The organism is Aldersonia sp. NBC_00410 (assembly GCF_026342035.1).
Taxonomy (GTDB): Bacteria; Actinomycetota; Actinomycetes; order Mycobacteriales; family Mycobacteriaceae; genus Aldersonia.
Genome location: NZ_JAPENM010000002.1, coordinates 288,358 through 344,658, shown reverse-complemented (window position 1 = coordinate 344,658; position 56,301 = coordinate 288,358). Strand labels below are relative to the sequence as shown.

General features: G+C 67.9%; 57 protein-coding genes and 1 pseudogene (2 of these 58 cut by a window edge). 26 read left to right on the top strand and 32 right to left on the bottom strand.

Annotated features, from left to right (window positions below; genetic code table 11):
* Positions 1-804, top strand: the final stretch of a protein-coding gene (locus tag OG921_RS05285) for a bifunctional GNAT family N-acetyltransferase/acetate--CoA ligase family protein (RefSeq protein WP_266111318.1). 1,884 nt of this gene lie to the left of the window's left edge; 804 of the gene's 2,688 nt are visible here — the last part of the coding sequence; its start codon lies beyond the left edge, outside the window; the stop codon is at positions 802-804.
* A 155-nt stretch (positions 805-959) separates the two neighbouring features.
* Here the strand turns inward: OG921_RS05285 and OG921_RS05280 are convergent, their stop codons facing one another.
* The 3 genes from OG921_RS05280 to OG921_RS05270 all read right to left on the bottom strand — a co-directional run bounded on the left by OG921_RS05280 (position 960) and on the right by OG921_RS05270 (position 4,611).
* A complete protein-coding gene (locus tag OG921_RS05280; protein WP_266111317.1) occupies positions 960-1,928 on the bottom strand; it encodes a sigma-70 family RNA polymerase sigma factor in 969 nt (322 codons plus the stop codon).
* Positions 1,929-2,117: 189 nt separating this feature from the next.
* A complete protein-coding gene (locus OG921_RS05275; RefSeq protein WP_266111316.1) occupies positions 2,118-3,608 on the bottom strand; it encodes a methyltransferase in 1,491 nt (496 codons plus the stop codon).
* Between the two features lie 28 nt (positions 3,609-3,636).
* Entirely contained in the window at positions 3,637-4,611 is a 975-nt protein-coding gene (locus OG921_RS05270; protein WP_266111315.1) for a GlxA family transcriptional regulator, read from the bottom strand.
* 70 nt (positions 4,612-4,681) lie between these two features.
* Here OG921_RS05270 and OG921_RS05265 point away from each other — a divergent pair, with 70 nt between their 5' ends.
* Complete coding sequence (locus OG921_RS05265; RefSeq protein ID WP_266111314.1) at positions 4,682-5,977, top strand: MFS transporter; 1,296 nt, start codon at positions 4,682-4,684, stop codon at positions 5,975-5,977.
* Here OG921_RS05265 and OG921_RS05260 read toward each other — a convergent pair.
* Positions 5,959-6,315 (bottom strand): DUF3099 domain-containing protein, encoded by a 357-nt coding sequence (locus OG921_RS05260; RefSeq protein ID WP_266111621.1) that lies wholly within the window; start codon positions 6,313-6,315, stop codon positions 5,959-5,961. The genes OG921_RS05265 and OG921_RS05260 overlap by 19 nt on opposite strands.
* 109 nt (positions 6,316-6,424) lie before the next feature.
* On the opposite strand from OG921_RS05260, the gene OG921_RS05255 reads away from it, so the two are divergent.
* Positions 6,425-6,658, top strand: a complete 234-nt coding sequence (locus OG921_RS05255) for a DUF3039 domain-containing protein (RefSeq protein ID WP_266111313.1) — start codon at positions 6,425-6,427, stop codon at positions 6,656-6,658.
* Here the strand turns inward: OG921_RS05255 and OG921_RS05250 are convergent.
* The gene (locus tag OG921_RS05250) at positions 6,634-7,776 is read right to left on the bottom strand and encodes a YihY/virulence factor BrkB family protein (protein ID WP_266111620.1); all 1,143 of its coding nucleotides are present in this window, start codon (positions 7,774-7,776) and stop codon (positions 6,634-6,636) included. The two genes, OG921_RS05255 and OG921_RS05250, sit on opposite strands and share 25 nt — an antisense overlap.
* Positions 7,777-8,102: 326 nt before the next feature.
* Between OG921_RS05250 and OG921_RS05245 the strand changes: the two genes are divergently transcribed.
* Positions 8,103-9,791 (top strand): DEAD/DEAH box helicase, encoded by a 1,689-nt coding sequence (locus OG921_RS05245; RefSeq protein ID WP_266111619.1) that lies wholly within the window; start codon positions 8,103-8,105, stop codon positions 9,789-9,791.
* A gap of 105 nt (positions 9,792-9,896) precedes the next feature.
* On the opposite strand, the gene OG921_RS05240 is transcribed toward OG921_RS05245, so the two are convergent.
* Positions 9,897-10,091, bottom strand: coding sequence for a hypothetical protein (locus tag OG921_RS05240; protein WP_266111312.1), 195 nt, complete (start codon positions 10,089-10,091; stop codon positions 9,897-9,899).
* A gap of 233 nt (positions 10,092-10,324) precedes the next feature.
* Here OG921_RS05240 and OG921_RS05235 point away from each other — a divergent pair, with 233 nt between their 5' ends.
* The 3 genes from OG921_RS05235 to OG921_RS05225 are packed head-to-tail and all read left to right on the top strand — an operon-like array spanning position 10,325 to position 12,460.
* On the top strand, positions 10,325-10,684 hold the full coding sequence (locus tag OG921_RS05235) for a DUF952 domain-containing protein (RefSeq protein ID WP_266111311.1): 360 nt from the start codon (positions 10,325-10,327) through the stop codon (positions 10,682-10,684).
* Between the two features lie 48 nt (positions 10,685-10,732).
* Positions 10,733-11,215, top strand: coding sequence for a cation:proton antiporter regulatory subunit (locus tag OG921_RS05230; RefSeq protein ID WP_266111310.1), 483 nt, complete (start codon positions 10,733-10,735; stop codon positions 11,213-11,215).
* Between the two features lie 45 nt (positions 11,216-11,260).
* A complete protein-coding gene (locus OG921_RS05225) occupies positions 11,261-12,460 on the top strand; it encodes a cation:proton antiporter (RefSeq protein WP_266111309.1) in 1,200 nt (399 codons plus the stop codon).
* Between the two features lie 64 nt (positions 12,461-12,524).
* On the opposite strand, the gene OG921_RS05220 is transcribed toward OG921_RS05225, so the two are convergent.
* Together OG921_RS05220 and ppgK are read right to left on the bottom strand one after the other, a co-directional pair.
* Positions 12,525-13,883, bottom strand: a complete 1,359-nt coding sequence (locus tag OG921_RS05220) for an RNA polymerase sigma factor (RefSeq protein ID WP_266111308.1) — start codon at positions 13,881-13,883, stop codon at positions 12,525-12,527.
* 121 nt (positions 13,884-14,004) lie between these two features.
* Positions 14,005-14,784: a polyphosphate--glucose phosphotransferase gene (gene ppgK, locus OG921_RS05215; protein ID WP_266111307.1), complete on the bottom strand. Its 780-nt coding sequence runs from the start codon at positions 14,782-14,784 to the stop codon at positions 14,005-14,007.
* Positions 14,785-14,884: 100 nt separating this feature from the next.
* Between ppgK and OG921_RS05210 the strand changes: the two genes are divergently transcribed.
* Positions 14,885-15,784 (top strand): inositol monophosphatase family protein, encoded by a 900-nt coding sequence (locus OG921_RS05210; RefSeq protein WP_266111306.1) that lies wholly within the window; start codon positions 14,885-14,887, stop codon positions 15,782-15,784.
* A gap of 11 nt (positions 15,785-15,795) precedes the next feature.
* On the opposite strand, the gene cei is transcribed toward OG921_RS05210, so the two are convergent.
* Positions 15,796-16,482 (bottom strand): envelope integrity protein Cei, encoded by a 687-nt coding sequence (gene cei / locus OG921_RS05205; RefSeq protein ID WP_266111305.1) that lies wholly within the window; start codon positions 16,480-16,482, stop codon positions 15,796-15,798.
* 410 nt (positions 16,483-16,892) lie between these two features.
* Here cei and OG921_RS05200 point away from each other — a divergent pair, with 410 nt between their 5' ends.
* Positions 16,893-17,195: a DUF4193 domain-containing protein gene (locus tag OG921_RS05200; protein ID WP_266111304.1), complete on the top strand. Its 303-nt coding sequence runs from the start codon at positions 16,893-16,895 to the stop codon at positions 17,193-17,195.
* A 55-nt stretch (positions 17,196-17,250) separates the two neighbouring features.
* Here OG921_RS05200 and OG921_RS05195 read toward each other — a convergent pair whose 3' ends face one another.
* The gene (locus tag OG921_RS05195; protein ID WP_266111303.1) at positions 17,251-17,766 is read right to left on the bottom strand and encodes a DUF3093 domain-containing protein; all 516 of its coding nucleotides are present in this window, start codon (positions 17,764-17,766) and stop codon (positions 17,251-17,253) included.
* Positions 17,767-17,799: 33 nt separating this feature from the next.
* On the opposite strand from OG921_RS05195, the gene dut reads away from it, so the two are divergent.
* Positions 17,800-18,315, top strand: a complete 516-nt coding sequence (gene dut, locus OG921_RS05190; protein WP_266111302.1) for a dUTP diphosphatase — start codon at positions 17,800-17,802, stop codon at positions 18,313-18,315.
* Between the two features lie 2 nt (positions 18,316-18,317).
* On the top strand, positions 18,318-19,259 hold the full coding sequence (locus tag OG921_RS05185) for a DUF3710 domain-containing protein (RefSeq protein WP_266111301.1): 942 nt from the start codon (positions 18,318-18,320) through the stop codon (positions 19,257-19,259).
* A gap of 11 nt (positions 19,260-19,270) precedes the next feature.
* On the opposite strand, the gene OG921_RS05180 is transcribed toward OG921_RS05185, so the two are convergent.
* Complete coding sequence (locus OG921_RS05180; protein ID WP_266111300.1) at positions 19,271-19,999, bottom strand: alpha/beta hydrolase; 729 nt, start codon at positions 19,997-19,999, stop codon at positions 19,271-19,273.
* Between the two features lie 133 nt (positions 20,000-20,132).
* On the opposite strand from OG921_RS05180, the gene OG921_RS05175 reads away from it, so the two are divergent.
* From OG921_RS05175 to shbA, 3 genes are all read left to right on the top strand, one after another.
* Positions 20,133-20,510 (top strand): OB-fold nucleic acid binding domain-containing protein, encoded by a 378-nt coding sequence (locus tag OG921_RS05175; protein WP_266111299.1) that lies wholly within the window; start codon positions 20,133-20,135, stop codon positions 20,508-20,510.
* A gap of 72 nt (positions 20,511-20,582) precedes the next feature.
* Positions 20,583-21,362, top strand: coding sequence for a DUF3159 domain-containing protein (locus tag OG921_RS05170; protein ID WP_266111298.1), 780 nt, complete (start codon positions 20,583-20,585; stop codon positions 21,360-21,362).
* A gap of 124 nt (positions 21,363-21,486) precedes the next feature.
* On the top strand, positions 21,487-22,083 hold the full coding sequence (shbA, locus tag OG921_RS05165; protein ID WP_266111297.1) for an RNA polymerase sigma factor ShbA: 597 nt from the start codon (positions 21,487-21,489) through the stop codon (positions 22,081-22,083).
* 7 nt (positions 22,084-22,090) lie between these two features.
* On the opposite strand, the gene OG921_RS05160 is transcribed toward shbA, so the two are convergent.
* Positions 22,091-22,756 (bottom strand): TrkA family potassium uptake protein, encoded by a 666-nt coding sequence (locus tag OG921_RS05160; RefSeq protein ID WP_266111296.1) that lies wholly within the window; start codon positions 22,754-22,756, stop codon positions 22,091-22,093.
* A gap of 8 nt (positions 22,757-22,764) precedes the next feature.
* On the bottom strand, positions 22,765-23,448 hold the full coding sequence (locus tag OG921_RS05155; protein WP_266111618.1) for a TrkA family potassium uptake protein: 684 nt from the start codon (positions 23,446-23,448) through the stop codon (positions 22,765-22,767).
* A gap of 135 nt (positions 23,449-23,583) precedes the next feature.
* Here OG921_RS05155 and OG921_RS05150 point away from each other — a divergent pair, with 135 nt between their 5' ends.
* Both OG921_RS05150 and OG921_RS05145 read left to right on the top strand, forming a co-directional pair.
* Complete coding sequence (locus OG921_RS05150; RefSeq protein ID WP_266111295.1) at positions 23,584-25,587, top strand: APC family permease; 2,004 nt, start codon at positions 23,584-23,586, stop codon at positions 25,585-25,587.
* Complete coding sequence (locus tag OG921_RS05145; protein ID WP_266111294.1) at positions 25,584-26,846, top strand: class I SAM-dependent RNA methyltransferase; 1,263 nt, start codon at positions 25,584-25,586, stop codon at positions 26,844-26,846. The genes OG921_RS05150 and OG921_RS05145 overlap by 4 nt, the downstream gene beginning before the upstream one ends.
* A 56-nt stretch (positions 26,847-26,902) precedes the next feature.
* On the opposite strand, the gene OG921_RS05140 is transcribed toward OG921_RS05145, so the two are convergent.
* The 3 genes from OG921_RS05140 to glsA all read right to left on the bottom strand — a co-directional run bounded on the left by OG921_RS05140 (position 26,903) and on the right by glsA (position 30,626).
* Positions 26,903-27,736 carry an ABC transporter permease gene (locus OG921_RS05140; protein WP_266111293.1) on the bottom strand — a complete coding sequence of 278 codons (834 nt, stop codon included), beginning with the start codon at positions 27,734-27,736 and terminating at the stop codon, positions 26,903-26,905.
* A complete protein-coding gene (locus OG921_RS05135) occupies positions 27,733-28,707 on the bottom strand; it encodes an ATP-binding cassette domain-containing protein (protein ID WP_266111292.1) in 975 nt (324 codons plus the stop codon). The genes OG921_RS05140 and OG921_RS05135 overlap by 4 nt, the downstream gene beginning before the upstream one ends.
* A 116-nt stretch (positions 28,708-28,823) precedes the next feature.
* Positions 28,824-30,626 (bottom strand): glutaminase A, encoded by a 1,803-nt coding sequence (gene glsA, locus OG921_RS05130; RefSeq protein ID WP_266111291.1) that lies wholly within the window; start codon positions 30,624-30,626, stop codon positions 28,824-28,826.
* A 216-nt stretch (positions 30,627-30,842) separates the two neighbouring features.
* Here glsA and dxs point away from each other — a divergent pair, with 216 nt between their 5' ends.
* A complete protein-coding gene (gene dxs / locus OG921_RS05125; protein ID WP_266111290.1) occupies positions 30,843-32,795 on the top strand; it encodes a 1-deoxy-D-xylulose-5-phosphate synthase in 1,953 nt (650 codons plus the stop codon).
* Positions 32,796-33,010: 215 nt separating this feature from the next.
* A pseudogene (locus OG921_RS05120) lies at positions 33,011-33,962 on the top strand (hypothetical protein).
* Positions 33,963-33,972: 10 nt separating this feature from the next.
* Here the strand turns inward: OG921_RS05120 and OG921_RS05115 are convergent.
* The 3 genes from OG921_RS05115 to OG921_RS05105 all read right to left on the bottom strand — a co-directional run bounded on the left by OG921_RS05115 (position 33,973) and on the right by OG921_RS05105 (position 37,400).
* Entirely contained in the window at positions 33,973-35,256 is a 1,284-nt protein-coding gene (locus OG921_RS05115) for a ribonuclease D (RefSeq protein WP_266111289.1), read from the bottom strand.
* A gap of 27 nt (positions 35,257-35,283) precedes the next feature.
* Positions 35,284-36,687, bottom strand: a complete 1,404-nt coding sequence (locus tag OG921_RS05110; RefSeq protein ID WP_266111288.1) for a wax ester/triacylglycerol synthase family O-acyltransferase — start codon at positions 36,685-36,687, stop codon at positions 35,284-35,286.
* Positions 36,688-36,806: 119 nt separating this feature from the next.
* Positions 36,807-37,400 carry a DUF3000 domain-containing protein gene (locus OG921_RS05105; protein ID WP_266111287.1) on the bottom strand — a complete coding sequence of 198 codons (594 nt, stop codon included), beginning with the start codon at positions 37,398-37,400 and terminating at the stop codon, positions 36,807-36,809.
* 157 nt (positions 37,401-37,557) lie between these two features.
* Between OG921_RS05105 and hemE the strand changes: the two genes are divergently transcribed.
* From hemE to hemQ, 3 genes are read left to right on the top strand one after another with little or no spacing between them, the layout of a single operon-like run.
* Complete coding sequence (gene hemE / locus OG921_RS05100) at positions 37,558-38,640, top strand: uroporphyrinogen decarboxylase (protein WP_266111286.1); 1,083 nt, start codon at positions 37,558-37,560, stop codon at positions 38,638-38,640.
* Between the two features lie 28 nt (positions 38,641-38,668).
* The gene (locus tag OG921_RS05095) at positions 38,669-40,072 is read left to right on the top strand and encodes a protoporphyrinogen oxidase (RefSeq protein ID WP_266111285.1); all 1,404 of its coding nucleotides are present in this window, start codon (positions 38,669-38,671) and stop codon (positions 40,070-40,072) included.
* A 4-nt stretch (positions 40,073-40,076) separates the two neighbouring features.
* Entirely contained in the window at positions 40,077-40,772 is a 696-nt protein-coding gene (hemQ, locus tag OG921_RS05090; RefSeq protein WP_266111284.1) for a hydrogen peroxide-dependent heme synthase, read from the top strand.
* 83 nt (positions 40,773-40,855) lie between these two features.
* Here the strand turns inward: hemQ and msrB are convergent, their stop codons facing one another.
* Genes msrB through OG921_RS05070 form a run of 4 tightly spaced genes read right to left on the bottom strand, consistent with a single transcriptional unit; the run spans position 40,856 to position 45,008 of the window.
* Positions 40,856-41,281: a peptide-methionine (R)-S-oxide reductase MsrB gene (msrB, locus tag OG921_RS05085; protein WP_266111283.1), complete on the bottom strand. Its 426-nt coding sequence runs from the start codon at positions 41,279-41,281 to the stop codon at positions 40,856-40,858.
* Positions 41,278-42,531 carry a glycosyltransferase family 87 protein gene (locus OG921_RS05080; RefSeq protein WP_266111282.1) on the bottom strand — a complete coding sequence of 418 codons (1,254 nt, stop codon included), beginning with the start codon at positions 42,529-42,531 and terminating at the stop codon, positions 41,278-41,280. Before OG921_RS05080 ends, msrB begins: the two co-directional genes overlap by 4 nt.
* Before the next feature lie 48 nt (positions 42,532-42,579).
* The gene (locus OG921_RS05075) at positions 42,580-44,217 is read right to left on the bottom strand and encodes an alpha/beta hydrolase (RefSeq protein WP_266111281.1); all 1,638 of its coding nucleotides are present in this window, start codon (positions 44,215-44,217) and stop codon (positions 42,580-42,582) included.
* Positions 44,218-44,237: 20 nt separating this feature from the next.
* Complete coding sequence (locus tag OG921_RS05070) at positions 44,238-45,008, bottom strand: pyrimidine reductase family protein (RefSeq protein WP_266111617.1); 771 nt, start codon at positions 45,006-45,008, stop codon at positions 44,238-44,240.
* A 44-nt stretch (positions 45,009-45,052) separates the two neighbouring features.
* Here OG921_RS05070 and zapE point away from each other — a divergent pair, with 44 nt between their 5' ends.
* The gene (gene zapE / locus OG921_RS05065; RefSeq protein ID WP_266111280.1) at positions 45,053-46,066 is read left to right on the top strand and encodes a cell division protein ZapE; all 1,014 of its coding nucleotides are present in this window, start codon (positions 45,053-45,055) and stop codon (positions 46,064-46,066) included.
* A 10-nt stretch (positions 46,067-46,076) separates the two neighbouring features.
* Here zapE and OG921_RS05060 read toward each other — a convergent pair whose 3' ends face one another.
* From OG921_RS05060 to OG921_RS05045, 4 genes are read right to left on the bottom strand one after another with little or no spacing between them, the layout of a single operon-like run.
* Complete coding sequence (locus OG921_RS05060) at positions 46,077-46,622, bottom strand: GNAT family N-acetyltransferase (protein ID WP_266111279.1); 546 nt, start codon at positions 46,620-46,622, stop codon at positions 46,077-46,079.
* Between the two features lie 37 nt (positions 46,623-46,659).
* Positions 46,660-48,012, bottom strand: a complete 1,353-nt coding sequence (locus OG921_RS05055) for an MFS transporter (RefSeq protein ID WP_266111278.1) — start codon at positions 48,010-48,012, stop codon at positions 46,660-46,662.
* Positions 47,913-48,350: a nitroreductase/quinone reductase family protein gene (locus OG921_RS05050; RefSeq protein WP_266111277.1), complete on the bottom strand. Its 438-nt coding sequence runs from the start codon at positions 48,348-48,350 to the stop codon at positions 47,913-47,915. The genes OG921_RS05055 and OG921_RS05050 overlap by 100 nt, the downstream gene beginning before the upstream one ends.
* A gap of 40 nt (positions 48,351-48,390) precedes the next feature.
* On the bottom strand, positions 48,391-48,891 hold the full coding sequence (locus OG921_RS05045) for a hypothetical protein (protein WP_266111276.1): 501 nt from the start codon (positions 48,889-48,891) through the stop codon (positions 48,391-48,393).
* A gap of 154 nt (positions 48,892-49,045) precedes the next feature.
* On the opposite strand from OG921_RS05045, the gene OG921_RS05040 reads away from it, so the two are divergent.
* From OG921_RS05040 to OG921_RS05030, 3 genes are read left to right on the top strand one after another with little or no spacing between them, the layout of a single operon-like run.
* Positions 49,046-49,231 carry a hypothetical protein gene (locus OG921_RS05040; protein WP_266111275.1) on the top strand — a complete coding sequence of 62 codons (186 nt, stop codon included), beginning with the start codon at positions 49,046-49,048 and terminating at the stop codon, positions 49,229-49,231.
* Positions 49,228-49,989, top strand: coding sequence for a hypothetical protein (locus OG921_RS05035; RefSeq protein WP_266111274.1), 762 nt, complete (start codon positions 49,228-49,230; stop codon positions 49,987-49,989). Before OG921_RS05040 ends, OG921_RS05035 begins: the two co-directional genes overlap by 4 nt.
* Entirely contained in the window at positions 49,986-50,477 is a 492-nt protein-coding gene (locus OG921_RS05030) for a hypothetical protein (protein ID WP_266111273.1), read from the top strand. The genes OG921_RS05035 and OG921_RS05030 overlap by 4 nt, the downstream gene beginning before the upstream one ends.
* Positions 50,478-50,606: 129 nt before the next feature.
* Here OG921_RS05030 and fusA read toward each other — a convergent pair whose 3' ends face one another.
* The 3 genes from fusA to OG921_RS05015 form a co-directional block, all read right to left on the bottom strand.
* On the bottom strand, positions 50,607-52,598 hold the full coding sequence (fusA, locus tag OG921_RS05025; RefSeq protein ID WP_266111616.1) for an elongation factor G: 1,992 nt from the start codon (positions 52,596-52,598) through the stop codon (positions 50,607-50,609).
* 191 nt (positions 52,599-52,789) lie between these two features.
* Positions 52,790-53,107: a hypothetical protein gene (locus OG921_RS05020; protein ID WP_266111272.1), complete on the bottom strand. Its 318-nt coding sequence runs from the start codon at positions 53,105-53,107 to the stop codon at positions 52,790-52,792.
* A 21-nt stretch (positions 53,108-53,128) separates the two neighbouring features.
* Positions 53,129-53,902, bottom strand: coding sequence for an META domain-containing protein (locus tag OG921_RS05015; protein WP_266111271.1), 774 nt, complete (start codon positions 53,900-53,902; stop codon positions 53,129-53,131).
* A gap of 343 nt (positions 53,903-54,245) precedes the next feature.
* Between OG921_RS05015 and OG921_RS05010 the strand changes: the two genes are divergently transcribed.
* On the top strand, positions 54,246-55,256 hold the full coding sequence (locus OG921_RS05010; protein WP_266111270.1) for an NAD(P)-dependent alcohol dehydrogenase: 1,011 nt from the start codon (positions 54,246-54,248) through the stop codon (positions 55,254-55,256).
* Positions 55,257-55,271: 15 nt separating this feature from the next.
* Here OG921_RS05010 and OG921_RS05005 read toward each other — a convergent pair whose 3' ends face one another.
* Together OG921_RS05005 and OG921_RS05000 are read right to left on the bottom strand one after the other, a co-directional pair.
* A complete protein-coding gene (locus OG921_RS05005) occupies positions 55,272-55,706 on the bottom strand; it encodes a nuclear transport factor 2 family protein (protein WP_266111269.1) in 435 nt (144 codons plus the stop codon).
* A protein-coding gene (locus OG921_RS05000) for a cation-translocating P-type ATPase (RefSeq protein WP_266111268.1) crosses the window boundary here: on the bottom strand, positions 55,703-56,301 show its final stretch. It continues 2,173 nt past the right edge of the window; only the last 599 of its 2,772 coding nucleotides appear in the window; its start codon lies beyond the right edge, outside the window; its stop codon occupies positions 55,703-55,705. Before OG921_RS05000 ends, OG921_RS05005 begins: the two co-directional genes overlap by 4 nt.

The window sequence follows — 56,301 nt, the reverse complement described above, 5'->3', positions numbered from 1 at the left end:
CACGCGCTGGCCCAGGTGCGCCGCTACGCGGCCTGGCGGACCAAGCCGGCCTCCGCCGTGGCGCGGCCGGACGGAATGAATACCGAGCGCGCGCGGGCACTCGTCGACGAGTGGCTCGCGCAGCGACCGGAGGGCCGCTGGCTCAACGACCTGGAAGCGGTGCAGCTGTTCGCGTGCTTCGGTATCGACGTGATCGATTTTCGCGAGGTCACCGGGTCCGACGAGGCGGCGGCCGCCGCGGACGAACTCGGCTATCCGGTCGCAGTGAAGGCGACGGGGGAGATGTGGCGCCAGCGTGCCGATCTCGACGGCGTCCGGCTCGATCTGGCCAACCCCGACTCGGTGCGGCTGGCCTATCACGACCTGTCCGCCATCTCCGGCCAGTCGCTGGTGCACGTCCAGCGGATGGCCAGGAAGGGTCTCGGCGTCGTGTTGCGCGTGCAGGACGATCCGTCGTTCGGTTCGGTCATCCAGTTCGGCCTCTCCGGCATGATCATGGACCTGATCGGTGACCGCGCCTACCGGGCGTTGCCGCTGACCGAGGACGGTGCGATGGAACTCGTCGATGCGCCGCGAGCGGCGCCGCTGCTCTCCGGTTACCGGACCGCGCTTCCCGTCGACAAGGCGGCCGTCGCCCAACTCGCGCAACGGGTTTCGGCGATATGTGACGACCTGCCGGCGATCCGCGAACTGACCCTCGAACCGGTGCTGGTATCGGCGGAATCTATCGAGGTGCTCTATGGCCGGCTTCGGATCGGGCCGGAGCCGAGCAATGTCGACGTCGGGCCACGCCGCCTGGGCTGATCGGCAATCGAGCCGGACCGCGCCGAGACGACGCCGTATACGGCGACGCACCGGCCGGGAACCGCGGCCCTGAGGGGGTGAGGGCGCGGTCGTCCGACCGGTGCGTGCGGTGACCGACCCGGCTGGAGCCGGTCACGGAACAAGCGTGTGTCGACTCAGCTCGCGTACGAGCGGAGACGCTCTGCGCGGTCTCCCTTGCGCAGCTTCGTCATCACTTCGCGCTCGATCTGCCGAACGCGTTCGCGGGACAAGCCGAACAGCTTGCCGATCTGATCGAGCGTGCGCGGCTGACCGTCGTCGAGGCCGTAGCGCAACCGGATGACCTGCTGCTCTCGCTCGTCGAGGGTGGCAAGCACGGTACGTACATCGCTGTGCAGCAGACCGGCGATCACGGCGCTCTCCGCCGAGGTGGCCTCGGAGTCTTCGATGAAGTCACCGAGCGGGGCTTCCTCGTCGCTGCCGACCGGCATGTCGAGGCTCACCGGGTCGCGGCTGTGGTCGAGCAGATCGTTGATCTTGGCCACCGGGATACCGGATTCCGACGCGAGCTCCTCGTCGGTTGCCTCGCGGCCGAGCTGCTGATGCAGTTCACGCTTGATCCGGGCCAACTTGTTGACCTGCTCCACGAGGTGCACGGGCAGCCGAATCGTGCGGCTCTGGTCGGCCATGCCGCGCGTGATGGCCTGGCGGATCCACCAGGTGGCGTAGGTGGAGAATTTGAAGCCCTTCGCGTAATCGAACTTCTCCATCGCGCGGATCAGGCCGAGGTTGCCTTCCTGGATCAGGTCGAGCAACGGCATTCCGCGACCGGTGTAGCGCTTGGCCAGGGAGACGACCAGCCGCAGATTGGCCTCCAGCAGGTGTGCGCGTGCGGCCTGACCGTCGCGAACAACTACGCCAAGATCGCGCTTGCGCGCGGGCGACAACCGCTTGCCCGTCTCCAGCACATGCTGGGCGTAGAGCCCGGCCTCGATGCGCTTGGCCAACTCGACCTCCTCGGCGGCACTCAGCAGCGCGGTACGGCCGATTCCGTTGAGGTACACGCGTACCAAATCGGCGGCGGGGCTTTGTGCGTCGAGATCTGCGTCGGCGAGGCGCACGCGAGAGGTGCTGGGGCTTGTCATGACTTGCCTCCCTATCGGTGGTGTGTCAATCAGAACAACGGGGTCACCGCCCTAATAGTTCCCACGACAGCGCCCGCCAAACCCCCGCGACCTGCAGGGATTCCGTTCCGGTCCTGAGAAGTTGCTGAGAACGCCCAGCCGTTGCGCGCCGGGGAACTCGCCGCTCGCACCCGTCGGACAGCGCCGCCCTCAGGCGGGTGTGATGAGTCCGTGCAGCACCAGAGCCCGTACCGAGTCCGCGGCGGCCGACACCATTGCCTCGGTCTCCTCGTCGCCGAGCGACTCGTCACCGGATGCCAGCGCAAGCATTGCGACCAGTTCTTCCAACGCCAGCCCGTCGCCCCGCATTCCCGCGAGCACGGCCGCGGTCTCGTCATCGATCTCGTGCTGCCAGCGCGGGCCATCGCTGCGGTGGATCCGGGTCGCCACCTGCTCCCACCCTCGGGAACCGGCGCGATACACCCGCTCCAGCGCAGCGGTCGGGGCAACGTCGAAACGCGAGCGGGGCAGATCCGCATCGCGCAGCCACTGCGTCCGCTCGAAATGGCGGGCTGCCTCCGGCCCGAGCGGATCGCCGAATTCGTGCCGCAGATCCTCGGCGAGCACCTCGGTGGGTCCGTCGATGCTGCGCAGATACACGAAACCGAACCCGACCCCGGTGACCTCGGCCGCGGCGAAGGTGTCCAGCCACTCCTGCGCCTGGAGCTGAGCGGATTCGTCGCGCGGATCGAGACCCGCGTCGCGCTGCCAGGTGCCGACATAGAGCGCCGGATCGGCCACATCGCGCTGCAGGATCCAGGCCTCGATGCCGTGGTCTGGCAGCCAACTCGATACCCGGGACCGCCAGTCCTCGCCGTGGACGTGCGCCCACGAGGCCAGCAGTGCGGCAGATCCGCCCGACGCGAGCAGATTCGGCACCTGCTCGATCACCAACCGGCTCGCGCCGTCGAGCGATAGCCCGGAGTCGCGGTAGGTGTGCGTGACTGCGCCGGTGCCGACCACGAACGGCGGGTTGGCGACGATCCGGTCGAACCGCCGGCCGGCGACCGGGTCGAACCACGAACCGGTCAGCAGTTCGACGTCGAGTTCGTTCAGCGCCGCCGTCGCCTCGGCCAGCATGATCGCGCGCGGGTTCACGTCGGTCGCGGTGACCCGCTGCGCGTACGAAGCGGCGTGCACGGCCTGAATCCCGCAGCCGGTGCCCAGATCGAGGACGGTTCCGGCCGGTGTGGTCGGCGTGGCACGCAGCAGCGACAGCGACGCATGTCCGACACCGAGCACGTGGTCGGCAGGGAGGTCGCGCCGCCGGACGTTGTCGTCGAGATCGGACAGGATCCAGCGGGTGCCCGCGCCGGTGTCGATCGGCCGCAGATCCAGTCCCGCCCGGAGCCCGTCACCGCCGCGCTCGAGCAGGCCCGCCGCCGCCGCTCGCTCGATATCGAGCGGGCGCAGCGCTGCCGCTACCTGTGCCTGCGGCAGCTCGTCGCCGAGCAGGAACAACCTGATCAGCGTCCCGATCTCGCCGGCGTCGCGGGCGGCGCGCCGCGCGGGCACCGGTTCCGATCGGCCGAGCGCGTCGTGCGCGTCGGCTCCGAGCACCTCGAGCAGCGCGTCGGGGTGATAGCCCGCACGGAGCAAGCTGGAGCGGAGGTCGGCGGCGATATCGACGAGTGCGGACACCCTCGGATTGTGCCGCACCCGGCAGTCGTCAGACTCCCGAGCGGAACGTCTGGCGGTAGCGCAGCGGCGATACGCCGACCTCGCTGCGCATATGGTGGCGAAGCGCTGCCGCACTGCCGAGACCTGCGCCGACGGCGACTCGATCGACCGGTAGATCGGTGGTTTCGAGCAGATGTCTGGCGTGCCGCAGGCGCTGCTGCTGCAACCACGTGCCCGGCGACAGACCGGTCTCCGCCTTGAAGCGGCGGCTGAACGTGCGCACGCTCATCCGTGCGTGCGCCGCAAGTGTGGCGAGGTCCAGCGGCTCGTCGAGATGTCCGAGCGCCCAGTCCCGGGTGGACGCGGTGCTCGCCACACCCGTCGGGGGCACCCCGTGCTCGATGAACTGGGACTGCCCGCCGTCGCGCCAGGGCGGCACAACCAGATGCCTGGCCACCCGGTTCGCCACCGCGCTGCCGTGGTCGAGGCGGACGACGTGCAGACACAGGTCCATACCCGCCGAAAGCCCGGCCGAGGTGAGGATGTCGCCGTCGTCGACGAACAACGCGTTCTCGTCGAGGTCGACCTGCGGATAGAGCGTGCGGAAGTGCTCGGCATAGGCCCAGTGCGTGGTCGCCGGTCTGTTGTCGAGCAGGCCCGCCGCCGCGAAGACGAACGCGCCCGTGCAGATCGACATCAGCCGAGTTCCGGGGCGGACGCGCGCCAGGGCGGCGGCCACCTGGATGGGGAGGGTGGCGTCGGTGCGTGGGCCGCGCAGCCGGGTGCCGGGCACGATGACCGTATCGGCGGATTCGAGCAGTTCGGGGCCGTATGCCGGCACCACGGCATAGCCGGCCGAGGTCGGCACCGGCGCGGTGTCGACACCACACACGGCGACGTCGTAGAGCGGATTGCCGTCCGCGTCGGTCGCGTAGCCGAATACCGCAGGCGGGATCGCCATGTCGTAGCCGATCACCGGATCGAGTGCGAGCACCGCCACCGAGTGCCGCCCAGTAGCAGCCATGGCCATATCTTTACACATATTGGCATTCAGGCCACTCGTTGCCGCGGGAAATTATCGCGACGATGGTGCGGTGACCGATGTGCTGGAGCCCGCACCCACCCGTCCGCGCTTGCATCGCGCCTGGCCGGTGGCCGGGGCGGCGTTCGTCGCGCTGCTCGGCGCAGCGGCGTTTCGCTCGGTGCCGAGCGTGCTGCTCGACCCGCTGCACGACGAGTTCGGCTGGTCACACGCGACGATCGGCGCCGCAGTGTCGATCAACATGCTGCTCTACGGCCTGATGGCGCCGTTCGCCGCCGCGATGATGGACCGATTCGGGATCCGCCGGGTCGTCTCGATCGCGCTGCTGTTCGTCGCCGCGGGCAGCGGGCTCACGGTGTTCATGACCGAGGCCTGGCAGTTGGTGCTCTGCTGGGGCCTGCTCGTCGGACTCGGGGTCGGATCGATCGCGATGCCGTTCGTCGCCACCATCACCGGACGCTGGTTCGTCGCGCGCCGCGGGTTGGTGACCGGCGTGCTCACCGCCGCGGGCGCGACCGGACAGCTGATCTTTCTGCCGCTGGTCGCGGCGTTGGCGAGCGCGCACGGGTGGCGAGTGCCCGCGCTCGTCGTCGCTGCGACCGCGCTCGCGGTCGTGCCCCTGGTCGTGTTCTTCATCCGGGACTACCCCAGCGATGTGGGATTGCGCGCCTACGGTGCGGCACCGGACAGTATGGAGGGGGTGCGCGTCGCACCGGCGCCCGGTGCCTTCCGCGCCCTGCGGGTGCTGCGCACCGCCGTCGCGACGCCGACCTTTTGGCTGCTTGCCGGCGGATTCGCGATCTGCGGTGCATCGACGAATGGCTTGGTCGGCACGCACTTCGTGACCGCGGCGCACGATCACGGCATGCCTGCCACCACCGCGGCATCCCTGCTCGCCGTGGTCGGGATCTTCGATGTGGCAGGCACCATCTTCTCCGGCTGGCTGACCGACCGGGTCGACGCGCGCCTGCTGCTGGTGGCCTACTACACGCTGCGCGGGTTGTCGCTGATGGTGCTGCCGGCTCTGTTCGCGCCGAATGCCGAGCCGAGCATGCTCGTGTTCATCGTCTTCTACGGCCTCGATTGGATCGCCACCGTCCCGCCGACAGTCGCGTTGTGCCGCGAGTGGTTCGGCACCGATGCGCCGATCGTGTTCGGCTGGGTTTTCGCGAGCCATCAGATCGGCGCGGCGCTGGCCGCCGCCGGGGCGGGCGTAATTCGGGACCTGCAGGGTAGCTACGACCTGGCCTGGTACGTCGCCGGCGGGTTGTGCGCGATCGCGGCCCTCATGTCCGCCGCGATTCGGCGACGGAGCGAGCCCGCGTCCGCTCAGCCGTCGATGGTGTGATGCACCCCGCCGATTGCGGGTGGGGGAGGCGAGCGATAGCCGTACCGGCTCGGCTCGTCCTTGCTGCGGGGCGGCCGGTCGTTGGCGATCAACACCGCGATCCAGGGCAGCGGAACCGACACGGCGATGATCAACACGGCGACGAGAGCGCTTTCGAACATGCTGTAGGCGACCGCTGCGAGAATCAGCGCGGGGATCCGGAAGGCCATGATGATCGTGTATTTGCGGACCCGGGCGCGGTGCTGTTCCTCGAACGACGGCGCGGCGCCGGTGATCAGCGCGGGGTTGCGTGAACTTCCCGCCTCCGCAGGTTCGCCGAAGCGCGAGATGTGGCCCATCCCGTCGCTGGCGTCGCCCCCGCGTGGCATGTCATCCACTCTGTCACTGCGCGCGCACGATTGCGAATCCCGGGTGACCGGTGGGACCCGGCTGCGGCATCATGGATATGTGAGCACCGAAACCAAGGTCCTGCCCGATGTCACGACCGACGAGTCGACCGACGACGACACTCCGAAGTTCTTCCACTACGTGAAGAAGAACAGGATCGCCGAGAGCGCGGTAATGGGCACCCATGTCGTTGCGTTGTGCGGCGAAGTCTTCCCGGTGACGCGCTCGGCCAAGCCCGGATCGCCGGTCTGCCCGGAGTGCAAGAAGGTCTACGAGGGCCTACGCAAGGAGTGACCGAACTGCGGTCCCGACCCGGCGGAGCCGGGGTCTACGCGTGCCGTCGGGGCGGTGCTCGGGTCCGGGTGTGCGGTCCCGTTCGATCCAGGGTCGGTCTCGTCGTCGGTGTTGGTGCGATTCTCACCGCGAACCATGTCGATGACTCGGTCGGTCGCGGTACGCAGCGGCCCGGTGGCCATCGCGATGGTCGTGCTGTCGTTCGCCTGTGCCGTTAGCCAGTCCCGCATCTGCTCGATCCGGGTGGCCCGGGCGGGCCAGAACTCCTGGACGACCGCGTTGAACTCGGCGCCGAGAATGACGGCGAAGCCGAGGAAGAACGTGAAGAGCAGAAACGCGATGGTGCTCGCGAGCGCGCCGTAACTGACGCCGGTGCTCGCGACCCAGCCGAGGTAGCGGCGGAGCACGGCGCTCGCGGCGATGAAGAATCCGGCGGCCAGCAGTGAGCCGCCGAGCAGTCGATGCCAGGGCAGCGAGGTGTGCAGCGCAAGCTTGTACAGCGTCGTCAGGCCGACGATCACTACGAGGGCGACGGCGGGGTAGTAGAAGTAGTCGACCAGCACCGACCCGACCGAGTGCCAGTCCGCCGGCATCGCCCGGGCGATCAACGTGGGTCCGAGCGCCACCACCGGCAGCACGAACACCGCGGTGACCAGGAACATGACGTAGAGGAGCAGCGCGAAGATGCGCTGCCAGACCGGGTTTCGCCAGTCCTTCTGGCCGTGCGCGAGCACGATGGAATCGACGAAAGTCGCCATCGCCGAGGAACCGGCCCACAGTGACAGGACGAAACCGACCGACACGATCCCGATCCGGCCACGTTGCAGCACGTCGGCGACGGTCGGTGCGATGAGCTGATCCACCACGCCCTCGCTGAATGCGTCGCGGCTGAACGCGATGATTTTGGCCTCGATGACGTCGAGGGTGTCGGGTCCGAACCAGCCACCGACGTAGCCGATGCTGCCGAGTAGGCCGATCAGCAGTGGTGGTAGTGACAGGGTCTGCCAGAACGCCGCGGTCGCGGACCGGCCGAAGATCGAGTCGTTCCAGGACTTCGTGGCCACCCGCCAGACGAGCCGCCAGGTCACCTGCAGCGGACCGTGGCCGCGCAGCCGCATGAACAACGGATCGTCCGTACCGGGGGCGCGCGATTCGGCCGTGCCGGCCGGACGCAGCGTCGGGTCGTCGGCGTCTGCCGGCACGCCGGACTCGGCGCGTGCTGCGCTGCCCGGGCGCTGCTCGCCGGGCTCCACCGTCGTCCCCATGATGGTTCAAGCATCCCGCACTCCGTCGTCGGACGCTCTATCGCCCGGCTCGTGTCGCGGCTCGGTCCCGTCCGCGGGTGTCGTCGATGCCCGCTAAGCTCTTCGCGGCGATCACCGGTGAAGACCAATTCCACAGCGAAGGAGTCGGGGAAGACGTGCGAAGCGACGGAGCCGGCTCGATGCGTGCCTGGCAGCGGCGTGCGCTGACCAAGTACCTGTCCACCAAGCCGCGCGATTTCCTCGCCGTCGCCACGCCGGGCGCAGGCAAGACGACCTTCGCGCTCAAGCTGGCCGGTGAACTACTCGCCGACCGTACGGTCGACCAGGTGACCGTGGTCGCACCGACCGAGCACCTCAAGCATCAGTGGGCGCAGGCGGCCGCTCGGTTCGGTATCGCGCTGGATTCTCGGTTCTCGAACTCCACCGGGCAGACCTCGTCGGACTATCACGGCGTGGTGGTCACCTACGCGCAGGTGGCGGCCCATCCGACCCGGCACCGGGTGCGCACCGAGAATCGCCGCACGCTGGTGGTCCTCGACGAGATCCACCACGCCGGTGACGCGAAGAGCTGGGGCGACGGCGTGCGCGAGGCATTCGACGACGCCGCTCGCCGCGTCGGCCTCACCGGTACCCCGTTCCGCAGCGACGACAGTCAGATCCCGTTCGTGGTCTACGAGCCGGACGAGGAGGGTCTGCCACGGTCGCGCTCGGATCATTCCTACGGTTACGCCGAGGCGCTCGCGGACGGCGTGGTGCGTCCGGTGGTGTTCCTCGCGTACTCCGGTGAGGCGCACTGGCGCGACAGTGCGGGCGAGGAGTACAGCGCTCGGCTCGGTGAACCGCTGTCCGCCGAGCACACCGCCAGGGCGTGGCGAACTGCGCTCGACCCGAATGGCGATTGGATCGCGTCGGTGCTGCGCGCGGCGGATACCCGCCTCGGTCAGCTGCGCGCCGCGGGAATGCCGGATGCCGGCGGTCTCGTCATCGCCAGCGACCAGACCAACGCCCGCGCCTATGCCGATCTGCTGACCGCGCTGACCGGTGAGCAACCCACTCTCGTGCTCTCCGACGACCCCGGTTCGTCCGGCCGGATCAGTGACTTCGCGTCGAGCACGCAACCGTGGATGGTCGCGGTGCGGATGGTGTCCGAGGGCGTCGACGTGCCGAGGCTCGCGGTCGGCGTGTACGCCACGAGTGCCTCGACTCCGCTGTACTTCGCGCAGGCCGTCGGCCGGTTTGTCCGGTCCCGGCGCCCTGGGGAGACCGCGAGCGTGTTCCTGCCCTCGGTGCCGGTCCTGCTGGATCTGGCGAGCCAGATGGAGGCGCAACGCGACCACGTGATCGGCAAGCCACACCGGCCCAAGGAGGGTTTCGACGACGAGCTGCTCGTCGAGGCGAACAAGCAGCAGGATGAGCCGGGCGAGGACGAAAAGCTCTTCACGTCGATCGGCGCGGATGCCGAGCTCGATCAGGTGATCTACGACGGTTCGTCATTCGGCACGGCGACCTTCTCCGGCTCCGACGAGGAAGCCGATTATCTCGGGCTCCCCGGCCTGCTCGACGCCGAGCAGATGCGTGCGCTGTTGCGCGAGCGCCAGTCACGCCAGGTGTCGGCTCGTACCGCCGGCGGGGAGATCGCAACACAGACTCCGCCGACCCCCGCAGAGCGCCCGGCGCCGGATGCGGCAGCGCGGCTCGGCGCGCTGCGCCGCGAACTCAATGGTCTGGTCGCCATGCATCACCACCGCACCGGGAAACCGCACGGCGTCATCCACGGCGAGCTGCGCAGGCAGTGTGGCGGGCCGCCGACCGCGATCGCCTCGGCCGACCAGCTGACCGAACGAATCGCGGCGCTGCGGCGCTGGTGATCGGGGCGGCGCGGGTGGATACGAACGCAGCGGGCGACCCGAAGGTCACCCGCTGCGTCGGCGAAGGTGTCGGACGGACTGAGATGTCAGTTCGTCGGTATGGCGTCAGTCGGTCGGCGCGGCTTCCGCGTCGACCGTCGCGTCGAGTTCCCGAAGGCGCTCGGCGTGCTTGTTCGCGTGGTGCTGGCAGAACAACAATTCCCCACCCGAGGAGAGCACAGCTCGAACCTTTGCTGCGGCGCCGCACCGATCACAGCGGTCGGCCGCGGTCAACGGGGTGCTGATCAGAGTTCCTGGCATGACTCCTCCGTCCTGGCCATCGATGCCGTGGCACCGAGCCTGGTACTCGTTCCGCCGCATGTTTGCTCGCTGCGGTTCGTTCACTTTGTCAGACGTTTGGGGATCGCGCGTTGTTCCCACACGCGGTTGATTGTGTTGTCACTTACACGAAACAAGGTAGTTTCACCCTTCGCAGGACCACCCCGGACACACCGGGCGCAGTTGGAACCGGCAGCAGTGAGGTGAGAGTCCCCATGACGCGGCGCACGCAAACCCTGCTGCACATCTGCACTCTCGAAGAGTGGTTGCAGGCTCGCCGCGCCGGTGAGCACCGTCCGAAATCACTTGAAACACAGGGATTCGTGCACCTGTCGGCGCCCGACCAAGTGCACCTGCCTGCCAACCGGCTGTTCGCCGGACGCACCGATCTGGTGCTGCTGCGACTCGATCCGGTCCGGCTCGGATCGCCCGTCCACTGGGAGCCGGGTGTGCCGTCGGACCCCGAATCGATGCGCTTTCCGCACCTCTACGGCCCGCTGCCCGCCGCTGCTGTGATAGCTGTCACATCCTATGAGCCGGACGCCGACGGGACGTTTGCACCGGTCGCGTCCTGAGCCTCGGGTTGGCCGCATTTGTCCGGTTGCGGGGGATAGGCTCGGATCGTGAATGTGGAAGTGACTCCGCTACCCGGCATCGGGGTGCGCAAGGACTTCGAAATCGGGTCCGGCCGCCGGATCGGCGTGGTGTCGCGGCGCGACGGAACACTCGACCTGATCGTCTCCAAGGCCGACGACCCGGACGCCATCGCTGCGCAGGTACCGCTGTCCAACGAGGAAGCCGCCGTGCTCGGCAACCTCCTCGGCACTCCACAGCTCGTCGCGCAGCTGCAGGAGGAGCACCGCGACCTGCCGGGCATCAATACGCGACAGATGCCGATCGGTGAGGGTTCGGCCTACGACGGTCGCACCCTCGGTGAAACCGGGATGCGGACCCGCACGAAGGTCTCGATCGTCGCCGTGATGCGGGCCGGCCAGCTGCAGCCGTCGCCCGGGCCGGACTTCACCTTCACCGGTGGGGACGTGCTCGTGGTCGTCGGTACGTCCGAAGGGCTCGACGGCGCGGCCAAGATTCTTACGCACGGATGAGCGGGGCCGCCGAGCGCCCGCGCGCCGACCCGGACAACCCCCGAGATGGATGAAACCGCGACCGCGCTCGTCGAGCTCGGCGCGGTTATCTTCGCCCTCGGAGTCCTCGGTCGTCTCGCGAACCGCGTCGGCATGTCGCCGATCCCGCTTTACCTGCTCGGTGGTCTAGCCTTCGGTCAGGGCGGGCTCTTCCCGCTCGGCGAAACTTCGGAGTTCAGTCACCTCGCCAGCGAACTCGGTGTGGTGTTGCTATTGCTGCTACTCGGACTCGAATACACCGCGTCGGAATTGGTGACGGGTCTGCGTCGGTCGTGGATGGCCGGTGTCGTCGACATCGTGCTCAACGCGACACCGGGCGTGGTCATGGCGTACGTGCTCGGCTGGGGCAGCGTTGGCGCGCTCGCGCTCGGTGGTGTCACCTACATCTCGTCGTCGGGCATCGTGGCCAAGGTGCTGACCGACCTCGGTCGGCTCGGTAACCGCGAGACCCCGGTGGTGCTGTCGATCCTGGTGTTCGAGGACCTGACGATGGCGGTCTACCTTCCGGTGTTGACCGGCGTTCTCGGTGGGGTCGGTCTGATCGGCGGCCTGCAGACCGTCGGGATAGCGCTCCTCACGATCACCGTTGTCCTCGTCGTCGCGTTGCGCTACGGGCGGCAAGTGTCGGCGATCGTGCACAGCGAGCACCGCGAAGTTTTCCTGCTGCAGTTGCTCGGCGCCGCCCTGCTGGTCGCCGGGGTGGCCTCCGCCCTGCAGGTGTCCGCCGCGGTCGGCGCGTTCATGCTCGGCATCGCCATTTCCGGCTCGACGGCACGCAGTGCGGCCAAGCTGCTCGAACCGTTGCGGGATCTGTTCGCGGCGATGTTCTTCGTGGTGTTCGGTTTCAACACCGACCCGACCCTGATCCCGCCCGTACTCGGTGCGGCCGTCGTGCTTGCGGTAATCACCACCGCCACCAAGGTGGCCACCGGCTGGTGGGCGGCGAGTCGTCAGGGCGTACGCAAGCTCGGCCGTGCGCGCGCCGGTGCGGCGTTGGTCGCGCGCGGGGAGTTCTCCATCGTCATTGCCGGCTTGGCGGTCGTCGCCGGTGCCGTCGACGATCAACTGGCTGCACTGGCCACCGCCTACGTGCTGTTGATGGCGATCATCGGGCCGGTCGCGGCGCGGGTGGTCGAGCCGACGGTGAACCTGGTGACCCGTGTGCGCAATGCCGGACGGGACCGCTTCCCGGACACGATGGCCTGAGCGGTCCACCTACGAAATGGGAAAGGGCGGACGCCGATCGCGCCCGCCCGTTCCGACGTTGTTGCTAGTCCAGGTAGTCGCGCAGAACCTGCGAGCGGCTCGGGTGGCGCAGCTTGGACATCGTCTTCGACTCGATCTGGCGGATGCGCTCGCGCGTCACGCCGTACACCTGACCGATCTCGTCGAGCGTGCGTGGCTGGCCGTCGGTGAGGCCGAACCGCAGCCGCACGACGCCGGCTTCGCGTTCGGACAGCGTCTCGAGCACCGACTGCAGCTGATCTTGCAGCAGCGTGAACGACACCGCGTCCACCGCGACCACGGCCTCACTGTCCTCGATGAAGTCGCCGAGCTGGCTGTCGCCCTCGTCGCCGATCGTCTGGTCCAGGGAGATCGGCTCACGCGCGTACTGCTGGATCTCCAGCACCTTCTCCGGCGTGATGTCCATTTCCTTGGCGAGCTCCTCCGGGGTGGGCTCGCGGCCCAGGTCCTGGAGCAGTTCGCGCTGGATGCGGCCGAGCTTGTTGATCACCTCGACCATGTGCACGGGGATGCGGATGGTGCGGGCCTGGTCGGCCATCGCGCGGGTGATCGCCTGACGGATCCACCAGGTCGCGTACGTGGAGAACTTGTAGCCCTTGGTGTAGTCGAACTTCTCGACTGCGCGGATCAGACCGAGGTTGCCCTCCTGGATCAGGTCCAGGAATGCCATGCCGCGACCGGTGTAGCGCTTGGCCAACGACACGACGAGTCGCAGGTTGGCTTCGAGCAGGTGGTTCTTGGCGCGGTTTCCGTCGCGGCAGATCCAGGCCATGTCGCGGCGTTCGGTGGGGGTGTACTTCTCGCCCTTCGCAGCCTTCTGCTCCATGAGGAAGGTGGCGTAGAGCCCCGCCTCGATGCGCTTGGCGAGTTCGACCTCCTCCTCGGCGTTGAGCAGTGCGACCTTGCCGATCTGCTTCAGGTAGGCGCGAACCGAATCCGCGGACGCGGTGAGTTCGGCGTCCTTGCGCGCTTGGCGCAACGCCTCGGACTCCTCCTCGTCCCAGACGAAATCACCGGACGCCTTGTCGGCCGCGGTCGGCTCGTCGGCCGTCTCCTCTTCGGCCTCGGCGACCACGACCTCGGCTTCGCCGGTCGCGAGGGCGCCCTCGGGAACGTCGAGGTCACCGATGTCGGCGACTTCCTCGGTCTCGGGCTCGTCGCCCGTGCCCGCGGCCTTCGTCGCAGTCTTCTTCGCAGCCGTCTTCTTGGCCGCGGTTTTCTTGGCCGGCGCCTTGCGGGCGGTGGTCTTCTTGGCGGCAGCCTTCTTGGCGGGCGCCTTCTTGGCAGGCGCCGCTACTGCAGCGGCTGAGGACTCTGCCGGAGCGTCGGTACCATCCGATTCGACGGGCGAATCGGCGGTCTGACGGGTATTCGTGGCTACCACGTACGCCCTTTCGTGACGAGGTCGTGCAGCGTCACGCCAGAGTGCTTTCCGGCGGAGCGGTCTGTCGGGTTGAACCGGCTATCAGCCGGCCGACAACCATTGTAACGATCAAAATCGATCGCTACGAAAGCGCGGCGGCTGCGGTCGCTGTTGCGCCCTCCGCAGCCATCGCTGCGCCCACGATCCCAGCGGTGTTCAACAGCTTCGCGGGAACGATCGGAGTCCGCAGGTCGAGGTGCGGGATCCACTTCTCGCCCTTGCGGCTGATGCCCCCGCCGGCGATGAACAAATCCGGCCAGAACAGCTCTTCGTATCGCCGCAACACGCGAGTGACACGCTCGGCCCAGCTCTCGTAGGACAGGCCCTTGCGATCCTTCACCGAGGAGGCCGCCCGGTGCTCGGCCTCCTTGCCGTCGACCTCCATGTGCCCGAGCTCGGTATTGGGCAACAACATCCCGTGGTTCAACACCGCGGAGCCGATGCCGGTGCCGAAGGTCAGCAACATCACCACGCCCGCCACGTCCCGGCCGGCGCCGTAGGCGTCTTCGGCGAGTCCCGCGGCGTCGGCGTCGTTGAGGACGGTGACCGATCGGCCACCGAAGGCATTCGAGAACAGCTCGACGGCGTCGGTGCCGATCCACGAGTGGTCGATGTTGGCCGCCGTGTGCACTTTCCCTGCCTTGACCACGGACGGCAGTGTGAGACCGACAGCGCCTTGCCAGCCCGCCTCCTCGACGATCTTGGCCGCCGTTTCGGCGATGGCGTCGGGTGTCGAAGGTTGCGGGGTCAGAATCTTGATCCGTTCGCCGATCAGCTCGCCGGTCCGCAGATCCACCACGCCGCCCTTGACGCCGCTGCCGCCGACATCGATACCGAACCCGCGTTGGCCTTCCTTCGGCATTGCTCTCTCCTGAGTCTGAATCGGATGCGGGAACCGGACACTGCCACTCTCGCGTCACACACTAGTGCGTCCCAAGCGATTTCTATGGTCCGATTGGCGGGTGCGCCCCACCACCGACACCGCCCCGTCGCAGACAACCGATCCATACGTCCTGCGGGCGGTGGCCGTCCAGGTCGCGACCGAAGCCGCCGACCACATTCGCCGGCGGCGGCCGCAGGTTTTCGGCCCCTCCGAGTCGGCGGGCGCGGTGGCCGGACCCGCAGCAGTACAAGCGAAAAGCACCGCGACCGACCCGGTGACGGTCGTTGATACCGAGGCGGAGCAGTTGATCCGGCGGCGACTCGAGCAGTTGCGCCCGGGCGACGCCGTGCTCGGGGAGGAAGAGGGCGGTTCGGCGTCGGTCGACGGTGTGCTGTGGGTCGTCGACCCGATCGACGGCACCGTGAACTTCCTCTACGGAATTCCCGCCTACTCGGTGTCAGTCGCTGCACAGATCGACGGCCGCTCCGTCGCGGGAGCGGTGATCGACGTGGCGGCAGGCGTGCTCTACAGCGCGGCGCGTGGCCACGGCGCCACCCGGACCGACGCTGCCGGCGTCGACGTCGCGCTGCGGTGCAGGCCGGTGGACACCGTCGGCATGGCGTTGGTGGCGACCGGATTCGGCTATGCCGCCGGACGGCGTGCGGTACAGGGCGATCTCGTCGCGCAATTGTTGCCGCGGGTTCGTGACATTCGCCGAATCGGGTCGGCGGCGCTGGATCTGTGCATGGTGGCCACCGGACTGGTCGACGCGCATTACGAGCACGGTCTCAATGCCTGGGACTGGGCTGCGGGCGCGCTGATCGCCGCGGAGGCAGGAGCGCGCATCGTGGTCCCCGACCCGACGTCGCCGGGCGCGGTGGGCGAGATCGTCGTGGCATGCGCGCCGGGTATCGCCGACGAGTTCCTCATGATTCTCGGCGAGGTGGGGGCGCTGAACGCGATCCCGGCGCACCGATAGCCCGGGACGGTTCAGCAGCGGGCCGTGCGAGCCGCCTCGAGCAGGTCGATGTCGAGTGGCGCCGAACTCATCCCCCCGGGAGCTTCGCGCAGGGTGCGCAGCACCTCTTCGGCGTCGTTGTTCGGCGAGATGTCGCTGAAGTAGTTGCCGAGCGCCAGGTCCACCGAATCGTCGGGGCGGGCGTCCTCGATCAATTCGGCACACGGCGCGATCAGTTGAACCGACGCGGCCGCCGCAGCTCCGTTCGGCCCGAATCGGATCTGTGCCGAGCACTCCATGTTCTGGTCCAGGTAGATCGGATCGTTGCCGACCTGGACGTCGGGCGCGCTGGCGAAGCCGTAATCGGACAGCTGAGCCGCGATATGTGCGGCCTGGCCGCGCTGACCGTTGGCGTTGTACACCCGGACCTTCGTCGCCGACAGCGCCGCGGGTTCGACGTCTGCGAGGCGACCGACGCCGACGCGGGAGCCGAGCGGGGCGGTCGGGGCCGCGCCGGGCTCGAGCGAAGCGGGAACCGCCGGACTGTTGCAGCTCATTGCGGTGGTGCTCGCCGCTGTGCTGTTGAACACACCGATCCAGACGATTCCGCACACCATGGCGAGCACGCTGACCATGATCAGCCAGGGTATGGGGCGGCGTCGCTCGAACCGCCTGCCCCTCGGATCCGTGGCCGTACCCTCGGTGATCAGTGAAACCACGTCTAGCGCCCTTCCCTCCACCGTGCCGCGTCGTCGCTCACTGTAATCGTGCCGCGCCCCCGAAACCGGCAGGTGCGGCGGGTGTGGGAGGTCGCACAACGTCTCGATTGGCTCATGACTTGGTGACGATTTGGTGGACAGTTCCGGCGCGGCGCGGCGTCAACTACCGCTTGTGCTGCACCTTCCGCTACAGTCTGCCCGCTCAGGGACGCAGATCCGCTGCTTAGTGATCGACTAGTTCGGGGAACAAACACGCAAGGGCCGGCGTTGGTCGGTTCCTGGTCGTGGGCATTTTGCACGGGTCCCGGACGTTGTTCGGACACAGTAGTTGCGCACCACCGGCGGTCCGGCCGAACCCTACGTTCGACACAGCCGGACCGGGATCGACGAAAGGCAGAGGGGAAGACGGTATGGCAACCGACTATGACGCACCACGGCGAAGCGAAGCCGACGAGGTGTCCGAGGATTCACTGGAGGAACTGAAGGCCCGCAGGAACGAGGCACAGTCGGCGGTAGTCGACGTCGACGAATCGGATACGGCCGAATCGTTCGAGCTTCCGGGCGCGGATCTATCCGGCGAGGAGCTCTCGGTCCGGGTGATTCCGAAGCAGGCCGACGAGTTCACCTGTTCGAGCTGCTTCCTGGTGCACCACCGCAGCAGGCTCGCGAGTTCGGCGAATGGTCAGCTCGTCTGCATGGACTGCGCGGCCTGATCGGATCGGCATTCGGCTCCGGGCCGGCGTCGATCCGGGAAGGACCGATCCGTGATCAGTGGGCTGCGCCGGCGTCGTTCAGCGCCGCGAGCAGCCGATCCGGGCGTCGTGTACTCACCAGCCAATACGGCGTTGGATCGTCCGGATCATCGAGAACCACCAGAATCATCTGCCGAATCCACGCGCGGTGTTGCACGTACGCGGCCGGGTCGAGCTGCCTGCCGAGTGCCGCGCTCTTGGCGCTCCCGGGCACCCCGGCCGCGCGGGCGATCACATCCACCGGAAGGTGCGCGCGCCCGACCATCAGCTCGGCGACCGCGTCGCGGGGGATAACAACCTCCACCCGCAACCGGCTCAACCACATCAGGACCCAGATCGGCACCGGCGCCAGCAGCAGATACGGCAGCCAACCCGGTACTGCGCGCACGCCCATGTCGATTTCCGCGGCGAGCAATGCTGTGATGCCGAACGCAATTGGCCACCACCACAGCGGTACCCACAGACGCTCGGAATAGCGGACTGCGCCGGTGCCGTCAGCGTCAACCGGCGTCGGACTCGATCGTTCTGGCACGGACCAAGCCTAGAGAAGGGGCAGCTGCGCGTAATGTCGGACCTCGTGATGGGACTCGAACCGGTACCTCTGCTCCGCCTCGATCCCGGCATCGAGATCCCCCGGCGGGCACATCCCGGTGATGCCGGCGTGGACTTGTGCACGACCGAGGACGTGATTATCGAGCCCGGCGAGCGCGTGCTGGTCGGCACCGGAATCGCCATCGCACTGCCGGTGGGGACGGTCGGTTTGATCCATCCCCGCTCCGGCCTTGCCGCAAAGTGCGGCCTCTCGGTGGTAAACACGCCAGGCACCGTCGACGCGGGCTACCGCGGCGAGATCAAGGTGTGCCTGATCAACCACGATCCGCGAGCATCGATCGAGTTGCGTCGTGGCGACCGTGTCGCGCAGCTGCTCGTCCAGCGGGTGGAACTGGTCGACTTCGTCGAGGTGACCTCGCTCGACGAGACCGCTCGTGGAGCAGGCGGATACGGCTCCAGCGGTGGCCACGGCAGCCTGCTCGCCGAGGCCGCGGCCGGCGTCGAGCCGCAAATCGAGAAAGAGGCGTAGCGATGTTCGGACGACGCAAGAAGGGTTCCGCTCGGGACGGAGCGGAGGACGAGGCGAGCGACTCCCCCTCCGACATCGCCGAACCCGCCGAGCGCGAGGACGACGATCAGGACCCGCCCGCTCCGGAGGGCATCGGTCCGTACGACATCGAGGATGTGGACGACGAGCTCGCCGCGGTACTCGAGCAGCGTCTCGATCTCGGGTCCGTGGTGGTTCCGGTGCCCGAGGGCGCCCAGCTGCAGGTGGAGATGGGACCGGACGGCACCCCGCAGGGAGTGCATCTGACCACTTCGCACGGCCGGATCACGGTCGCCGCGTACGCCGCCCCGAAGTCGCGTGGCCAATGGCGCGAAGTGGTCGGCGAGATCGCCGATTCGATGCGCGAACAGAACCTTTCCGTGTCGATCGAGACCGGGGAATGGGGTCGCGAACTCGTCGTGCCCACCCAGGCTGCCGATCTGCGTTTCGTCGGTGTCGATGGACCGCGCTGGATGGTCCGACTCGTCGCCGCTGCGCCGCCCGGAGCGGGTGTCCCGTCGGACGGACCGCTGGCCGCAGCGTCGCGCGCCGTGCTGCGCGAGACGGTGGTGCGCCGCGGCACCGACCCGCTGCCGGTGCGAGCGCCGCTGCCCGTGGTACTGCCCACCCAGCTCGCCGAACAACTCGCGGCCGCCTACAACCAGCAGGTCGCGGCGCAGCAAGCCACGCAGGGACAGCCCGGCCAACAGCCTGCCCCGTCCCCGCAAGTGCCTGCCGAAGCGCCCGCCTCGCAGGCGGATTCGCCACAGCCGCCGCCGGTGGCCTCGGCCAACGCCCTTGCAGGCCAATCGGCGGACACCCCGGCAGGGGAATCGGCCCCCGGCTCGGGGCAACCCAAGTCGAAGCGCCGGCGCGGATCTGCGATGCAACAGATCGGGCGAAATCCCGGTGAATCGAACCGCTGATCCCGCCGCAGTCAGTCCGAAGGGCCGAGGTGTGACCAGCCGAGTTCGGTGAGCGCGGCAATTCCGGCCCGGCCGAGGGTGGCGGGATCGGCGCCGACCTCGTCGAGCGTGACCTTGGCGAGAGCCGCATTCGGGAGCAGCGCCGCCCACTGCCAGGCGACCTCGAAGGGATGCACCGCATCGTCCACTACGCCGACCACGCCGACCGGTGTGTCGATACGGGCCAGTTGGGGTGCGTCGGGTGCCGTGTAATCGGCGGCCTCGTCGAGTGCCCGAGCAAGGTGCGGCCAGTGCTGCGCCCAGGACCGGGCGAGTGCTTCGGCGAGCCAGGGTGGGCTGCTTGCGCGCATCTGCTCGGTGACCGCGTCCAGTCCGTCGGCGCGTAACCGCTGCGCGGTGAAGCGCGCGCTGTGCGCGGCGGGCGCGGTGTCCGGCGCCCCGGTCCAGGCGGGCATGGTGGCGAGAACGGCGGCCGCCGCAGCCGGTCGGCGCGCGGCCCATTCGAGGGCGACGGCTGCACCGATCGAGATCCCGGCGGCGACGATTGCGCCGTGCCGATCGGCCGCGTCGTCGAGCGCGGCGAGGTAACTGCCCACCACCTGCAGTGGGTCCGGCTCGACCGCGATCGTTGTGATATCCAGCACAGCGAAAGCGGGCTCGAACGCGCGCAGGACGAAATCGGCGTCGGAGCCGCTACCAGGCAAAACAACGGCCACGGTAGGCCCGCTCGAGGACTGCATGCAGCGATTGTGCCCGCCGTGGGATGCGCCGCAATACCCGAGTGGTCACCCGTCCTAGATCGGTCTACAGTGGCGAACGAAGCTTCCTATACACGTGGCACCGCCGACGCGCCACAGATTTCCAGGAGTCGCGATGTCCACCGCAGCCACAGGATATTTCCGGCGGCTCACCCGCAGGCTCACCGAGGATCTGGCCGAGCGCGACGCGGAGGAGATGGCCGAGACCGCTGGGGCGTCCGGCGCACAGCACGCGTGCGACTGTAGCCGCGGCGACGAGGTGACCATGCTTGGTCGGCTTCGCAGTGTCGATGCATGTTCGAAGTCCGCCGGGGCAAGCATGCAGGCGGAGTTCTTCGACGGCACCGACACGGTCACGCTGGTGTGGATCGGTCGTCGCCGTATCCCGGGTATCGAGCCCGGGCGCAAACTGATGGTCCGTGGTCGCGTCGGCGAACGCGACGGCGCCAAGGTGATTTTCAACCCGTACTACGAACTGCAGGGCAACGCCTGAGTTCGATTGGCTTCGCAGGCTCCACCACGGCGCGCTTCGCGTGCCTATCGTTCGCTGTGGCACGCTCGTGAGGTGACCGACAGGCAGCCGGCGGACGAATCCGATCCGGAACGACCCCAGACCCTCCTCGAGCAGCTCGGCGGGGTCAGCGGCCTGATCTATTCGACCGTTCCGGTTCTCGTCTTCGTTCCGATCAATGCGATCTTCGGCCTGACCGCCGCGATCTGGGCGGCGCTCGGCTCCGCCGGAATCATTCTCGTGCTGCGCTTGGTGCGCCACGAACCGATCCAACCGGCGATATCCGGTTTTCTCGGCGTCGGAGTGTGTGCGTTCATCGCCCATCGCACCGGAGATGCCAAGGGCTACTTCCTTTTCGGGATCTACACGAGCCTCGCCTATTGTGCGGTATTCCTGGTGTCCATCGTGGTCAGGTGGCCCCTCGTCGGCGTCGCGTGGGGCATGTTGAACGGACTCGGCACCGCGTGGCGGCGCAACCGGAGTGCGGTGCGCGCCTACGACATCGCCACCGCAGGCTGGGCGCTGGTGTTCGGTGCGCGGTACCTCGTGCAGTCGTGGCTCTACGACAGTGACCACACCGGTTTCCTGGCGTTCTCCCGGATTGCGATGGGCTGGCCGTTGGCGGCGCTCGCCGTCCTGCTGACGATCTGGGCGGCACGGCGAAGTGACCGGATGCTTGCCGAGGAGGAGGCGTTGGCCGTGACCGCGGCCCTGGGCCCAGACTCGGTGGGCCCAGACTCGCTGGACCCGGACTCGGTGGGCCCCGACTCCGTCGGTCCCGGCACGGTGCAACCGGCCGACGAGTCGCCGAAGCCCGATCGCAAGCAGCACTGACCTTTTCGCTCACCCCAACGCGCGTGCGGGGGTGGGGTCGAACCATCCCTGGGGTTCCTAGTAGCCGGCCGCGGTTCGCCGGACGATCGAATGGACTCGATCGAATCCAGGAAGGACCGCACCGATGGCTGATCCCGAGATGGTCAAGGCACTCGACGATCTCGTCGTTCGAGCCGTAGCCGGCGACGAGGAGGCGGTCACGCAGATCGTTCGCCTCGTGCACCCGCTGATGGTGCGCCACTGCGCGTCGCGACTGCGCAACCGCGACGATCTGCATGTCACCGCCGACGACGTCGCGCAGGAAATCTGTATGGCCGCCGTGGCGGCGATTCCGCGCTACCAGGACCGGGGCCGGTCGTTCCTCGCGTTCGTCTACGGCATCGCGGCGAACAAGATTGCCGATGCGCGCAGGCGCAGCCGGATCCATCCGCTCTGCATCGTCGATGACGTGCCCGAGCGTGAATCCGTCGAGCCGGGCCCCGAAGAGCTGGCGTTGCATTCGGAGCGCAGTCTCGCCACCGGCGAACTGATGAAGGTGCTCGCGCCCAACCATCGGGAAGTGCTCATGATGCGGATCGTGCTCGGCTGGTCCGCTGCCGAGACCGCCGAGGCGATCGGCACCAGCGCCGGGGTCGTGCGCGTGATGCAACATCGGGCCCTGAACCGGCTGCGCGCCGAGCTCGGCCGTAAACCCGTTGTACGCGAACTCGTCTGCGCCTGAGTCGGCGTCAGTTCGTCATCAGGCCGAAGATCTCGCGCAGTTCGTCCTCCACCTCGACCGACGCGACGAACAGCAGTTCGTCCCCGCCCTCGATCGGGTCGTCCGGCTGCGGGACGATGACCCGTCCGCCGCGCAGGATCGTCACCAGCGCGGCGTCACGGGGAAGCTTCACCTTGCGCACCGGCTTGCCCGCCAGGGCGGTGTCGTCGGGCAGGGTGATTTCCACCAGGTTCGCCTGGCCCTTCCGCAGCGTCATCAGCTGTACGACGTCGCCCACCGTCACGGCCTCCTCGACCAACGAGGCGAGAATTCGCGGCGTGGACACCGCGACATCGACACCCCACGACTCGTCGAAGAGCCATTCGTTGCGCGGATCGTTCACCCGCGCCACCACGCGCCGGACGCCGAACTCGGTCTTGCCGAGCAGGCTGAGCACCAGATTCGCCTTGTCGTCGCCGGTTGCGGCAATGACGACCTCGTAGGTTTCCAGGCGCGCGGTCTCGAGCAGGCTGAGCTCGCAGGCGTCGCCGTGCACCCAGATGGCCTGGGGAACCGCGGCGACATCGACGTGGCCGAGTTGGCGCTCGATCAACATCACCTCGTGGTCGTTGCGCAGCAGCTCGCGGGCGATCGATCGGCCGACCGCGCCGGCTCCGGCGATTGCGACTCTCATCTACTCACCTAGCTCTCGATCGGTGGGTTGCCGACCACGGCGGCGGCTTCGCCGATCGTGCCCGAGAGAGCAGCGACGTAGACCGTGTCGCCGTCCTGGATGACCGTCTTGTGTTCGGGGAGCAGTCCCTCTCCGTAGCGCAGCAGGAACGCCACCCGCACCCCGGTGGCAGACTCGAGCTCGGCGACGGTGTGGCCGAACCAATCCTCGTGGACGGTGAGTTGAGCGATCGCGACCGCCCCCGAGGGATCGCGCCACCGCGTCGCATCGGTTTCCTGAATCAGCGCCTGCATGAACCGGTCCGTGGTCCACGGCACCGTCGCCACAGTCGGAATGCCGAGCCGCTCGTAGACCGCGGCGCGCTTGGCGTCGTAGATCCGGGCGACGACGCGTTCCACCCCGAAATTCTCCCGGGCCAGGCGCGCAGAAATGATGTTGGAGTTGTCGCCCGAGGACACCGCGGCGAAGGCGTCGGCCTGTTCGATACCCGCCCGCATCAGCACATCGCGGTCGAAGCCCATCCCGACCACCTTGCGGCCATCGAAGGACGCGGCGAGACGCTGGAACGCGCTCTCGTCGCGGTCGATGATCGCCACGTCGTGCCCGATCCGGGTGAGTGCGGCGGCGAGCGCAGAGCCCACGCGGCCACATCCCATGACCACCACGTACAACCTGCTACCCCGATCGTCGATGGATGCTGCCCGGCAAGTTCACCACGCGACGCAACGGTAGCGCTCCGGATCGGTGCGCCGTCGAGACGGTGGGTGAAATCTTCCTTCGACACGGCTGATGCTCCGCGCCAGAGGGCAGCGGCATACGCTTTGGCGGTGTCCAAGGTAACCACCGCGACCAAGCGGTTGCTGCTGGGCCGGCCCTTCCGCAGCGATACGTTGGGCCACACCCTGCTGCCGAAGCGGATCGCCCTGCCCGTGTTCGCATCCGACGCCATGTCGTCGGTCGCGTACGCGCCGGAGGAGATCTTTCTGGTTTTGTCCGTCGCCGGGTTGTCGGCGTACATGTACACCCCGTGGATCGGTCTCGCGGTGTGCTTCGTGATGGCAGTCGTCGTGGCGAGCTACCGGCAGAACGTCCACGCCTACCCGTCCGGCGGTGGCGACTACGAGGTCGCGACGACGAATCTCGGACCGAAGGCCGGTCTCACTGTCGGCAGCGCGTTGCTCGTCGACTACGTGCTGACCGTGGCGGTCTCGATCTCGTCGGCCGCGTCCAATATCGGCTCGGCCATCCCCTTTGTTGCGCACCACAAGGTGCTGTTTGCGGTCGCGGCGATCGTGCTGCTGAGCGCGATAAACTTGCGGGGTATCCGGGAGTCGGGGGCGGCGTTCGCGATCCCCACCTACGCCTTCATCTTCGGCACGTTGGGGATGCTGGTCTGGGGCCTGTTCGACGTGTTCGTCCTCGGGTCCGACGTCCAGGCCGAATCGGCCGGTCTCGATCTGCAGGCGGAGCAGGATCATCTGTACGGACTGGCGTTCGTGTTCCTCATCGCCCGCGCGTTCTCCTCCGGCTGTGCGGCGCTCACCGGCGTCGAGGCAATCAGCAACGGTGTACCGGCATTCCGCAAACCGAAGTCGCGCAACGCCGCGACGACGCTGCTGCTGCTCGGCGGGATCGCGATCGTGCTCCTGATGGGGATCATCGTGCTGGCCAAGAAGATCGGGGTGGTCATCGCGGAGGATCCCGAGACACAGTTGGTCAACGCGCCGGAGGGTTACCACCAGAAGACGCTGATCGCGCAGATCGCCGAGGCCGTCTTCTCCGGCTTCCCGCCCGCCTTTTACTTCATCACCATTGTCACCGCACTGATCCTCATCCTGGCGGCCAATACCGCGTACAACGGCTTTCCGGTGCTCGGCTCGGTGCTCGCGCAGGACCGCTATCTGCCGCGCCAACTGCACACCCGCGGCGACCGACTGGCATTCAGCAACGGCATTCTGTTCCTGTCCGGTGCCGCCATCGCCTTCGTGGTGTTTTTCGGCGCCGAGGTGACCAAGCTGATCCAGCTCTACATCGTCGGCGTGTTCGTGTCGTTCGTGCTCAGCCAGACCGGCATGATCCGGCACTGGACACGGCATCTGAAGACCGAGACCGACCCCGAGGCGCGGGCGCATATGAAGCGTTCGCGCGTGATCAACGCCGTCGGGCTGGTGATGTGCGCGACCGTACTGATCATTGTGCTGATCACGAAGTTCCTTGCCGGGGCGTGGATCGCGATCGTCACGATGGCGGTGATTTTCGGAATCATGACGTTGATCCGCAGGCATTACGATGCGGTCAGTCGGGAACTCGAGGAACAGGAGTGGGAAGGTGTGCTGCCCAGCCGCACCCACTCGATCGTGCTGGTGTCGAAGCTGCACATGCCCACCAAACGGGCACTGGCCTACGCGCGCGCGACCCGCCCGGACACGCTGGAGGCGATCACCGTCAACGTCGACGAGCCCGACACGCGAGCGCTGGTGCGCGAGTGGGAGCGCAGTGACGTCATGGTGCCGTTGAAGGTGATCGAGTCGCCCTACCGCGAGATCACCAAGCCGGTGCTCGATTACGTAAAGCGGTTGCGCCGCGACGCGCCGCGCGACGTCATCACCGTGTTCATTCCCGAGTATGTGGTGGGGCACTGGTGGGAACAGGTGCTGCACAACCAGAGTGCGCTGCGACTCAAAGGGCGGCTGCTGTTCGAGCCCGGCGTGATGGTGACGAGCGTGCCGTGGCAGCTGAACTCCTCCGAGCATGCAAAACGAGCCCACTGGGACAGCACCGCACCGGGGTCGATCCGGCGCGGTTACACCGAAGAGTCCGACCGGAAATGAGCTGGCTCGGCGACGTTTTCGAAGTCCGGCTCGGCAAGCCGGGGCACGGTGGTTTCTGCGTTGGGCGGCACGAGGGCCGGGTGGTTTTCGTCCGGCACGGGCTGCCGGGCGAACTCGTTGCGGCAACGGTGACCGAGGACCGGGGCGGCTCGTTCTGCCGAGCCGATGCGACGGACATCGTCGAGGCTTCGGCCGACCGGATTCCCGCGCTGTGCCCGGTGTCCGGGCCCGGCGGTGCCGGGTGCTGCGACTTTTCGCATGCGACGCTGCCGGCGCAGCGGGCCATCAAGGCGAGCGTCCTCGCCGAACAGTTGCAGCGCGTCGCGCGGATCGAGCGCACCGTGCAGGTGGAGGAACTGCCCGAAACGGGGAAGGGGTCGGGCTGGCGCACCCGGGTGCGGCTCGCCGTGGACAGCGACGGCCGGGCCGGCGTACACCGCTATCGCAGCACCGACGTGATCGCCGATTTACGTTGCCCGCAGCCGGTTCCCGGCGCGCTGGCAGACCTCACCGACGCGCAGTGGGAGCCCGGCGCCGAACTACAGATCGCCGTCGACGGTTCCGGTGCCCGGCATGTCGTCGCGCTCGCCCCGGTTCCGGTGTCGCGGACCGGGCGGGCGAGCAGCGGGCGCCGCGGTGCCATGGCCCGTCGTGCCGCGGCGAATCGTCCGCGCCGCAACGACGTCGCGATCGGCAGCGGACGTGCTCGCGAAATCGTCGCAGGCCGGACCTGGGAGGTCGACGCGACGGGGTTCTGGCAGGCGCATCGCACTGCGGCACAGACGTATTCGGATGTCGTCGCGCAGTGGGCGGCGGCGCCCGAGGGAGCGACGGGCTGGGACCTCTACAGCGGGGTCGGGGTGTTCGCGGCTCGGCTCGCGGAACAGGTCGGGCCCGCCGGTGCCGTGCGAGCGCTCGAGTCGTCGCGTACCGCGGTGGACGACGGGTCAACGGCATTGGTCGATCTACCGCAGGTGCAACTGAGTGTCGGCCGGGTGGAGCGCGCGCTGCCCGAGCTGGCCGGGGAGCCGGCGGTGGTGGTGATCGATCCACCGCGCGCCGGCGCCGGCCGCCCTGTGGTGTCGGCGATCGGGGAGCGGGGGCCGCAGCGGGTGGTGCATATCGGTTGCGACCCAGCCTCGTTCGCCCGCGATGTCGCGCTCTACGCAGAGCACGGGTACGAACTGGCAGAGCTGCGCGCCTTCGACGCATTCCCGCTGACCCATCACGTGGAGTGCATCGGCCTGCTCACCCGCTGACCGCGGCTGCGCCCTGGCACACGCGGGGCCCTCGAGAGAACTGGGTCTCGGCGAACTCAGCCCTTGCGGTTGTACAGCCGCATGCTGATCGGTCCGAACACGGCCACGAACGCCGCGCTCCAGCCGAGCACGATGCCGACCTCGCCGATCTCCACCGAGCCCTGCATCAACCCGCGTGCGGCAGTGGCGAGGTGGCTGATCGGGTTGATCCCGACGAACGCCTCGAGCCAGCCCGGCATGGTCGCCGGGTCGACGAAGATGTTGCTGGCGAACGTCAGTGGGAACAGCACGAGGAACGACACCACCATGACGGCCTGCTCGGTGCGCAGCAGCAACGCGAACATCGTCCAGATCCACGAGATCGCGAACGCGAACACCAACAGCAGCACTGCCGCGGCGAGCACGCCGGGCACGCCGCCCTCCGGGCGGAACCCGATGATCAGGCCGAGTGTCACGCTGATCGTGATCGCGATGCAGTAGCGCACCACGTCGCCGAACAACGCACCGACGAGCGGGGCCGGACGCCAGATCGGCAGCGAACGGAACCGATCGAAGACACCCTTCTCGATGTCCTTGTTCAGCGTGAGCCCGGTGTACATCGTGATCATCACGACCGTCTGCACGACGATGCCCGGCAGCAGGTACTGCAGGTAGGCGTCCGTCGAGCCGGCAAGCGCGCCACCGAACAGGTAGGTGAACATCAACGTGAACAGGATCGGGAACATCGTCACGTCGAACAACTGCTCGGGTACGTGCTTGATCTTGAGCACCGCCCGCCACGCGAACGAGAGCGAGGTAGACCACGCTCCGGCAGTGGCCGGGCGGGCCTGCGGATCGAGCAGGACGTCCCGGATATCCAGTGCGACGGGTCGGTCGCCGACGCTGGTCATGATGCGCTCCTCTCGTACGCGGTGTCGTCGGATTCGGATTCGGCGTGGTGCCCGGTCAATGCCAGGAACACCTCGTCGAGACTCGGCTGCCCGAGCGCGAAGGTCGCGATCGGGATGCCCGCCTGCTGCAGTGCCGGCAGCGCTGCCGCGGCTCGCTCCGGTTCGGGGAGGCGGGCGGTGATCGAGGCCGGGTCCGCTTCGAGGCGCACCTCGGTGCCGAGCACGCGGCCGAGCACGTCGGCGGCGTCGGACCGGCGCGCCGAATCGAGCACCCGCACATGCAGCGCGCCCGCCCCGACCGAGGCCTTGAGTTCGCCGGTGGTGCCTTCGGCGATCACCCGGCCACGGTCGATCACCGCGAGCCGGTCCGCGAGTTGGTCCGCCTCGTCGAGGTACTGCGTGGTCAGCAGTACGGTGGTGCCGCCGGCGACGAGTGAGCGGACAATCTCCCAGACCTGGTTGCGACTGCGTGGATCCAGCCCGGTGGTCGGCTCGTCCAGGAAGATCAGCTCGGGCGTGACGACGATGCTCGCGGCGATATCGAGCCGGCGCCGCATACCGCCGGAGTAGGTCTTCACCGAACGTTGTCCGGCCTCTGTGAGCTCGAATGCGTCGAGCAGTTGGACCGCCCGGCGCCGGGCAGCGGGCCACGCGAAGCCGTACAGCCGAGCGAGCAGCACCAGGTTTTCACTGCCGGTGAGATCCTCGTCGAGCGCGGCGAATTGACCGGTCAGCGCGACCTTCGACCGCACCGTGGCGCCTTCTGCTGCCACGTCGTGCCCGAGCACCGTCGCGGTGCCCGCGTCGATCTGCAGCAATGTCGCCAGCATCCGTATGGTCGTGGTCTTTCCCGCGCCGTTCGGGCCGAGCACGCCATAGACACCGCCGGACTCGACCGCGAGATCGACGCCGTCGACGGCGGTGGTTGCGCCGAACCGTTTGACCAGTCCATGCGTTTCGATGGCGAGCATCACGCACCTACTTCGATTGCCTGCGTTTTCTGTGCAGTCCAGAGTGTCCGATTCGGCATCGTGGGCGCAATCGAATTTCGGGTGGTCCGTCCCGGGAGCCGACGGCGAGCGGGTCCTCAGCCCAGATCGCCTTGCCCGGCAACGATCCGGAACACACTATCGAGTTGGCCGTATGCGGTGGCAGCAAGTCGTTCCAGCAGAAGCAGTTTCAGCTGCGGAGCCGCAGCGGTGAGACGATCGAAACGATCGGGAGACAGCACCGCCAGGCGCGTCGGGGTGTCCGCTCTGGTGTCGGCGAGAATCTCGCCGCCGACGAGCATGGGGATTTCGCCGAACGACATTCCGGCGCCGAGTGTCGTGACCCGATGTGTCGCGCCGTCAATGCCGGGCAGTGTGGTGCTGACCTGGCCGGCCAGCACCAGGAACAGTCCCGACCGCGGCGAACCACGTTGCACCACAATCTCATCCATGCCGTACTCGCGGATCGCGAATTCACCGATCAGGTGGTCCTGATCGGTTTGGCCGAGCCCGCGCAGCAACGGGTGCGCGGGCAGGTCGATCTTGGTGGGGATCCGCACGCCCCCGCCGTGCCGTTCGAGCAGCAGATCCTCACACCACTGAGTGGCCGCGTCGAGGTCATCGAACACGCGCTCGTCGTGGGCGGGTGTGCCGCGGCGCTCGGGATCGATGAGCGCCGACTCGCAGCCCTGCTCGGCGAGTGCAAGCCGCATCCGGGCGAGCAGGCGATGTGCCACCGCGCTGACGTCGTCCACCCGGCGCACATCGAGGACGAGCGCGTCGAGGTTGTCGCTCTGCGCGGTGATCTCCCGGACTGCGATCTCGGTGCCGGCGAAGAGTAGGTCGCCGTGTAACTCGTACACCCGCGCGCGTGAACCGTGTCGGTCGAGTACCGCGCGTTCCTCCGGTGCACGACGCTGCCGCGACGGAACTGCGTCGACTCCGTGGCTGGACCGGATCGTCGAGCGTGCCTCGCGGGTGACGCGAAGGAAATGCAGTTCGAGCCGGCGCGAGAGCTCCCGGCACGCGGCGACGCCCCGCACGCTGTTGCCGTGCTGATCGAGCCGCGGGGAGAACACCGCGACCCCCACCTGGCCGGGGAGCACGGCGAGGACGCATCCGCTGACGCCGCTCTTGGCCGGCATGCCTACCGCGGTCACCCAGTCCCCGGCGGCGTCGTACATCCCGCACGTCGTCATCACCGACAGCACTCGGCGGGTCAGTTCCGGGTCGAGCACCTTGTCGTCGGTGAGCGGCTGGCGCCCGTTGTTGGCCAGGGTGGCAGCCATCATCGCGAGATCGCGGCAGGTGACATCGATCGAGCACTGCCGGAAATACAGGTCGACGGCTTCGTCGGGGTCGCCGTCGACGATGTCGAACGAACGCAGCATGTGTCCGATGGCCCGGTTGCGGTGCCCGGTGCGAGCTTCCGAGGTGTAGACGGCCTCGTTCAGGGACAACTCACGGCCGGCGAAGCGCGAGTAGTAGCTGCGCAGGTGTTCGAACCGCTCGGCCACATCAGAGCCGGGGATGAGGGCGGCCGCGGTGATTGCGCCCGCATTGATCATCGGGTTGCGCGGCCGGCCGCTGACCGGATCGAGGCTGATCTCGTTGAATGGTTCACCGGACGGTTCCACATCGATCCGCTCCGCCACGGCGTCCATCCCGTGTTCGGACAACGCGAGGGCGTAAGTGAACGGTTTCGAGACCGACTGGATGGTGAACGGCCGATCGGCGTCGCCGTGCGCATACAGGTGGCCGTCACTGGTCGCCAGGCATAGCGCGAACGAGTCGAGGTCGACGGCGGCGAGTTCGGGAATGTAGTCCGCGGGCGCCCCATCCTGATTGTTGCGGCAGTGGTCGAATACTTCCTCGACGAGCTGTTCGACGACGTTGCGCATGCGATCACATTAGTCAGGCACTCGTAACCGCGGGCACTTCTCATTCCCGCCGCACACGGACATATCCGCTGGACACCAGTGGCGGTGGTGACGCACGCCGCGCGCGGTGGCGCGACCCGCGGACGGGATGGAGTCGGGCATCGGAATTGCTCCGTACACTTGCACCAAGTGTTCGTCCGCAGCCGATGCGGATCCATTGCCGAGGGAGCGGTTTCGTTGGGTGTACTTGCCAGGGTCGAATCGCCCGACGATCTTCGCGGCCTCACCGCCGCTGAGCTGGCCGAACTGGCCGTCGAGATCCGCGACTTCCTGGTTCAGAAGGTGTCCGCGACCGGCGGGCACCTCGGACCGAACCTGGGCGTCGTCGAGCTGACCCTCGCAGTGCACCGCGTCTTCGATTCGCCCACCGATCCGGTGCTGTTCGACACCGGTCACCAGTCCTACGTGCACAAGATCGTCACCGGCCGTAAGGACCAGTTCGACACGCTTCGTAAAGGCGGCGGTCTGTCCGGCTATCCGTCGCGTGCCGAGAGCGAACACGACTGGATCGAGTCCTCGCACGCGTCGGCCGCGCTGTCCTATGCCGACGGTCTGGCCAAGGCCTTCGAGCTCTCGCAGCAGCAGCAGCGGCACGTGGTGGCGATCGTCGGTGACGGCGCGCTGACCGGCGGCATGTGCTGGGAGGCGCTGAACAATATCGCCTCGGGCGGGAACCGGTCGCTGGTGATCGTGGTCAACGACAACGGACGCTCGTACGCGCCGACCATCGGCGGCTTCGCCGACCACCTCGCGGCGCTGCGCCTGCAGCCGCAGTACGAGCGGGTGCTCGATGTGGGGCGGCGCTACCTGCAGCGACTACCCAAGGTGGGGCCCACCGCCTACTCGTTGCTGCATGCGGTGAAGGTGGGGCTCAAGGACGCGATCAGCCCGCAGGTCTTGTTCACCGATCTCGGCATCAAATACTTCGGCCCGGTCGACGGGCACAACCAGCAGGCGCTCGAGTACGCGTTGGCGAAGGCGAAGGACTTCGGCGGCCCGGTGATCGTGCACGCGGTGACGCGCAAGGGGATGGGCTACGAGCCGGCCGAGTCGCACGAGGCCGATCAGATGCACTCGTGTGGTCCGATCGATCCGCTCACCGGTCTGTCGGTCGGCACCGGCAGCGCGACTCCGGACTGGACCTCGGTGTTCTCGGCCGAATTGATCGAGCACGGCCGCCGGCGCTCCGACATCGTCGCGATCACGGCCGCGATGGCGGGACCGACCGGTCTGGCGTTGTTCGCGGAGCAGTTCCCGGAGCGCACCTTCGATGTCGGCATCGCCGAGCAGCACGCGATGGCGTCGGCCTCGGGACTCGCGCTGGGCGGAATGCACCCGGTCGTGGCGATCTACTCGACCTTCCTCAACAGGGCGTTCGATCAGCTGCTGATGGATGTCGCTCTGTTGAAGCAGCCGGTCACCCTGGTTCTCGACCGGGCCGGCATCACCGGATCCGACGGGGCGAGTCACAACGGCATGTGGGACCTGTCGATCCTCGGCATCGTCCCCGGTATCCGGGTGGCGGCACCACGCGACGCCGCGACGCTGCGTGCCGAACTGGGCGAGGCGCTGACCGTCTCCGATGGACCGACCGCGATCCGTTTCCCGAAGGGTTCGGTCGGCGTCGACCTTCCGGCGCTGACCCAGGTGGGTGGCATCGACGTGCTCCACACCGGTGAGTCCGGCGACAACGGTGCGCTCGGCGGTGATGTGCTGATCGTTGCGATCGGCCCGTTCGCGGAACTCGCGATCGAGGCCGCGGGCAGGCTGGCGCAGCAAGGGATTTCGGCGACGGTCGTCGATCCGCGGTGGGTCCTGCCCGTCGCACCCGCACTGACCGAGATGGCCGGCAAGTTCCGGCTCGTCGTCACCGTCGAGGACGGCGGCGTGCACGGTGGCGCCGGTGCCGCGGTGTCGGCCGCGTTGCGCGCCGCGGACGTCGACGTGCCGAGCCGCGAAGTCGGTGTGCCGCAGCGGTTCCTGGACCACGCGTCACGCGACCAGGTGCTGCGCGAGCTCGGCCTCACCGCCCAGGATGTGGCCCTGCGGATCACCGGCTGGGTTGCCGGACTCGCTGACGATGTGGCCGGCGAGCACGCACGGACCGACGCCGACTTCACCCAGTCGTAGGCCCGACGGGCGCTGCCGCGGAGGATCGAGCGCGGTGTGCACCCCCCTTGTCGGGATGAACGGAACCGTTCAGTCGACCTGATCGACTGAACGGTCCGTTCATTCGATGTGAGGTCGTAGTGGTACTTGTCCACACCCTCGTAGCTATCCACAGCCCGCACCGAATGCCCTGCTGTTGAGGCAGTGCGGATTCTCGGACTCCGCATGATGTGTTCGTGCGTAGAGGAGTTTGGGCCGAGAATCCGGATGTACTCGCCGAGGCGTCCACGGACTTCGTCATTCGGGTTGCCGACCTGACGCGATTCGGGTTGTCGAATTCGACGATCGCGAATCGGTGCCGATCCGGCGGTCCATGGCAACGACTCCTGCCAGGCGTTGTGCTTACACACAGCGGGGTTCCCACCGCGCGCCAGCGAGCGATCGCGGCGCTCGCCTATTGCGGCAAAGGCGCAGTGCTCACGGGCCGCGCCGCACTGCGCGAATATGGGTACGGGCGCTACGACGGTGACGTGCACATTCTGCTGCCAGACCGGCGCCGCGCTCAATCTGTTTCGTTCGTTCTCGTCGAACGGACGGTCCGCCTGCCAGAGCCGGTGATCCGGAACAGCCTGCCGTGTGCGCCCCTACCCCGCGCTGTCTTGGACGCCGCCCGCCGACTCAGCACGTTGGATCGCGTGCGAGCGCTGATCGCCGAGGTTGTGCAACGCGGCGATGTCACAGTCGAAGAATTATCGGCCGAACTCGAAGATGGGAGCGTCCGTGGGTCCGCGCTTCCCCGAACGGTTCTCGAGGAGGCCAACGCGAATGTGCATTCCGTGACCGAGGCCGAAGCTCGCAAATTGTGGCTTCGCAGCCGGCTTCCAGAGATGGTCTTCAACGTCGACATCGTGACGAGCACCGGGGAGTTCATCGCGCGCCCCGACGGCTGGATCGACTCGGTGGCCTTCGCGTGGGACATAGATTCGCTCGACTGGCACCTCTCGCCGGAGCGGTACATCGCGACAACGGAACGGCGGGCAATCGCACGGAATCATCGTTCTTCCGACCGTGCCGAAAGCGATTCGAGAGCGACCCGATGACGTGTTGCGGCACCTCGTCGCGCACTATCGGCTTGCGTCTTCTCGCCCGCGCCCCGCTGTCAGAATCAGCCCCAGATCGACCGACTGAACGGAACCGTTCAGTCGACCTGATCGACTGAACGGTTCCGTTCAGTCGATGCGGTCAGCGCGGCGCTGAGCCCGGCGACCGTGAGCTCGCGCTGCCACGCTCGCGCCGCGCCCGCCGCGAGGAAGGCGTCGATGTCGGCCGCGAGCGTCGGACTCGTCGTGTCGACGCCGTCCCAGCACAACCGGCGCAGCAACTCGGGGGAGAGCAGGTTTTCCACCGGGATCGACAGTCGTTCACCGATTTCGGTCATCACCGCGCGCGCTGCGGTCAGCCGGGCCGCGGCCTCGGGATCGCGTTTCGCCCAGCGATTCGCCTGCGGCGGGCCGTCCGGGGGCTGCGACACCCTGGGCAGCTCGCTCGTCGGCAGCATCTGCGCCGCCTCGATGGCATCCATCCAATGCCGCGAGCTGCGACGCTGACGCGGTCCGCCGAAGATGGGCAAGCGGCGCAGGTCCGCGACGGACTTCGGGTCCGTCGTCGCGGCCGACACGATCGCGGCGTCGGGCAGCACCCGTCCGGGCGCGATGTCGCGTTCGGCGGCGAGCTCGTCCCGCGCGGTCCACAGCTCACGCACGACGGCGAGTTGGCGTGGTGACTTGAGAGTGTGGATCTGCGAGGTCCGCCGCCAGCGATCCGGTTTCGGTGCCGCGGCGGGCCGCGTGCGGACGTATTCGAATTCCTCGGCCGCCCAGGCGGTCTTGCCCTGTTCGTCGAGTATTCGCGCGACCTCTCCGCGCAGTTCGAGCAGCACCTCGACATCGAGGGCGGCGTAGTTGAGCCAGTCGTGCGGCAGTGGCCGGCGCGACCAGTCCGCGGCACCGTGGCCCTTGCGCAGTTCGAGACCGAGCAGGTGCTCGACCATGGCCGCCAGCCCGACGCGGTCGAGTCCGGCGAGGCGGCCGCCGAGTTCGGTGTCGTACAGCGCGGCGGGGCGCAGCCCGATTTCGGCCAACCCGGGCAGGTCCTGATCCGCGGCGTGCAACACCCATTCGAGTGGATTGATCACCTCGGCGAGCGGGGTGAGGTCGCCGGTCAGCGGAATCGGGTCGAGCAGCACGGTCCCGGAGCCCGCGCGCCGCAACTGCACCAGGTATGCACGGTTGGAGTAGCGGAATCCGGACGCGCGCTCGGCATCGACGGCGAGCGGGCCGTGTCCGGCTGCCAGCCGCGCGACTGCGTCCCGCAGCCCGGCGGAGGATTCGACCACCGGCGGAACGCCCTCGGCAGGGGTGAGTAGCGGTGTCGGCACTTCCGGGGCGGCCTGTTCGGCCGTCGTCTCGCTCGAATCCGGCATGGTTGTCGACTCTACGGGCAGCCGCGCTCAGTCCTCGTCGCGGATCGAGCCCGCCGCCGCGACCAGCTCGTCGAGTGCGTCGGGGAACGTCTCCGCCAGCGACCACAGGTCGGGAACCAACTCGGTGCACGCGATGAGACCGACGTCGAGCTTGTTCTCCCGCGAGATGACGGTGACGTTGAGGCCCGCGCCGTGAAACACCGGCCCGAGCGGATACATACCGGTGATCCGCGAACCCAGGAAGTACAGCGGAACCGGCGGGCCCGGCACGTTCGACACCACGAGGTTGTGGATAGTCGGATGCCGATCGGCGAGGCCGAATGTGGCGTAGAGCCGCATCGCCGCACCGAAGGTCGCCGGCCCGGCGAACTGTGCCCAGTCCTGCAACAGGTTCGCGCCGAGCGCCTCGTTGTGCTCCTTGGACACCGCGTTCGAGTCGGCGATCGCCTTGAGCCGCTGGGCGGGATCCTCGATGTCGGTGCGCAGTTCGTTGAACATTCCGGTGACCTTGTTGGTGCCGGGCCGATCCGATTTGTCGTGCACCGAGACCGGCACCATCGCCACCAGAGATGCCTCGGGGAGCTCGCCCTTGTCCTCGAGATACATGCGCAGGGCACTGGCGACCATGGCGAGCACCACGTCGTTGACCTTCACGCCGAAGGCGCCCTTCACCGCCTTCACCCGGTCGAGGTCGAGCTGCGCCCAGGCCATGCTGCGATGTCCGGTGATGGTGCCGTTGAACGGCGTCCGCGGTGCGGTGAACGGGGCGGGCATGGCCGCGCCACGCTGCGCGCGAGTCACCCAGGCAGGCAACAACGGTATCGAGTTGCCGAGCGCGCGCACCAGCTTGACCGGTCGCGTCGCCATCTCGGCGAGCCCGCCGATGGCGATGTCGACGACGCTACCATCGCCGGTGGACTCGATGGTCTCCTCCGAATCGGTGGGCGGGGCCTGCGGTTCCAGACTGCACAGCTGGGTGATCATGTCCGCGCCGGACACGCCGTCCACGCTGGCGTGGTGCATCTTGATCAGCACCGCGATGCGGCCATCGGCGAGTCCTTCGATGACCCACATGTCCCACAGCGGTTTGTTGCGGTCGAGTTGTTGTCCGGCGATGTGCGAGCACAGCCGCGCGAGTTCGGTCGCGTCACCGGGTTCCGGCACGGCGATGCGGTGGCAGTGCCGTTCGATGTCGAAATCGTCGTCGTCGACCCACACCGGGTGACCGACGTTGAACAGGCTGTCCTTGACCTTGCGCCGGAACTTGGGCAGGCGGGGGATTCGGGCGGCGAGTTCGCTCTGCAACTTCTCGAACGTATAGCCGTCGGGCATCGTGCTTGGATCGAGTTCGATCAAACCGCAGATGTGCAGCAGCTGCGTCGAGGTCTCCAGGTAGAGGAAGCTGGCGTCGAGTCCGCTGAGACGTTCCATCGCATGATAGTAGAACACGTTCTAATATTCCGATGGATAGTCGCCGAACCTGCAGGTGAAGGTTGATGTTTCGCGATGAACCTGGCGGTGAACATCGCGCCGTACGTGTTTGCCGGTCGTTAGGCCCCGGTGCGGTTGCCGAGTTCGGTCACGCCCACCGGGGGCAGCCCCGCCGCATAGGCCAGCACTTCGCAGAACGCCTCGACGTGCGGGGCCAGCTCGACCGACGTCGCAGTCCACGAGGCGCGCAGTTCCAGTTGATGCGCGCGCGGTGGACCGGCGATATCGCCGTAGCGCACGGAGCTCGTCGCGGTCACCGTTCCGCCGAGTGCATTGAGCGGCTCCGACCGCGACTCCAGCGCCTCGGTGAGCCAACTCCAGGCCACCTCGGGCAGCAACGGATCGACAGCCACGTCGGCGTCGAGGTCGGCCTGGATGTAGGCGACCAGCCGCATCGTGCCGTTCCATGCCTCGTCGCCGTCGGGGTCGTACAGCAGGATCAGCCGTCCGAAGGCGTCGCCCTCGGACTGCTCGGGAATGGGGTCGGACTCCGGGTGGGTGACCTCCGCCCCGACGGCATAGGAGTAGGGCGCCAGCCGCTGCGGCGGGCGAATCGGCCCGAGCTCGATGCCCGGGTGGATGGTGGCCGAGTGCATGGCGTCGATGGCGGCGCGAAACTGTGCTGGCTCGGCCGGAGATCCGGGCTTGGTCACAACCCGGCACGCTAGACCCGATGGCGCTGGATGCGGTGGAGGCGCGCCGACCAGCGGGCACGGAGGCGCGCCGACCAGCAGGCACGGAGGCGCGCCGACCCCCGCAGGCACGGAGGCGCGCCGTGTCGCGCCGGCGGGTCGTGAGAACATGGCGGTGATGAGCACAAAGCCAGGTCCGGCCGCGCTGAGCTACCCGACGCGCCGCCAGTTGAGCCAGTCTCCGTTCCTCGCCGCCGCCGCCGGACGCCGTCCCGCGCGCCGTCCCGTGTGGTTCATGCGGCAGGCCGGCCGCTCGTTGCCGGAGTATCGAGAGATCCGCGTCGGGCGGGGCATGCTCGAGTCCTGCTTCGACCCCGAACTGGTCTGCGAGATCACCCTGCAGCCGGTGCGACGACACGATGTCGACGCGGCCATTCTGTTCTCCGACATCGTGGTGCCGCTCAAGGCCGCCGGTATCGGGCTCGACATCGTGGCCGGTGTCGGCCCGGTGATCGACAATCCGGTGCGCACCGCCGCGGACGTCGCTGCGTTGCCCAGGCTGCGGCCCGAGGAGGTCGGGGCGGTCGCCGAGGCGGTCCGACTGCTCGTCGACGAACTCGGCGACGTGGCGCTGATCGGTTTCGCCGGTGCCCCGTTCACCTTGGCGTCCTATCTCGTGGAGGGCGGGCCGAGCCGCAACCACGAGAAGACCAAGGCGCTGATGCATGCCGATCCGGCGACCTGGCACACCCTGCTCGGGGTGCTCACCGACATCACCATCACCTTCCTGCAGGTGCAGTTGCGCGCCGGTGTGGACGCGGTGCAGTTGTTCGACTCCTGGGCCGGCACGTTGTCGCTCGAGCAGTACCGGCAATTCGTGCTGCCGCACAGTCAGCGCCTGTTCGCCGAGGTCGAGGCGGCGGGGGTGCCGCGCATCCACTTCGGCGTCGGCACCGGCGAGTTGCTCGGCGCGATGAGCGAAGCGGGCGCCGACGTGGTCGGCGTCGACTGGCGCGTGCCGCTCGCCGAGGCCGCTCGCCGCGTCGGGCCGGGAAAGGCGTTGCAGGGCAACTTGGATCCCGCGGTGTTGTTCGCCGGCACCGAACCGGTCGCGGCCGAGGTGCGCCGCGTGGTCGCCGACGCGGACCGCGCGCTGACGCTCGGCGCGACCGGACACATCTTCAACCTCGGGCACGGCGTGCTGCCGGATACCGACCCGGACGTACTGACCTCGGTGGTCGAGTTGGTGCATTCGCTGTGACTGGCGGTGCAGGCCGGCGAGCGTCGGCGTGACGCTCCGGTCGGTCGCCGTCATCGGCGGCGGAATCTCCGGGCTCGTCGCGGCATATCGACTGCGCTGCGCACTCGGTCCCGCCGCCACGATCACCATCATCGACGCCGCGAGGCGGTTCGGCGGTTCGTTGCGGACCGTGCCGTTCGCCGACGGCGGAGTCGACGTCGGCGCGGAGGCGTTCGTCGGGCGTCGCCCGGAAGTGGTCGACCTGCTCACCGAGCTCGGCCTGTCCGATCAACTCGTCCACCCGGCCGGTCTGCGTCCGCTCGTGTGGGCGAACGGGTCACCGCATCCGCTGCCTGCGCCCACCCTGATGGGCGTGCCGTCCGGTCCGGACGCGGTCGCCGGTGTCGTCGATGCGGCCACTCGGGAACGTATCGAACGCGAGCCGGCGACGCCGCTGCACTGGGATGCCGGCGCGGACATCAGCGTGGGCGCGCTGGTCGCGAACCGGTTCGGCGAACAGGTGGTGGCGCGTTCGGTGGATCCGCTGCTCGGCGGTGTGTACGCCGGAACCGCCGCGACCATCGGGGTGCGCGCGGCGCTGCCGACGCTCGCCGCGGCGCTCGACGCCGGTGCGCCGAGCCTGTCCGCCGCGGTCGCGTCGGCGATGCCGAAACCTGCGCCGGGCCCGGTGTTCGGCGGGATTCGCGACGGCTACGGCGCGCTGCTCGACGCACTGCGTGAACGCACCGACGCCGTCCTGCACACCGGCACCGCGGTGACCGGTGTGCGCCGCGAGCCCGCCGGCTGGGTGGTCGATCCGCTCGGTGTGGTGGACGCGGTGGTGCTTGCGGTGCCGGCCCCGCGTGCCGCCGCGCTGCTCGCCGACGTCGCTCCGGCCGCTGCGAGCGCCGCGGCCGAAATCGATCTCGCCTCGTCCGCGCTCGTGGTGCTCGCGTTCCCGGCGGGCACCGAATTGCCGTCGAACTCGGGCATTCTGGTGGCAACCGGTGAGCGCCTGGCGGCGAAGGCGTTCACGCTGTCGAGTCGCAAATGGCCGCACCTCGCGCAGCGCGATGCAGTGCTGGTGCGCGCGTCGTTCGGCCGGTTCGGCGACAGCGGGATCGTGGATCGTCCGGACACCGAGCTCATTGCATCGGCCCGCGCCGATCTGGAGACGGTGTGCGGTGTGGCGGCCGAACCGGTGCAAACGCATGTGCAGCGCTGGCGCGGCGGGCTGCCGCAGTACGCGCCCGGACATCTCGACCGGGTGGCCGCAATCAGGGCCGGTGTCGCCGGACTCGATGGTCTGGCGGTGGCCGGCGCATACCTCGACGGAGTCGGTGTACCGGCGTGCGTCGCATCGGGTACCGCCGCCGCGGCGCGGCTGATCGGCCCCGCGGCGGCGCGGCTGGTCGGCCCCGCGGCCGCGTGGCCGACCGCAGTGGAAGGATAGGCACATGGCGAAGCTCGACTATCAAGCACTCAATTCGACGATCCGTTACCTGATGTTCTCCGTGTTCCGGGTGCAGCCGGGCGTGCTCGGCGAGGACCGCGAGGCTGCGCTCAAGGAGGCGCGTGTCTTCTTCGACGGTCTCGCCGACCGCGGTGTCGTGCTGCGGGGAATCTACGACGTGGCTGGGATGCGTGCCGACGCCGATTTCATGTTGTGGACCCACGCCGAGCGGGTCGAAGACCTGCAGGCGGTGTACGCGGATTTCCGGCGCACCACCGAACTCGGTCGCGCCAGCACTCCGGTGTGGAGCAATGTCGCGCTGCACCGTCCGGCCGAGTTCAACAAGAGCCATGTCCCCGCGTTCCTCGCTGGTGAGGATGCGGGAAATTACATCTGCGTGTACCCGTTCGTACGTTCGCTGGACTGGTACCTGCTCCCCGACGAGGAGCGGCGCAAGATGCTGGCGGACCACGGCAAGGCCGCCCGCGGCTACCCGGACGTACGGGCGAACACGGTGAGCTCGTTCGCCCTCGGCGACTACGAGTGGATCCTCGCGTTCGAGGCTCCCGAGCTGCACCGCATCGTGGACCTGATGCGTGATCTGCGCGCCACCGAGGCGCGTAGGCACGTGCGCGAGGAGATCCCGTTCTTCACCGGCCCGCGGGTCGAGGTCGAGCAGCTGGTTGCGGCGCTGCCCTAACCGGCCCACGCACACCTCGCCCTGTTGCCACCGCGCGGGCCCAGGGCCTGCACGATGGCAACGAGAGGTGCGCGTTGGTGTTGTCAGGCCGGGGCGGTGGGCTTCAGCCGCAGCGAGATCGAGTTGATGCAGTAGCGCTGGTCGGTGGGGGTGTTGTACCCCTCGCCCTCGAAGACGTGGCCGAGATGGCTATGGCAGTTGGCGCACAGCACTTCCACACGGCGCATGCCGAGCGACTCGTCGGGGCGCAGGATGACCGCGTCGGAGTCCTTCGGGTCGAAGAACGACGGCCACCCACAGTGCGACTCGAACTTCTCCTTGCTGCGGAACACCTCGGCGCCGCAGGCCCGGCATTCGTAGATGCCCGACGTCTTGGTGTCGGTGTATTCGCCGGTGAACGGCCGTTCGGTCCCGGCCAGCCGCAAGACCTGGAACTCGGCGGGGGACAGCTTGACGCGCCATTCGTCGTCGGTGAGATCGACGGCGGGTTTTTCGTCGGTGGAACTCATGGTTCCACGCTAATACGTTCTTTCCGATCGTGTTGTGCCGGAAGCAGGAATGCGGGGTCGATGCCCTGGTCGAGACGCCCCTCACGGCGGGCACTTAGATAGCGGTCCACCAGCACGCAGGCGATGACGATGAGCAGCAGGCTCCAGCCGAATGTCGTCTTCAGGTACTCGGCAGCTCGGCCCTCGGTCAGGAATCGCGTGGACAGCCAGCTGTCGTAGGACATGAACCCGTAGATCGCGAGCCAGGCGGGCCAGTTGCGCAGTACCGAGTTGCGCAGCACCACGGTCAACAGCAACGGGAACAGCATCATCGAGTAGTACATCTGGCCGAGCGAGCCGATGAGGAACTGCGCGGTGAGCAACACGCCGGAGGCGGTCGCGACGAAGAACAGCTCGTCCTCGCGGTAGTAGCGGTACAGCAGCCACAGCGACGCCAGCACCGCGATCCCGAGCAGTACCCGGATCAGCCAGGTCAGCCCGGTCGGCAGCCCGTAGTACTCACCGTTGCCGACGATCGCGCTATTGAAGTAGTCCCGGGACTCGGCCAGGTACGGCAGCGTGTACTTCACGAAGTCCATCGGGTCCTTGGACAGCGGCCACGCGATCGCGGTCAGCGCGACGGGCACGCCGATCGCGGTGATGAACACCTTCCATTGCCCGCGTGCGAGCGCAATGAGCAGCAACGGCGCCAGGATGGGTTTCACCGCGAGGGTCAGGCCCAACGCGACACCGGCCCACAGATCGCGCCGTTGCAGCAGCAGCATGATGAACGCGACTTCGGCGAGCAGCACGCAGCCGTTGATGTTGGTGAACACCAACGTATTGGTGACCGTTTCCGAGCTGAACATCGCCAGCAGCAGGATCGGCGCCGCGATCGACGACATGCCCAGCTTGAACAGGCGCAACAGCAGATACCAGGCGATGAGGATCGCGACCGCGTTGATCAGGATGAACAGCCAGCGCGACTTTTCCGGATCGATGAGGGCCAGTGGGGCGATCAGCAAGGTGCCGCTGGGCGGATACAGATAGTGCGGATCGACGTAGTCGAAGTTGGTGGTGTAGACCTCGCGGTGGTTGAGGAACGCCAGCGATGCCTTGTAGACGGGCGCGAAATCGTCGGTGATGTAACCGTTGATCGCCTTGATGAACACGCGGTGCAGCACGGTCATCACCGCGATCGGCCACAGCGCGAACCGAACTACCTCGCCCGTGGTGCGCGCGGTACGAGGCTCGAGCTGACTGAACAACACTCGGGCAACCTACACCGAACGGGTGTCCGCGGAGCGCGGACACCCCGCTCACGCCGGGCAGGCGGTTCCGTTTGTCGGCAACTTTGCGGTCGCTGCGTATTCGGCGATCGCCTGCTGTGCGCAGCCGGAGTGTGCGCTGACCGGATGTCCGTAGCCACGCCATTCGATCACCGACGGCCGACCACCCGCATTGGTGACCGCACCGGTCACCGAGCTCGCTCCGCCGCCGCCGACCACCGGGTCGGCGAGGGTCCGCGTGACGAGCACGGGGATGTCGAGCGCGGCGGGTAGGTCGGGAGCTTTGGCGGCGGGCCAGGCCGTGCACGCGAGCATCCCGAGCGCCGCCTGCTTACCGAAGACCGGGTACTGCTGCCCCCAAGTCTCTGTGAGGCCGCGGACCTTCTCGACCGGCGGCCACTGCTGGCCGTCGGTGCACCGGCTCACGAACTCGCCGTCACTGGAAATGGCACCTTGCTCGCGCGGAATCATCGCCTCCAGGGCGGCCGTGTCGCCGTTGGCGGCGGCGGACAGGGCGTCGGAGAGTTCGGCGACATGGTTGGCCTGATCGCTGCGGGGGCTGCCGAGGAAACCGGTCACCACCGTGAGCAGCGCGTTGGCCGAGATCGTGCCCAACTCGCCGGCATCCGCGCGGCGAACCAGATCCGTGATCGCGGCGCGCGGGTCGGCGCCGAGCGAGCAACCGAGCCCGGTGCACCGGGTCGCGAACGCGGTGAGCGCTGCTTCGGCGCCCTGCACCTGCTGTTCGGTGGTCGTGGTGGCGTCCAGCCCGACCCCCTCCGGCGCGTCGAGGACGAGCCGGCCGACGTGCTGCGGATACCGCTGGGCGTAACTCAGCGCGACCTTCGCGCCGTTGCCCGAGCCGATGATGCCGAGTGTGTCGACTTGCCAGGCAAGGCGCAGCTGCTCGATGTCGTCGGCCGCGTGCGGGGTGTCGAACGCGAGTTCGTGCGGTTGCAGGAAGTCCTTGCACGCGACGGTCGCTTCCTGACTCGCCTGGGAGATCGCCGCGGGTTGGTCGGGGGCGCCCTGGGCGTTGTTCAGCAGTTGCTCGCGGACGTCTGGCGGCATGCAGTCGATCGGCGTGGAGGTGCCGATGCCGCGGCGGTCGAGCGCGACGATCGGCCGGGCGCTCAGCAGGCTGCCGACCGGTCCGGAGGCGAGCCCGGCGAGAGTGCTCGTCGACGACCGGTCCGATCCGGAGGTGAGCACGAGCGGGGGCGCGTCGACCGGGGTCTGCGGCAGCCGGGCGCGGGCGACGCCGATCGTGAACGTGCCGAGCACCGCTCGGGAACTGTCGATCGGTGCCGACAGGTCCGCGCATTCGATGATCAGCCCCTCCGGTCCAGGGCCGAATCCGGTTTGATCGAGCTGCGCGTCTGTGCAGTCGCGCCAGGCCAGATCCGATTTCGGAGTCTGCAGATCCGGTGCGGGCGGTGGGCCGGCGGCGCTCGATTCGGTCTCCGCGGGAGAGCCGGGCTCGAGTTGTTCCACGGCGACCGCGGGACGGTTCGAGGGCCCGGCTCCGCAGCCGGCCGAGGCGGCCACCGCGACGAGCACGACCGGCACGGCCGCGTAGGAGCGGAGCCTGCGGAGCGACCCGAATCCGTAGGAGCGGAGCCTGCGGAGCGACCCGAATCCGTAGGAGCGGAGCCTGCGTAGCGACATTCCGCACAGCTTGCCAGGTATCAGCCGCCCCGCCGAGGACGGACCCAGCGGGTGAGCAGTGTGCCGTCTTCGTCGGCGAGCACATGCCCCCGGACCATCGGCCGCGGAGTTGAGGTGGGCGATACCGAGACCCGGCTTTCGAGTCCGCCGACGAGCAGCGGCGATGTGGTCAGGCACAGCTCGTCGACGGCGTCGTCGGTGATCAGCTGACCGAACAGGGATGGCCCGCCCTCGCACAGCACGCGCGGCATGCCGAGTTCGGCGAGCGCGTCGATGATCTCGACGGAGGTGATCCGGTCGTCGCCGATCTCGATTACGCGCGCGCCCGCGTCGCTGAGCCGCCGCTTGTTCTCCTCGGGCGCGGCGGTGCAGGTGAGGACGACAGGAGCCTCGGTGGTGTCGGTGAACAGCCGTGCCTGCGGGTCGAGCGCGGCCCCCAAGGTGACCACAGCGATCGGCGGGACAGGTGTCAGTCCTTGTGCGAGGCGGCGTTCGCGCAGTTGTTCGTCGGTTCGTGCGCCGCCGTAGTCCTCGGCCCGCACAGTGCCCGCGCCGACCAGGATGATGTCGGCGAGTTCACGCAGCAGGTGGAAAACCGCATGGTCGGAGGGGGTGCCGAGCGCACCCGACACCCCGTCGACCGCGATTGCACCGTCGATGCTGGCGACGAAATTGATTCGCAACCAGGGCGCGAGCAGGTCCGGCGGATAGGCGTAGAGGTCGGCCAACGCGGCATCGTCGAGCTCTCGATTGCCGTCTCGACGGCCTGTGACATGAGTCCCAATGTCGATATGCTGCACAAGTCCGATAAGAGCACGTCGTTAGGGTATTTGGCATGCCCGAACGCCTAGTCGACCGAAGTCCGGTCGTTCCGGCGGACCAACTCGTCACCCAAATGGTCCCGCCGCCCATGTTCGACCACGTGAGTTTTGCCTCCTACATCCCGGATCCGAACGAGCCGAGCCAGGCCGCGGCAGTGGCGAAGGCGGAGCAGTTCGCGGACAAGGTGCGCGGTCTGCGCGGCGGCAAGCGCAAGCTGTTCGGCAAGAAGACGCCGGTCTCCGGGGTGGGTCTTTACCTCGACGGCGGCTTCGGCGTCGGCAAGACGCACTTGCTCGCGTCGATCTATCACAGCAGCCCCGAACCGAAGACGTTCGGAACGTTCGTGGAGCTCACGCACCTCGTCGGCGCGCTCGGCTTCAACAACGCGGTCGAGCAGCTGTCGAGCAACAGTGTGCTGTGCATCGACGAGTTCGAACTCGACGATCCCGGCGACACCATGCTGGTTTCCCGGCTGCTGACCGAACTCTCGGCCCGCGGAGTCTCGATCGTGGCGACCTCGAATACGCTGCCCGGTCAGCTGGGCGAGGGACGGTTCGCCGCGCAGGACTTCCTGCGCGAGATCAAGAAGCTCGGCTCGATTTTCGAAACGCTGCGCGTCGACGGTCCCGACTACCGGCATCGCGACCTTCCCCCGGCGCCGGAGCCGACCGATTCGGCGGTGCTGGCCGAGCGCGCGGCCGTGACGCCGGGGGCAACCCTCGACGACTTCGACGCGTTGCTCGCGCATTTGAGCACGCTCCATCCATCCCGGTACAAGAAGCTCGTCGAGGGTCTGAGCGCCATATTCATCTCCGGAGTGCATCCGGTCCAGGATCAGGCGGTGGCCCTGCGCGTCGTTGTGCTCGCGGACCGGCTCTACGACGCGAGCATCCCGGTCACGGTGTCCGGCGCCAAGCTCGACGAGATCTTCACCGAGGAGATGCTGCACGGCGGGTACCGCAAGAAGTACCTGCGCGCGACGTCGCGTCTGCTCGCGCTGTCCCGGTTCGAGGTGCCGACCGCCTAACCGCGCTGAACTAGCCGCTCAGTGGCCGGCACATGACGTAGTCGTGGTGGGTCTGTGCGCCGACCTGGAACGTCTTGGTGCCGACCTGCCTGAAACCGTGCTTGGCGTAGAAGCGCTGGGCGCGGGAGTTGAGTTGGTTGACTCCGAGCCACACCGCCGCGCAGCCAATGTCGCGCGCGTGCTCGACCGCGGCCTCCATCAACGCGCCGGCGACGCCGGTGCCCTGGTGGCCGGGAAGGACGTACATCTTGCTGATCTCGAGCAGGGGACGAGCAGAAAGCACGGCCGCGACGTCGGAGTCGGCGGGTTCGTCGGCGATGAGCATGATGTATCCGACGATGGTGCCGCGCTCGACGGCCTTGAGTACCGTGTGCGTCGGCTCGGAGAGGTACTCGCCGAACCGATCGATCGACAGCACGTCGTTGATGAAGATCTCGATGTCTTCGTCGGTGGCTTGCGGAGGGCAGGCGAGCGGAAAGGTGACGGCGGCAACGTCGCTGAGCGCCTCTGCGTCCCAGAGGCCGGCTCGGCTGACGTCCACGATGACGTCGGGCATTGGCTCAGTGTAGACAGCGGCGTACCGCGCAGGTCGATCATCCATGGTTTATCGACGCAGAATCGACGCGCGTTCGTTGCTGGGCGGCGAACACCGGGGCGAGCATGATCAGCAGGCCGGCGAAGATCAGCGGTACAACGAATCCGACGCGCAGCGATGTGCCGACCGCGATCGCCCCGACGACGCCGCCGCCGATCAGGGTGCCCGCGTAATTGAAGATGTTGAGCCGGGCGACGGCGGCGTCGAGACCGGGCCCGCTGGTGAGATGTCCGAGCGTGCTGAAGCACAGCGGGGCCACCAGTGGCACGCCGAGGCCGACGACGAGGAAGCCGGCGATGGCGACGGCGGGGTTCGGGGCGAGTACCACGATCAGCATGCCGAGCACCCCGAGTGCGCCGCCGCCGCGGATCACCGCGACCTCGCCGAACCGGCGCACCCAGAGGTCGCCGGTGAGGCGGCTGAGCAGGGCAGCGCCCTGGTACGCGGCAAGCCCGAGCGCCGCGGTGGCCGCGTCGGCGGACAGCACGTCGTCGAGGTAGAGCGCGGACCAGTTGCCGATGGCGAGGTCGATGGCGAAGAACAGCGCCATCGCGACTCCGAGTGCGACGAAGATGCGGGTAGGGATGGCCACGACGGTGTGGCCGAGTGGGGTCGGTGCTCCGGTGCGCGCCTCGAGGAGGTACCGGCCGGCGCCTGCACCGACGATGGCGACGAGAATCGCGGCGATCACGACCGACACCTGCAGCGAGACATTGATGGCCGAGCAGACCGAGACGTACAGCGCGCCGACGATGGCGCCGGCGCTCCAGGCCGCATAGAACGACGACAGGATGATCGTGCCGTAGCCGTGTTGGATGGCGACGGCCTGCATGTTCGTGCTCGCGTCGACAATCCCGAGCGCGATGCCGTACCCGGCGAGCGCGATAAAAAGTGCGATCGGTCCGGGGGCAAGCGCGATGCCGAGGCCGGTGACGGCGATCAGCGCGAGTCCGGCGCGAAGTGTCACCCGACTCGATCGCTTGAGCGCGATCCGTTCGGCGACGACGCTGCCGACGCCGGCGAGCAGCGAGATCAACACCACGACACCGACCACCAGACCCTCGCCGAACCCGTACCGGTCGCGGATCTGCGGCAACTGGGTGAGCACCACGGCGAGGAAGAAGCCCTGCACGGCGAACGCGACGGCGGCGCTGATCCGCGCCGATCGCAACTGCCCATGCACCATGGCTGGCGATTTTACGTGGCGCAGCTCACGTTTGTCCCGTGCGGCTGGGCGGTTGTCCAGATCGGCTACTTCTGCGGAGTCAGCACCGCGATCGGAATTGTGCGGCCGGACTTGCGTTCGTAGTCGAGGAACCCGGGCGACTCGACGATGACGACGTCGCGCCACAGCGCATCGCGCTCCTCGCCCACGGCGATGTGTACGCCGACCTCGGACTCCGACGACTTGATCCGGATACGCGCCCGATCGGTCGCGGCGAGATTCTTGAACCACTGCGGATCCTCGCTGTAGCCGCCGGCCGAGCCGATGACGAGATAGCCACCGTCGCGCTCGATGTAGCAGACCGGCGCTGTCCGTTCGACACCGGATTTCCGGCCCGGCACGGTGAGCAGCATGACCGGCAGGGGACCATTCGCCCAACTGCCGAGCTTGCCGTTGGTGCGGCGGTAGAGCGCCGACATCAGCCGGTTCATGGTCGCCCACAACTTCGTTCCGATGGGATGCACCTTGCCGATCTTTGCCGATCGCGCGTTGTTGCGCGCGGTTTCAATGCAGCCGAAGCTCGAGTACGACGCCGCCGCTGCGCCAGGTCTGGTAGAGGTCGGCGCGGTTGGGGGTGCCGTCGGGGCCGAATCCGATGCCGTTGTTCGCTGCGTTGACGTGGTTGTCGCGCGCGACGATGTCATAGAGCCGCATCACGTCCTGCTCGCCGGTGTGCACTGTGACGTCCGCGAGCCGTTTCGCGCCGCGCAGCCGGATGGTCACCGGCTCGTCGGGACGCAGGTTGCGCTGCCAGGGACGGACCCGAGTACCGACAATAAGGGCGTTCTCGTGCGGCGTGTACGCGACGGGAATCCGGTAGGTCTTACCGCTCTTGCGGCCGACGATCTCGATGGTGAGCAGTTTCGTGCCGATGCCACGGGCGAGCAGCGGCGTGCGCAGCAGTACGCGGATCACTCGATTCAGCGCGCCCTGGTAGCGCGAAATCGGTTTGGGGCCGGTGGTGGTGGGTTGGCCGTATTTCGTGACGGTGTTGTCGGTGGGCATGGCGGTCCTCACGCTGGTGGGCGGGGCGCGATCGCAATATTTACTGAGTCAGCAATCAGTAATCTAGTCCGCGCCAGGCAACCTGGCAACACCCGGCCGGCGATGCAGGCAAATCGTCAGGCGCGGAGGCAGATTCACCGATACCGTCATCGCCGTGACGGTCGTTGGGCGATACGAGACTCCCGGGCGGTTGCGCGATGCCCCGGAGGGCTCGCCGTTCTACGAAGCCTGGCACCGGGTCGTTGGCGACCTGACTGCGGATCGGGTCGTGCTGAGCGGAGCAGGCCATTCGGTGGATCCGCGCAGGTTTCGCTCGACGTCCGCAACCGGCGCACGTTGACCTGGACCTGTACCGGCTTCTCGCGGCCGTTGTTGGTCGAGCATCGCGATGATCGCGCCGCCGCGTTCGCCGCGGGCGAGGACCGTGCCACGCAGATCGAGTACCTGGAGTGGCATGTCACGCGCGTCGACGGACGGATCCAGCGGGTCGAGTTCAGCACCGAAACGCCCGAGTACTACCGCACGCTCGCGGCGAGTGACCCCGATGCCGTACTCGCCCTGTACCGGCAACTCGTCGATCCCGGGGTGCGGTCCGAGGAGATCTTTCCCGGTGGCGTCTACGACCCGATGAACCGCTGGAACACCACCGACGGCATCGTGCACTACATCATGCGGGTCAACTCGATGAAGGATCTGCTCGGTGTCTCGCAGGAGGCGCCCGTCCCGGCCACCGCCCGGGACGGGTACGACGCGCTGCCCTACCGCCGCGCCACCGGGGCCGACGCCCGGATCGGATTCGACCACTGGGCAATTGCCCGGACCGGGTTGTCGATCGGGACGGCGAACCCACCGGGGATCTACATGATCGAGTGGGACGACAGCGGTTTCGCGTGTCCCGACGGCACCCCGGTGGGCGACTACTGGACCGTGCTGCGCGGTTTGCCCGGCGCGGCATTGCGACTGCGCTACGAGGTGCCCGCCGCCGATGGATTCACGGTGAGCGACATCCACATCGGTGGACGGCCGATCACCGCCGGCGGTCACCTCGCCGAGCACATCGTGATGTCCGCCCACATCGTGTGCGGGATCGAGCAGTGACCGCACCCGAGCCGGTGTACGACGCTGTTGCCGCCGCGAATATCCAGGGCAACATCATTCCCGGCTTCACGAAGGACCATCAGTACTTCCTGTTTCTCCGGTTCGATGATCGCGCCGGCGCACGCCGGTTCACCACCTGGCTCGCGCCGCGGGTCACGAGTATGGCGGAGGCACTGGACTTTCGCGCGCGCCGGCGGACCGAACATGTCGCCGGCCAGTCGGCAGTGTGGACGGCGGTTGCGTTCTCGTACAAGGGGATTGCGACGTTGGCGGGTAGCGAGTCGGCGGATGCGTTCGGAGAGCACAGTTTCCGCCAAGGCCTGTCCGCCAGGTCGGCCTATCTCGGCGACCCGACTGCGTCGGAGCGTCTTGGCTCGCAAGTGAACTGGTCGGTCGGTGGGCCCGGCAACGAAGCTCACGCTCTGATCGTGGTCGCGATCCGCTCATCGGTCAGCGCAACGCGCACTGCGACCGAACCCGGACATTGACGCTGCCGCGCGCGGACGGAAGCGTCGTCGAGGTGCCGGTGCCGGGGGAGTGGGTCACCCCGACCGGCGGTGGTTACTTCTTCGCCCCACCGATCTCCGCGCTGACCGGCGCCCTCGTGGTCCAGCCTGTTAGGGACGTTCCTGATATGCCTTGAACGACATGGTAAATCGGCCCCGCCCATGTGTCATCGAGCGGAGCGTGACGGCGTAGTCGAGCATGTCGGCGTGCGGGACGGTGGCCACGACGACGGCGTTGTCGGCCCCGGAAATCTCGGTGCCCTCGATCTGGCCGCGCCTGCGGCCGAGGTCGGCGAGCACGTCGCCCTGCAGAGCGCTCGGCACCTTCACCTCGACGTGCATCATCGGCTCGAGCACGACGGTGCCGACCTTCTCGATCGCTTCGCGCAGCGCCAGCGCGCCGGCCATGCGGAAACTGTGGTCGTCGGAATCGACCGAGTGGTGCTTGCCGTCGACGACGGTGGCCTTGACGTCGACGAGTGGGAAGCCGTGCGTCCCGCCGCGGGCCATCGCTTCGTGGATGCCCTTGCCGACGGCGGGCACCAGCGATTTCGGGATCACGCCGCCGCGAGTCTCGTCCGCGTACTCGAATCCACTGTCGCGGGCGAGCGGTTCGAAGCGCACGAGCGCGACGCCGAACTGTCCGTGCCCACCGCTCTGCTTCTTGTGCCGGCCTTCGGTTTGCGTTGATCCGGCCAGCGTTTCGCGGTAGGCGACTTTGACCGGCTCGGTGCCGACTTCGATGCCGAAGCGGCGCTTCACGCGGGCGAGCGCGGACTGCACGTGCACATCGCCGGCACCGGAGAGCACGCGCTGGTGTGTATCGCTGTCCCGCGTGACCCGCAGCGATGGATCGTCGCGTACGAGCTCGGTAAGGGCCGTGCTGAGCTTGTCCTCCTCGCTGGTGCTCTGTGCCGCGACCGCGACGCCGTAGACCGGCTGCTGGTTCTCGATCGGTGGCACTTCGAGGGTCGAACCGGCAGGCGCGAGAGTGTCGCCGGTGGCGACGTCGGTGAGCTTGATCGCGCCGATGATGTCACCCGCGACCGCGGTGTCGATCGGCGAAGTCTTGCCACCGAAGACACGCAGCAGGTTGTGCATCCGTTCCCGGGTACCGGTGCGCTGGTTCACCACGACGTCGTCCGCGTGGATGGTGCCGGAGAGGATCTTCAGCAGCGCCACCTGGCCGACATAGTCGTCGGTCTGGGTCTTGAAGACGTAGGCGAGCGGATCGCCTTCGGGATTGCATTTGACTTCGTTGCCGGAACCCACTGCCAGCGACGGCATCTCGCTCGGCGCGGGGGCGATTCGGGTGATGAATTCGAGGAGGCGGTCGACGGCGATCGCCTCGGTAGCCGACCCGCACAGCACCGGCCACATGATCCCGGTCGCGAAACCGTGGTGCAGCGCATGGCCGAGTTCGTCCGGGCTTATCGCCTCGCCGTCGAGATAACGCGACATGAGGTCGTCCTCGAGTTCGACGACGTCCTCGAGGAGATGCTCGTGTTCGGCGTGCTCGCGGTCCGCGATCCCCGGTGGGAGGTCGGCCGATTCGATTGCGGTGCCCGAGTCGTAAAGGAAGACATGCTCGGTCAGTAGGTCGGCGACGCCGTTGAACGCCGAAGCAGCACCGACGGGCAACTCGACGGGTTCGACGCCGGATCCGAAATGCTCCCGCAGCCCGGCGAGCGCCGCGTCGAAGGAAGCGTTCTCCTTGTCCATCTTGTTGAGGAAGATCAGCCGTGGGATGTTTCGGTCCGCGGCGGCCTCCCACATCAGCTCGTCGTTGACCTGCAGGCCGGCGACGGCATCGACGACGAACACGGCAGCGTCGGCGACTCGTAGGGCCGCCGACGCGTCGCCGATGAAATCCGCGTACCCCGGGGTGTCGATAAGGTTGATGCGGTGGTCGTTCCACTCGAAGGAGGCGATGCCGAGAGTGAGCGACTGTTGGCGCTCGCGTTCCTCGGGCTGGTTTCCCAGGATCGTGTTGCCGGCATCGACGCGGCCTGCCCGCGGGACCACGCCGGCCCGGAACAGCATCGCCTCGGCGAGCGTGGTCTTGCCGTTGCCCTGATGCCCGATGAGCGCAACGTTGCGTATCGAAGGTTCGGTGCGGTTGTTCGGGGCGATGACTCCGGCCTTTCTGTGTGATCTGTAACACAGCAGCCCCAGGCTAGTCCGAACGGCCGGCGGAGCGGGACCGTTCGGCCGGCTCAGGCCCGGAAGTGCCCGAGGGGGGAAGTGACGACAGCCGTCGAATCCAGTGCGCCCGCCAGATGCGCGCACATATTTCAACCGCGCACCTTGCCGCCGTTCACTGGCCACAGATCGAGCTCGACGAAATGGTCGGGCAGTTCAGCACTGAGCCGGGGCAGCAGGTCGCGACCGCGGCGCTCGTATTCGGCAGCCGTCTGCGCGGACGACCAGCCGGTCTCGTAATGGAAGTGCGCTTCGAAATGCTCCTGCCACTTGCGAATGTCGTGTTCCAACTCTTCGGTCAGGCCGAGATGCTTGCCGTCGGTACCGCCGAGGCTGTCCCAGAGCGGCCAGATGCAGCAGTAATCGTTCATCAGCCTGAGGTAATGATCCGTCGGCATTTCGTCGGGCACCACAGCAAGGTAGCGGTGCGATCACTGTGCGCGCAGTACCAGTCCGGTGCCATCGGGCTTGCGCAGCGTCAATTTGTCGGCGTCCACCGTGGCCTCGACGGTGCCGGACAGCACGGCGAGTACCGACTGTTCCACCTCGGCAAGGTCGGGCTCGCAGGCCATCCGGGTGGTGGCGAGGGGTCCGAACTCGATGGTGGTGCCGCTCGCAGGCTCGGAAACCGTTGCGGGACCGTTGAAGTTGTTACAGCCAGTGTTGCCTGTGACGGCGCCGCTCGGGTCGAGCACCAGATGCGCCGCCGCGCGCTCCAAGGCCACCGACGTGGTGATCGCGCCCGATGCGATCGTGCTCTGCACCAACCAGTTCGTGCCGATCAGCGGGCGATTGGGGTCGGCAACCGTGCGATCGAGCAGAGTGACAACTTGGTCGCCGGTGCGGAGCGTCAGTGTGTCGCCGTCGAGCGCCCAGGCCGGTTGCGCACCCAGCAACGTGGCTACCCACGCGTCGGCATCGCCGCGGTCGCCCGGGCACGCCATCATCGTCGTGGCGAGGTCACCGGTCGTCACCTTGCCGTCGGACAGGTCCACCGACGCGCTTGCCCGATTGCAGCCGGCGAAGGCGGAAATCTGCTCGTCGGCGAAGCCGAGTTCGAGCGGGCCGCCGCCGGGGATCGGCGCGCCTTGTACCTCGGTGGACACGAACTCGTGCCCCATCGGTGTCGGATCGTCCGGGTCGGCGGCAGAGCACGCCGCCAGCGCGACCAACGCGACGGCCAGCGTGAGTGCGATCTTCGGCATGGCGGTTCACCCGTTCCTGAGTAGTCGAGTCCTATCGTTCCTCATGGCCGGGGAATTCGGGCAGGCGACCCGAAGGCGTTTCGAAGCTGCGTCGCTACTTGGATCGGCCGGGACCGGGCTACGGGCCGCGCGGGCCTACCGAGGTGATCGACGACCCGCGCCGCAGGTCCACCGAGCCTGTCCGCCCGGCGGGTTTCCGTCGCTGGTGGTCATCGCCAACGCGTGGGGCGCGATTGTGCCACCCGACGGCTGGATGGCCGAAGACACCCAGAAGCTTCGGGCCTAGCTCGGCGAGATCGGCGGGGATGGCTGATCGGGCGAAAAACCTCGCTACGGTGGATCGGTGCGCGCGGTCGTTCAGGATCGGTACGGACCACCATCCGAGGTGCTCGCGGTGCGCGACGTCGAGCGTCCGAGGCCCGGGCCCGACGAGGTGCTCGTGCAGGTCCAAGCGGCGTCCGTGCATCCGGACGTGTGGCATGTGGTCACCGGTCGGCCCTACGCGCTTCGACTGATGGGATCGGGGCTCCGCCGCCCGACGCGCCGGATCCCCGGCACCGACATGGCCGGCCTGGTGGTCGAGACCGGCGACGGCGTGGCCGGTTTCGCGCCCGGCGACGCGGTGTTCGGTGAGACCGTCCGGGGGTACCAGTGGCGCAATGGCGGTGCGTTCGCCGAGTACGTGGCTGTCCCGGCGCAAGTGCTTGCGCCCCGGCCGGCGAACCTCACCCCAGCCCAAGCTGCGGCGGTCCCGACCTCGGGTCTGATTGCGCTGCACAACCTTCCAGACGCAGATGCACTCGCGGGGCGGAGCGTGTTGGTGAACGGCGCGGCGGGCGGGGTCGGCGCGTGCGCGGTGCAGATCGCCCGGGCCAGGGGCGCGACGGTCACCGGCGTGGACGCAGGGGCCAAACTCGACTTTGTGCGCGCTCTGGGCGCCGATCGGGTTGTCGACTACGAGCACACCGATTTCACCCGCACCGGGGAGCGGTTCGACGTCATCTTCGATGTGCCGGGGAACCACGGGTTCTCGGCCTGCCGTCGTGCACTCACGTCGACGGGGGTCTACATCCTGATCGGGCACGACCAGTTCGGCGCGTCGGCGGGCCGATGGCTCGGCAGCATGCCACGTGTGCTGGGCTTGGTTGCACGCTCGCCATTCACCAAACACCTTCCCGGCCCGAGTGTTTCGATGCCGGACAAGGGTACATCGATGGCTGCGCTTGCCGACCTCGCGGCTGCGGGACAGCTCCGACCGGTCGTGGACGAAAGCTACCCGCTCGACGAGGTCGCCGCGGCACTGCGGCACCTGCAGTCCGGCACCGCCCGCGGCAAGATTGTGCTCACTCCCTGACGGTGGCCACTGGATCTAGCCCGGCCGCAAGTGATCCGAGGTATCGCCGGTGAAATCGAGCAGCGAATAGTCGCGTGCGGCGAACGCCCATCCGTCCTGGGCGCGGACGACGGTGTCGTGGTGGCGGCCCGAGGCGATGATGTCGATCCGGCCGTCGCGGGGTTGCAGCACCGTGTAGCAGGATCGCACTCGCGCTCGGTCGGGACCGTCGAATTCGATCATCGGGTTGGTGATCAGGTGCCGGGTCCTGGGCGTGCCGTCGGCATGCAGTATCACCATCTCGCGAAACATCTGTTCGACATAGGCGGCGCCGCGGCCGATCACGGTCTCTCCGATCGTGATGTCGGCATCGGCGAAAAGCGCTGCCACCGAACCGAAGTCACCCGAGTCGAGCAACTCTGCGTACCGGTAGAGCAAGGCGCAGATGGTGTACTCGTCGCGGCCGGTCATCGTGGCGCCGCCGTGGCCCTGCGGCGTCGATCGCGGGCGCGCAGGACCACCTTGACCACCTCCTCGATCCACAACACGGTTGATCCGATCGCGATGGCGACCAGCCATTGGTCGGAGGTGAGCCCGGTGGTGTCGAACAGGTCCTGCAGGAAGCCGACGTGCACGACCGCTACCTGCAGGACGATCACCGCGACGAGCGACACCCAGATGGCCGGGTTGGTGAACGATTGCGGTGAGAACACCGAGCGGGTGTCGGACCGGACGTTGAGCAGGTTGAAGACCTGGAAGAACACGAACGTCGTGAACGCGAGAGTGGTCACGAAGAGTGGGTCGTCGGCGCTGTCGGGAAACATATCGTCGGCGAACGCGAGAACGCAGATGGTGCCGATGGCCATCACGACGCCGAAGGTGAGAATCCGGCGAATCCTTGCGCGGGTGAGCAACTGTTCGTTTGCCGGGCGTGGCTTGTCGGTCATCACGGACGGTTCGGTCGGATCGACGCCCAGGGCCAGGGCCGGTGGGCCGTCCATGATGATGTTCACCCACAGGATCTGCAGGGCGGTGAACGGCGCCCCGCCGGCGAGGTCGAGCACCC

Bases quoted from the DNA above. Each gene is read 5' to 3' on its own strand.
- OG921_RS05280 (WP_266111317.1), bottom strand. From the start codon at position 1,928: ATGACAAGCCCCAGCACCTCTCGCGTGCGCCTCGCCGACGCAGATCTC.
- OG921_RS05270 (WP_266111315.1), bottom strand. From the start codon at position 4,611: ATGGCTGCTACTGGGCGGCACTCGGTGGCGGTGCTCGCACTCGATCCG.
- OG921_RS05260 (WP_266111621.1), bottom strand. From the start codon at position 6,315: ATGGGCCACATCTCGCGCTTCGGCGAACCTGCGGAGGCGGGAAGTTCA.
- OG921_RS05250 (WP_266111620.1), bottom strand. From the start codon at position 7,776: ATGCGGCTGCGCGGCCACGGTCCGCTGCAGGTGACCTGGCGGCTCGTC.
- OG921_RS05245 (WP_266111619.1), top strand. From the start codon at position 8,103: ATGCGTGCCTGGCAGCGGCGTGCGCTGACCAAGTACCTGTCCACCAAG.
- OG921_RS05240 (WP_266111312.1), bottom strand. From the start codon at position 10,091: ATGCCAGGAACTCTGATCAGCACCCCGTTGACCGCGGCCGACCGCTGT.
- OG921_RS05235 (WP_266111311.1), top strand. From the start codon at position 10,325: ATGACGCGGCGCACGCAAACCCTGCTGCACATCTGCACTCTCGAAGAG.
- OG921_RS05225 (WP_266111309.1), top strand. From the start codon at position 11,261: ATGGATGAAACCGCGACCGCGCTCGTCGAGCTCGGCGCGGTTATCTTC.
- ppgK (WP_266111307.1), bottom strand. From the start codon at position 14,784: ATGCCGAAGGAAGGCCAACGCGGGTTCGGTATCGATGTCGGCGGCAGC.
- OG921_RS05200 (WP_266111304.1), top strand. From the start codon at position 16,893: ATGGCAACCGACTATGACGCACCACGGCGAAGCGAAGCCGACGAGGTG.
- dut (WP_266111302.1), top strand. From the start codon at position 17,800: ATGTCGGACCTCGTGATGGGACTCGAACCGGTACCTCTGCTCCGCCTC.
- OG921_RS05185 (WP_266111301.1), top strand. From the start codon at position 18,318: ATGTTCGGACGACGCAAGAAGGGTTCCGCTCGGGACGGAGCGGAGGAC.
- OG921_RS05180 (WP_266111300.1), bottom strand. From the start codon at position 19,999: ATGCAGTCCTCGAGCGGGCCTACCGTGGCCGTTGTTTTGCCTGGTAGC.
- OG921_RS05175 (WP_266111299.1), top strand. From the start codon at position 20,133: ATGTCCACCGCAGCCACAGGATATTTCCGGCGGCTCACCCGCAGGCTC.
- shbA (WP_266111297.1), top strand. From the start codon at position 21,487: ATGGCTGATCCCGAGATGGTCAAGGCACTCGACGATCTCGTCGTTCGA.
- OG921_RS05160 (WP_266111296.1), bottom strand. From the start codon at position 22,756: ATGAGAGTCGCAATCGCCGGAGCCGGCGCGGTCGGCCGATCGATCGCC.
- OG921_RS05145 (WP_266111294.1), top strand. From the start codon at position 25,584: ATGAGCTGGCTCGGCGACGTTTTCGAAGTCCGGCTCGGCAAGCCGGGG.
- OG921_RS05140 (WP_266111293.1), bottom strand. From the start codon at position 27,736: ATGACCAGCGTCGGCGACCGACCCGTCGCACTGGATATCCGGGACGTC.
- OG921_RS05135 (WP_266111292.1), bottom strand. From the start codon at position 28,707: ATGCTCGCCATCGAAACGCATGGACTGGTCAAACGGTTCGGCGCAACC.
- glsA (WP_266111291.1), bottom strand. From the start codon at position 30,626: ATGCGCAACGTCGTCGAACAGCTCGTCGAGGAAGTATTCGACCACTGC.
- OG921_RS05115 (WP_266111289.1), bottom strand. From the start codon at position 35,256: ATGCCGGATTCGAGCGAGACGACGGCCGAACAGGCCGCCCCGGAAGTG.
- OG921_RS05110 (WP_266111288.1), bottom strand. From the start codon at position 36,687: ATGGAACGTCTCAGCGGACTCGACGCCAGCTTCCTCTACCTGGAGACC.
- hemE (WP_266111286.1), top strand. From the start codon at position 37,558: ATGAGCACAAAGCCAGGTCCGGCCGCGCTGAGCTACCCGACGCGCCGC.
- hemQ (WP_266111284.1), top strand. From the start codon at position 40,077: ATGGCGAAGCTCGACTATCAAGCACTCAATTCGACGATCCGTTACCTG.
- msrB (WP_266111283.1), bottom strand. From the start codon at position 41,281: ATGAGTTCCACCGACGAAAAACCCGCCGTCGATCTCACCGACGACGAA.
- OG921_RS05075 (WP_266111281.1), bottom strand. From the start codon at position 44,217: ATGTCGCTACGCAGGCTCCGCTCCTACGGATTCGGGTCGCTCCGCAGG.
- zapE (WP_266111280.1), top strand. From the start codon at position 45,053: ATGCCCGAACGCCTAGTCGACCGAAGTCCGGTCGTTCCGGCGGACCAA.
- OG921_RS05060 (WP_266111279.1), bottom strand. From the start codon at position 46,622: ATGCCCGACGTCATCGTGGACGTCAGCCGAGCCGGCCTCTGGGACGCA.
- OG921_RS05045 (WP_266111276.1), bottom strand. From the start codon at position 48,891: ATGCCCACCGACAACACCGTCACGAAATACGGCCAACCCACCACCACC.
- OG921_RS05015 (WP_266111271.1), bottom strand. From the start codon at position 53,902: ATGCCGAAGATCGCACTCACGCTGGCCGTCGCGTTGGTCGCGCTGGCG.
- OG921_RS05005 (WP_266111269.1), bottom strand. From the start codon at position 55,706: ATGACCGGCCGCGACGAGTACACCATCTGCGCCTTGCTCTACCGGTAC.